We start from the raw sequence: 57,671 nt of genomic DNA, 5'->3' as shown, positions 1-57,671 counted from the left end.
TACAAAATGTGATAATTTTTCGTTCCACAAAGACTATAAACCCGAGGACATTTTTAGATTATTTAAGAATCCAAACTTAGATTTTCCTTCAGGTACCCAAATGCAAGTCAGTGCCACAAATTATTACTTATTGGGTCTTCTTATTGAAACAATAAGTGGCATGAGCTATGAGAACTATGTAACAAAAAATCAAATTAATCGAGTGGGTTTAAAACGAACTTTTTTTGTCAAAAATAAATCGTCGATTGATAATGAATTGCACAAAGACACCCTACCCTTTAAACACAGCGATTTTTTGCATAATCCCAGCTATATAGACCCCATAGAAGTGGCTCAAGGTTATAATGCCGAGCATGAAGCAGTCCCGGACATCTCTTGGACAACTACTTTTTCACACAGCGGTGTTATTGCCTCTGCGGAGGATATTAGCCTATGGGATATCGGCCTGGCGGGTACTATTTTAGTCAAAGAAAAGGAGAACAGAGATTTTCTTTATCAATGCATTACCTTGGATAATAAAACAATCATTCCTGGGAATGCGGGATGGCTATTCCCTGGACATCCGGGATTAATGGAAATCAAAGGAAATATTCCAGGATTTTCAGCATTCTTAAGTCGTTTTACCGCAGCAAACGAACTCTTATGTGTCACTCTGTTGGCCAACAAAGAAAATTTGACTGATTTAGATATACTCGCCCGCAAAATCGCTGCAGCATTTGACATGAAGCTAGGCGCTCCTGAGGGCTCAGGATCACAAACACTACAAAGCCCTTATCCTGTCTCAAAAACCATAGAACGTATAGTTAATATAATTACTCAACAAGGTGGAAAAATATTTGCTCATATTGATCACAGTAGTGAAGCGCAAAAGGTGAATCAAAAACTACTTCCAACTGAGGTTCTTATCATCGGCAATCCTGCTAAAGGAACTCCATTAATGCAAGAAAATGCAGCAGTCGCACTTGATTTACCATTGCGAATAATGGCCACAGAAGACAACAGTGGCCAGGTATGGTTAAGTTTCACCGATCCGATTCAATTGGGTAAGGAATATCATTTACACAATAAAGAATTAAAACAAATCGCAACCGCTTTGCGCATGCTTTGTGAGAAAGCGGTATCGGCACAAAGTATCATTTAAGATTAGTACATGATTCGATTTAGCCTGGGTGAAGCGAAGCATACCCAGGTTTATTTCTACGGCACTCTTTTACGAAACCCCTGCTGCCGGGAAAAATTTTATCTCGCAGCCGAGATCCATAGCGATTCAGGCTAAAGAACAAAATTAAATACAATCAAAAGAAGCAACAAATTAAAAGAATGAATTAATCTTTACTTAGCCTAGGCACGACCTTGCTTTTCCAGACTCGTTCACAGGCAAACATCCCTTCTCGTAAATGAGTGTCAATGCCCAGGCTACACAGTACCAACTTCAAGCTGGACTAAACTTTTTCTTCGATTTGATAATCCTGAATTAATGCAGGATTTTCTGGTGATAAAGTAAAACTCACTTTAAGATTTGCTTTTTCACCTTTAAGAATAAAATATCCTCGTAATTGATTTTCTGGAATTACCCTACCAACCTTTAGAATTTTTCCTGCCTTCTTAAAAAGTTCTTGGGTTTTATTCTGCAACGAGGCAATGGATGAATCCAAAAAGAAATTCGCTGCAAATACGCCACTGGCTTTTGCATCCTTCCACGTAGGCAGTAATTTCACCAATGCTTTTTGTCGCTCATTCAATATTCGTGAGGGCGGTAACTCTCTTGGTTTAAGATGCGCCTCATTAATAAGCTTATTAACGACTTGAACATTAATGGTCTCTGCAGAAGCGTAGGTCACGTTGGTTAATAAAACCACGCCCATACCATATTCGGGCAATAGGAGCCAATTACTTCCAAAACCTGGTAATCCACCGCTATGTCCCACTGCTACCTTAGCATTACAGTCCCTTGACCATCTTAATCCATAGCCATAAGCACTTATTGTTGGGCATGCTCTGCCATATACTTCATCTTTTGAATCTACTGCATAAAATCGCCAAGGTTGATGCATTTCACGTATAGAACTTCGTTTTATTGGTCCTGTTTCTGCATCGTCTCGCGCAGGCCAGGCGGCCTGATGCAGCGTAACGTAATGGCTAAACGATTCGATGGAAGCAATCATCCCCCCCATGGAAGCATAACTACCATCATGTAAGACGGGCTCTTCCTGCCAATATCCATTCATCCACTGATAACCATGTGCTAATTGATTGGGTGGAACCTGAGCAAATTCCCAAGCCACCTGTTTCATATTCAGAGGCTGCCAAATATTTGCCGCAATATATTCTTGATAAGGAACTCCTGATGCCTTTTTAACAATCAACCCTAGGAGGGCAAATCCCAAATTACTGTATTCAAATGATGTCCCAGGGACATTGGATAGTGAAATTCCTTGCTTCACCAAAGCGATGAGTTCTTCATCAGTATTATTCAGATGTCTATCCCCCCAGGGATTATCTTCCGGGAATCCTGCAGAATGAGTTAATAAATCACGAATTGTAATCTCTGGTGCGTCTTGAGTTAATTTTTGATCCTTTAATTCAGGAATATAAAGAGATGCAGGATCATCTAACTTTAATTTACCCTCATCACGAAGTTTTAAAATTGCCATGGCGGTGAAACTTTTAGTCATCGATGCAATACGAAACATCGATTGAGGGGTAGCAGGAATTTGTTTTGCAATATTCGTGTAACCACCACTTCCTGTATGGACCAAACGACCGTCTAAAATAATCCCGTAAGCATAACCAGGGACATGATTTTCTTCTGCATACTTCTGATACATCTTATCAATGACTGGGAATGTTGCCTGAATTGCTGCTAGTCGATTATTCTGAGTAAAAACGGGTGGAAGATAGGAGTTGTTTTCACTGTGTGCAACGAGGGGGAATAGCGTAGCGAGAACAAAAATTTTTCTTGCGATAAAATGATGCATCATGGAACCTAATTAATCCGTTAAGAAAAGCGAAGTGTATATAATATTTGTTGACTGAAATAGACTTAAAATGAAAAATAAGATCTGCAAATAGCGACCATGCTACTGGGATAATCGAATGAAATTCTCAACATTATTAAGAATGATGCGCTTTTGGCCACCTTTTTGGGGCGCTGGGATCAGTGTAAAAAACTTTCATCCTGATGGTACTCATATTGTTGTTCAGTTAAAAATGCGCTTTTGGAATAAAAATTATGTAGGTACGCATTATGGTGGTTCTATCTACTCCATGACCGATCCATTTTATATGTTGATGCTCATGCATTTATTAGGAAAAGGATACATTGTTTGGGATAAATCAGCCTCTATACGCTATAAAATACCTGCTAAGGGAACTATTTATGCACGATTTGAATTATCCCGAGAACAGGTCGAAAAAATTCGACTTGAAGTGAACGAAAGGAAAAAAATTGAGTCAGAATTTATTGTTCCTATAACCGACAAAGAAGGAAAAGTCGTTGCTGAAGTAAAAAAGATTCTCTCGATTATCAAAAAATAAATAGTTATTTTATGAAATAGTCATTGTTTAAAAGGAAATAACATGCCAATTGATTCTTTTTCAGAAGAAGAACAGACCCCCCTCTTAAAAATCTATAACGAGACCCAAACGGAGAAAAATAAAATTCCTGGGTTATTACGCAATTACCACTCTGGCTGGCCCCTTTTGCAAGTAAGCCTCTTAAGTATCACTAAAGATACGACCGACCCTATAAATTATATCCCTGTATTAGGAGGGGGAAATTGTCATTTTTTTTATATTGGTGCATTTAATTTTGCAAGCCTTTTAACAAAAATCCCGGGAAGAATAGAAATAAGTATCCCTTTTCCCCCAAACCCCAAAAGAGAATTCGTTAAAGCGGATAATATCCATTCATTTTTAAGATCCTACAGCATTTACCACAAAAAATGGGGAATTAAAATTTCCAGTAATTCAGGGTTTTACGGTAAAAATTTAAATGTTGTGCTTCCGGAGGGAAATGCAAACCAATTTCGCGATGCATTGACTCATAGCTTTTCATTCGCATTAAAAAAAGGGGCTTCGCTCAAAGCGATTGACGGATGGACTGATTCCGAATATACACAAAAAGAAATTGAAGAAGCAATTAACCCTGGGGTTGCTGTTTTTCACAATGGTCAAATTTTTATTGATTTAGGAATGTTATTAGAACAAAAAGTAAAAGATGCAGAAGTAATCGCATTATTTAAAAATCTATTCAAAATTGAACCTTTTTTGGAGCTCCGACATCAATACCCGGAATTCAAACCTAATACGCTCAAAGCGGTAGAAGTAATTCAGGAGGCCCCTGCAAAAACACCTGAACTCAGCAAGTTCAAAACAACCTCCTTCTTCCAGGAAGAAAAAAAAGAACCCTCCCTGATTGATGGCCAAGCCTTTCGTGTGTCTTGTCAGAGATAAAAACGAAGGTGTTCATAGAAAACTCATGGGGTGGAAATCAAACATCAACTTCCAAAGGTAAAAGTGTATACTTTGAGGCCAGGCTCATTCGCAATAATCTGTAGATATCCGCTGGTGAATTTCTTTTGGGAGACTAGCTCATATAGGGCGTATTTATCGATTATAATACTTTTTTCTTGAAGTTTTTTACCGGACTGTCCATCAGTCAAAATGACTCTAACCTTAATAGGTTTTGCAGAACTATTTCCCATAACGGCATAGACTTTGCGTGCATTAAATTGTATTTTAATCGCTGAATTGACGTCTTCTGCGAGAAGATACTCTGCATTGACTTGCCATAATCCCTCTAAGCCCCATGCATTAGTCGATAATTTATCAGCAAAATGATATTGAGCCGTCTTATCGTTAATAAGTTCTGGACTGTAATTAGAGTCAGCCTTCGCATATCCTAAATAGGTTTCTGGTGTTTGGGTGAGAGTGAAAGAGGCGTTTTGCAAAGATTTTAAGGTGCTTAAGTCCTTAATCCCCAATAAAAAGCGAATATTGTTCTCCATAACATCGTAATCACCTTCACCGAAACGTCTGTAAACCACTTCGCCTTTTTTATTAATTAAATAATGTGCAGGCCAATAATGATTCTGATAGTTGCGCCAGGTAACGAACTGACTATCAAGTGCTACAGGATATAAAATCCCATATCGACTCACTGCCGCTTTGACGTTATCCAGATTTTTTTCGAAATCAAATTCTGGGGTGTGAATTCCAATAATAACTAATCCTTTATCATGATAGCGAGTATACCAGTCTTTAATATAGGGTAACGTGCGCAAACAGTTAATACACGAATAAGTCCAGAAATCGATTAAAACGACTTTTCCATGCAAATCGACTAAACGTAATGGAGGTGAATTAATCCAAGCATCAATACCTTGTATCGGTGGTGCCGGATAAGGAAACCATAAACCATTAATGAGTGAGTTCGATGTTTTAATTCCTGTTTGAGGCGTAACGGAAGTAGAAACAACCTCTCCTTCAAAGTAGATCATATAAACAACACTGGCAATAATCACCCCACCTAAAAATTTACGGAAAAAGGTGGCGCGTTTTTTCAAAAAGTCGAACGTATTTATTAATTTTTTCCCATATAGGGAAATAATAAACATAGGAATAGCAGCTCCTAGGGCAAAAGCCATTAAAGTAAAGAAACTGAAAAGGGTTGTTTTTTGTAATGCGGTTTGTACGATAATTGCAGCCAAAATCGGTCCTGCGCAAGGAGTCCAAATAATAGCAATAATTCCCCCCAATAAAAGGCCATTCCAAAAACCTCCTTCCGATTTATTGGCTGCTGAAAAAAAATTGCCTATGCGGGTAAACCCTTGAGTTAGTTTGCCAAATTGCTCGGTTAAATAATTGGAGATCATAGTGACCCCTAAAAGAAGCAAAATGGCATAACCGATATGACGCACTAAATTAAAATCAATATCTAAGTAATGGACCAATTGATGTGAAAAAAATACAAAGAAAGAAAAAAACAAAGTAAAACCAACAATGATTCCAATAGGTCTTTTTTTGGATCCACTAAGTGAGCTGGCTAAAAAAATAGGTAAAATGGGTAGAATACAAGGAGAAATAATAAGGCCAAATCCTTCGATAAATCCCAAAATAATATTAAGAAAATTTGCTTCCATTTTTATTTCCAGACATCAATACTCTCTGTCATTAATTTAGAAATTTTCTCTTCTCCCTCCTCATCCTGAGCATTAGTGAGGGATCTCCCATCATAATACTGTAGCTAGAATGCGGAGATCCCTCGCTAGTGCTCGGGATGGTGGAGCTGGAACAAGGTTAGAGTGAGGGGAAAATTTATCGCATGTCTTCCTGATGAACTATGTACTTATAAACGTACATGTGCCCCACTTTCTTGTAACCGTTTTGCAACAACTAATTGAATATTGTCTCTGGCTCGCGCAGGAAAGTATTGATAAACGGCTAAAAAATCTCGAGCGTTAATCGTAAGAAATTGACAAGCAGTTATTGTACTAATGCGCGCTGTTCTGCGAATATTGCGTAAAATAGCAATTTCCCCGAACACATCGCCTGGACCTAAAGTATTAATACGCTTCCAACCCATAGATTGTGTTTTTATGGAAACTTGCACGCTGCCTCGAATAATAATATAAAGCATATCACCTATTTCACCCTGCTCTATAACGATTTCTTCAGGCCTATAGTTTGCAATAACACATTTGTCAGCTAGCATTTTTTGTTCAATAAGACCAATACCCGTAAAAATAGTCGCGCGAGAAAGTATGGGAATTATATCTGCTTGAGGTAGATTATGACCCAGTTCCATAGTACTTTCTCCTTTGTATGTTCTATAAGACTCTAATTAGAGTATAGATTGATTTGTCTAAAATTATTAAACTTTAAAAGAATTAGGTAAGTTAGACTCAATTAATTGATGGCGCGGGTAATAATTTCTAAGCGGTTGGCAAAATAATTGACCAAGAAACAATAAAAGACCAATCAAATCGGCTACCCCACCTGGACTAATCCCAGACTCGGAAAAAAGTCGATGGATTTCCAAAGCCTTCTGTCTTTGTGCTGGCAAACTATCTTTAACTGATAGCTCTCTGATTTTGGATTTTGCATAATCTAAGCCAGGTTTTCCTTTTTTATAAAGAATATTTGTATCATCCATATTCTGTAAAAGTGCCACATAAGCAAATAAGCAAGCGGTATCCAGGGATTGAGTATCTATAAAAAGTGCAATGAAATCGGGAAGTAAATGAAAAATTAAATCATAACCACGTATTGCCATTTGCCTGGCATCAATTACTTTGTATTGTCGACGTACAATGGCCCCATGACTTTCTGGATTTCCTTCATGATGTTGTAAATGCTTTGGCCAATCATTCAGTAACTGTAGATGCACATCAGCTGGTGTAAAACATTTCTTTTCTTGAGCTAAACGAATCACTGAGACACAGGCAATACCCAAAGCAAAAATAGCACCACGATGTGTATTTACTCCCCAAGTTTTTTTTAGCATGCGCTCTTCCGCCTCAATCGCAATGTGTTTTAATTCTTCAAAAGAACGGGTGACTAATCCCTTTTTTGTGATGTGATAAAAATAATGACGCAAGGTAAAAAGACTGCGATAAAACGTATCGCCGTTCATATCGTGATGGGCACCGGCATCCACAAAACTGACTAATCCTGGTTTTGGGTATGCTTTCACTTCAAAATAAAGTGCTCTAACCGCCATTTTGGCGAGTGCTCTTTCACAGCATGGTGTAGTATTCATAAAGTTCAGTTCTTGATAATAACGCAACTTGGTCTTTACTCTTACACAACAGTTTTTTTGCCGATAAATCGAGTAATTCTTTAATTGGAATATCACCAAAATGAGGAAAACGTACCTCTCCATCTATCGTTCGATTAAATTTTTTGGTTAATGCCTGAATTGTTTCATGTAAATCACTCCAAGAATATCCTTGATAATAGATAAGTAAATCAAGATCTGAAGTGTGGTTAACAAAAGAGTATCCAGATAAATAATGAAATAAAAATGAGCCATAAACAGCGATATCTGAAACGGGATATAAATTAGTAATACGCTGTAAATCGGTAATCTGATAATACCGTGAGAAAAATTCATGCATCTCAATAAGTTGAGGAAGCGGCTTTTGTGTTTGCACAAAGGATGGAGCGACTTGCAAACCAATCCGATGCTTTTGATTATCATGCAACAGAGTTAAGCCTAAATTAATTGTTTCTTGACCGGCAAATTGTTTGGCATAAATACAAGGCAGTCCTTGTGCAAGCCAAAGAGCAGTCTTTTCGGCAATCATTTTCTGATCCTCATGACATGACCTAATCACAAAATCAGCATGGGGATTAAGATAAATTAAATGATGCCGTTGTGCATTCATAAGTGATTGGCTACCTTATTGATAATCGAGAAAGCAAGCTTTCTGCCCCCTCGCTCACTACCCAAGAGTGCCCGCTCGTCCTTTGTATTATTTTTTTGGATCGCTAAATTAATTTTTTCAGCCAATTCAGATGGATTTACTATCTCATGTATCCCACCCAATTCATAAAAATTTTGCACTCCTGGGGCGAAAACTGGGAATGTTTTACTAAGTTCCTTGAGAGTATCTAATTCTATTTTGGTTACTTTTGCAATGCCTTCCAACCACATCACCGCTAAGGCTGCATCCGGCAAGGCTAAAATGGTATCTGCAGTCAAACCATAAGCAATAAAAGCTCCTCCTAATGCTTGGTTATAAACCAGAGATATCAACGCATTCCCTTGTTGGCGTAGACACTCCAAACATTCAAGTAAATGACCAAAATATTGTTGCATCCCCAGCCATTCATCGCGCATGGTTAACTGCTGTCCAGCAACATCAACTAAAAGCAAAACAGGATCTTTTGATTGACGCTCAAGAATATCAATGACATGCTGAGCCATAATCAAGGCTTGCTCTGCACCCAAAAATGTTGATTCCTTGACTCCAAGAATGTGAAGCGGCTGATTCTTCAACGTCGCATGCCCATAAATAACGGATTGGTTTTCTGTCAACTTAATATCCTGAGAAAATATCTGTTTGAGAAGGCCCTTTAATGCGATCATTTCTTATTCCTTGTGTATTATCGCCAACTTAATACCCTTGTCGCTAATCGGGGCTACCAAACACCCGGGCGACAAGTCATCCGACTACGATTTTATATCTCTTGCTGCCTGTAAAAAGGTTTGCTCGTCCATATCAAAAAGCGTTGCAGCATACTTTGGCGCAACGTGGCTGAGATAAGCCCCCTCCTCTTGATATCCTTGCGTTTCTAGAAAGCGTTTTTTTAACAAAGCCTGTTTTTGTTTCACAGAGTTAAGATCCAGCGGCACATTCTTCTCAAGAGCAGCAAGCAATTGAGCACGTACCGCTGCAACATTTGAACCTACATAGCTTTGAGCAATATCCTGTAAATAGCGGGTTTTTCCGCCATATACACGCCAAACCAAAGCTCTATCCTGTGAATTAAAAGCATTGGCACCTGCTACCGCTTGAATCACCTCGGGGCCAGATACGCCAATACGCCCGATTTCATTAATGATGAGATAATCCAGACAAGCAGAAATAATTCCCATGCCGCCAAAAGCACCGTTTCTACCACAAATAACCCCTATAGTGGTTATTCCATGAAGTCTTGCCTCAAAAATAGAGCGAATTGTTTCCGAAATTGCAATTTCGCCAGCATTGGCTTCGTGCAAACGTACACCACCACTATCAATAAGAAGGATCACCGCCTTAGTCTGAGTTGCAATGGCAGCCTTGAATAAACCAGTAAGCTTCGCCCCATGAATTTCGCCCACGGCACCGCCCATAAAATCTTTTTGTTGCGCAGCAACAAGCACTTTATTTTTTTGTAGCAGAGCAGAACCTATGACAAGGCCATCGTCTGATTCACCCGGTAAATTTAAAGCCGCCAAGTAGGGACTGTATAGCTTTTCATCGGCAAGCCACTCCGTGAACGAGTCTTCATCAAATAGAACCTGGATTCGTTCTCGAGCATCAAGCTCTTCATAATTTGTTCCTATTTTGTAATTGCCTTGAAACTCTTCCAACGCTTGCCCTAAACGTAATAAAACAACGGCTGGAGTTGCTCCATTATCATTGATGGTAAATTGCAAACCAACAGGCTGGTGTTGATTCACAAAATCCCCAATAACCATTTTCCAAACGGGTTTATAATGTTCAATTGCCGTCTGGATAGTAAAAATTGTTTCTGGAGTCGTATTGGTTTCAATAATAACTTCTAGATTACCGGAGCCAACCACGCCACAAACTGTTTTTTTACCTTGAAGACGTGCACCAGAAAGTGTAAAACGAAATTCCATCTGTTCCATATTTTTGCCCTACCAATTTCTAAATTTTACAGGCGGTTCATATAAACCCTTAGAGCACACAACCAGATCACGAATTGATTTGGCCGCCAATAAATCTCGAGTTGCATCGGAAACTTTAATTCCCAAATCTTCCGGGCGTATTATTACTCCTCGATGTCGTAACTCTTCAACCTTCATCCGATCGCGCATTACTCCCACTTCAGTATATCCGGCAATACCGCGAATGGCTTGTTCGCGCTCCTCAAGAGTTTGGCACATCAGGAGATTAGCAATTCCCTCTTCAGTCACTACATGACTTACATCGTCTCCATAAATCATTACTGCAGGCAAATCAGCATTCATCGATTTTTGTAAAGCCCAAGCATCCAATTTTTCCACAAAGGTGGGTTGTGTTGCACTCTGAAACGTTTCTACCATTTGAATCACCAATTTTCTTCCTCGAGGCATTTTAGTTCCCAGTGCTTGGCTGCGTTCTTGCCCTGCCTTCAACCAAGCATAAGAAGAATGGCGTCGACCAGGAGCATCACAACCCATATTAGGGGCGCCACCAAAACCTGCTATACGTCCCTCAACTGCTGTAGAACTATTTCCCTCAAGATCCATCTGCAAGGTTGCACCGATAAAAACATCACACGCATAATGCCCAGCTAACTGGCCTAACATGCGATTCGAACGGAGTTCTCCTTCTTTACCGGTGAAAAAAATATCGGGACGAGCCGCAGCATAGCGGTTCATGCCCACTTCTCCTCCAAACGGATATATTGTTTTCACAAATCCCGCTTCTATGGCAGGGATCAAAGTAGGTAAAGGATTAACCACCCAGTGCTGGCATATTTTTCCCTTTAAGCCCAATGATTCACCATAGGTGGGTAAAAGCAACTCAATAGCACAGGTATTAAATCCTACGCCATGATTTAAGATATTCACTTGATAAGGTGCATATATCCCTTTGATGACCATCATCGCCATTAATATTTTGACTTCATCAATTTGCGCAGGATCACGGGTAAACAGTGGTTCGATATAAGCTATTTGCGGACCTTGAACAATCACATCAACCCAATCTCCAGGGATATCAACCCGGGGTAGGTGCTCAACAACTTCATTGACTTGCACCACAACCACACCGTTTTTAAAATTAGTCGCCTCTATAAGCGCTGGTGTTTCCTCTGTATTCGCTCCTGTAAATAAATTCCCCTGTCTGTCTGCCTTATCAGCCATTAATAAACACACATTAGGTGTCAAATCTGCAACTAATCGCCCAAAGAGTTCATTGTAGGTATGAATATTACCTATCTCAATTTTTTTATCGTACACCATTTTAGCAAGTCGCACGGATTGCGGACCAGAATAAGAAAAATCAATTCGATTGGCGATTCCTTTTTCAAAGACATCAAGGTGTTCTGGCAGGGCAATTGCTGATTGGATCATATGCAAGTGATTGACTTCTGCAGGATTTAGCTGAGCCATTGCCGTAGCCAAAAAACTCGCTTGTTTTTGGTTATCGCCTTCAATGCATACTCGGTCTCCTGAGCGTATGAGCAAAGAAAGCACGGAGACTAAATCGTGCGCCTCAACAAATTTGTTGTCTTTAAGATAAGATTTAATCTTGGACAGACGCTTTAAATATTCTTTTTTATTCTGGTCCCACATTGTTGCTTCCTGCGTTATTATTTTTTGAATTGATGCCTTAGGAACTTCTAAAGGTTGGGTTTTAGAAGTTCCTCGGGTCTCATTAGTGCAACTTGAGTCGCGGCTTCACTCTGCGACTTAAAATATTGGACAAGGTCAGCAAGAAAACTCGCCACCCACCATATAATGCCATTTGATGTTGCTTATATAAAGATAAATAAAATAAACGGGCTAACTTGCCTTCTATCATGAATCGATTGGTAATTTTACCCATTAAATTACCAATGACATGATGACTTAAAGTCACTAAAGAACCATGATCACGATAATGATAAACAGGTAAAGGCTTCCCTTCTAAATATTTATCCAAATTTTTATATAAAAACAATGCTTGTTGATGGGCTGCTTGCGCACGAGGAGGAACCGTTTTATCTAAATGGGTTTGTGGGCAGCTCGCACAATCACCCAGAACAAAAATAGAATCATCAAGGGTTGTTTGTAAGGTTTGCTTCACTACAAGCTGACTCATATGATTCACCTCCAAGCCATCCATGTGCTGCAAAAAATCTGGGGCTTTAATACCAGCAGTCCAAACCACCAGATCGGCCGGAATAAATTGGGTTGACTTAGTATGCAAACCACGTTCGGTCACTTTATCAACTTGCTCGTTGACACAAATTTTTACTCCCATGCGCGTTAATTCCGCAGATACTTTTTCTGAGAGTTCTTCTGGAAGTGCGGTCAATAATCTGCTTGCCGCTTCAATCAGGGTAAACGAAACAACGTCAGGCTGAATACCGATGCCATAATTTATAATTTCATGGATTGTGTTATTTAATTCTGCGATGAGTTCAATTCCAGTAGCACCACCTCCCACCACCACGAGATGAAATGGACCTTGCTGTGGCTGCTGGGAAAGACGCATGAAACGGTTTAATAATTCGCGATGAAAATAGGCTGCCTGGTCTATGTTATCTAAAAACAAACAATGCTCGCGAACCCCAGGAATATTGAAATCATTCGCGACACTTCCCACCGCAATAAATAAAATATCGTATGAAACGGCTCGTTTAGGCAAAACTTCTTGCTCGTGACTGAAAAAAGGGGACAAATAAATCTCTTTTTTGCTTCGATTTAGACCTTCAAGAGCTCCTAAAACAAAATGAAAATGATGAGTCGCTGCATAAGCAAGATAATCAATTTCGTTTTCATTGGTAAACAAGCTACCTGCGGCAACTTCATGCAATAACGGTTTCCAAATATGAGTGGGTGAGCAATCTACTAAAGTAATGGACGCTTTACCTGCTTTTCCGAATTTATTCCCCAATAAAGCAGCTAATTCCATACCTCCTGCACCACCACCTACAATAACAATGTTTGGTACTTTATTTGCCATAAGAATTCTTCCATGAAATAAATTATTATTATAGTAAGCTTTAAATAACTCCTCTTTCAATTTCCGTAAACGTATGTGTTCATTGAGAAAGCTGTTGCCAACCTACGTCAATCACTTGTAGCGCCGAGAATGACCATTTTTCCTGTTTACTCACTGTGAAACTGACACTCATGCAAAGGGATGATTTTTGTTTTTTTCATCCACTTATGGCCTAACCAGATCATAAGAAAAAGGGGTACTCCGATGTACGAAATCAACAAGCCATACCAATCAATGGGGGTCGCCATCAAGGCAGTATAATTCTGCCCGCCAATCACGATGAGGCATACGCCAAAAGCAAACAAGGGTCCAAAAGGATACCCCTTGGCCAAATAAGGCAGCTTGGCGAGATCTTTTCCTTGATGCAAATAGGCTTTGCGAAAGCGATAATGACTTAGTGCTATTCCCATCCAGGCAATAAAACCGGAAAGGCTTGTTGCATTGAGTAACCAAAAATAAACCGTCCCGTTGCCAAATATAGAGGATAAAAAAGCCAACATGGCAACCGCACTGGTTAAGGCTAAAGCATAAACCGGTATCCCTCTTTGGTTGACCACAGAAAAAATTCGGGGAACATGTCCCTCCTTAGCTAAATACCAAAGCATTCGACTACCGACATACATACTTGAATTAGCGGTCGATATAATGGCAATAAGAATCACTGCATTCATAATCATTGCTGCAAACGCTTTATTGTATTGTTGGAACACTAGGGTAAAAGGGCTCATTACCACATCAGAACTGCTCAACTGTGATGAGGTGTAGGGAATTAAAAGACTAATAACAAAAAGTGATAAAACAAAGAAAATTAATATCCGCCAAAAGACCATTTTTATAGCTTTGGGAATCGTTTTATCAGGATGTACACTCTCCCCTGCAGCTACCCCGATAAGTTCCGTTCCTTGAAAAGAAAAGCCCGCTGCGACAAAAGCACCAAGAATACCAATCCATCCGCTATGAAATGGGGCATCACCAATGCGCCAATTTTGGAAACCACCTGCTTGATACTCTGTAAAACCAAAAACCAAGAAAAATCCAGTTATAATGAACAAAATAACCACAGAAATTTTAATCAATGAAAGCCAATACTCCATCTCGCCGAATGCTTTAGTTGAGATTGCATTAAATCCCATAATCAATAAGAGAAAAATAGAACACCAAAGCAAAGATGAACTCTCAGGAAACCAAAAATGCATGATTAATGCAGAGGCAGAAATTTCTGATGCAATGTAAATAGCGCAGCTATACCAATAATTCCATCCCAGTGCATACCCTAAAGAAGGATCAAAAAAACGGGCTGCATACACATAAAATGCCCCACTAGTAGGTATAAATGCTGCCATTTCACCAAGGCTGGTCATCAAAAAATAGACCATAACACCCATAATCAAATAGGCAAGCAAGGTACCACCAGGCCCAGCCAAGGATAAAGCATTGCCACTCGCTAAGAAAATACCCGTTCCAATAGAACCACCCAAGGTGATCATTCCCAATACACGCGCATTGAGCTTTCGCTGGAGCGACGGTTCGGAGGTTAAATCATGCATCATTCAATCCTTGAATCTAGAAAAAGAGAAGGTTCTCAAGCTAGCATTAATTCGCTTTACGTCCTGCGAAACATTTACTCTTAATGATTTTATTGATTAATCATTAAGAAACTCACAAAGCAAACGTTGAAAATGGTGGGTTCCTTGTTCTTTTGTGGGTGAAAATCGACCGGACTCGTAAAAACGCGAACGGATTCCCCGTTGCACCGACTCGACGACTGCTTCATCTTCACGTTCCACTTTATCCAAATCACCCCCAGCTCCTTTACCTAACTTGGACTCATCAAGAACGTAGGTTAAGAATGACACTTTAGTTAATTCAGGTCCTAAGGGCTTTACTACATTTACAGAGCATCCCCATGGATAGAAGTTAAGCATTGTATTTGGGAAAATCCAATAATAATAAGCCGCTACTTGTTTCCCGTAATCAGGGGAATCTTTAGGCAAATCAAAACGTTCTTCACCGTGACTGGCTAGGGCCAATTGCAAATTGCAATAACGATAAAGCTCTGTGGTATAAGTAGTACAATCAATCACTTTTCTTAATGAATGATGGACAAAGGGGATATGTAAAGCTTCAAGATAATTTTCGCAATACAATGCCCAATGCGCTTTAACTAAATAATCACGGGAACGATTGCTATCAAGACGCATTTTTTCCATGGGTAACCAAAAAAGACGTTCTTTAATCTCTGCAAAAACCTCCCTAAACGACATTTGCGGCGCCAACGAAGCAAAGAGAAAGGGCTCAAGACAATCCAATGGGATTTGCGGCAAGTTGTCCTTTTGAGTTGGAAAGTTGCAGGTTTTCTCAAACTCAGGCATATGCAAAAGGTCTCCACTAAGGTTAAACCTGCGGCCATGATAGGAGCATTTAATTTTCTCGGCAGAACAAGGCGCCTCAATCAAGATATTACCTCTATGGGTACATACATTACTCAGACAACGGAACCGGTCTTGTTCATCATGTACCAATAACAAAGGCTCATCCAACAATCCAGGCAATAAGGTAAAAGGTACCAGCTGTCCCTCTAAGCGCAAACTTTCAGTGCTGCAACAAAACTGCCAAGTCCTGGAAAATATTTTTTCTTTTGCTTGTTCGAAACATTCTAGCGACGTATAAAAGTGCGCAGGTAAGGTAGAGGCTTGTGCAATATCAGGATCTACGTAAAACTTATTCATGATCAAACTTCCTTATAAATATTCCTATCTTTATACTTATTATTGAAAAATTGTTTGGGCCGATACGATAAGTACAAGCAGCCTCTTTGTCATTCCCACAAAGATTCGAGATAACCTCTGATTTTTCAATAAAGCCTTACTGATTGGGCAAAGCACTTTGGCGATATTAAAACACCAATCACTTTGGTTATCCATATCTTGCATTATCGTAACCAATCACTGCTGACAAAAACTGTCAGCACTATCTTTTAAACTCATATCTCCGTTAAATCACAAGGAGTTTATTATGCATCTTGATCCCAATTTAGTAATTTTTTACGTCGATAATCCTTTAGTCAGTGCACCTTTTTATGAGAGGATACTTAAGAGTCAACCGATTCAATCATCCCCTACTTTTGTCATGTTTGTATTGAAAGCAGGCATGCGTCTTGGCTTATGGTCGAAACACGCGGTTGAACCCCATGCCACTCTTTTTGGAGGTGGAAATGAGCTTTCACTGCAAGTGCACGATGATTGTGCAATTGATGAGCTTTATTCTCTCTGGAAAACACAAGGAATCCAGATTGCCCAAATGCCAACAATGATGGATTTTGGTTATACTTTCGTGGCACTTGATCCAGATAATCATAGGATTCGCATTGTCTCTTTGAATCCTCAGCTCAAAGCTGCTTAATTACTCAAATCACCTCTCCCACAAATGGGAGAGGTAGGGGTGGGGTACAAACCGGGTAGACTGGTAACACTTTAAACCGGGATGATAGGTAACACTATTCTAGGAGAAAAAGGTGTTACCAATGAATTGGCTGAATACAAAGGCTGAAATAGAGAAATTAAAATTTATTGGAGATTGGTTAAAAGGAGAATTTAGTTTTAGCGAGTTGTGTAAGCGTTATGGAGTGAGTCGAAAAACAGGCTATAAACTAATAAATCGCTATAAAGCAGAGGGAGAGGCTGCGTTGAAACCAAAATCCCATGCAAGGCATCACCATCCAAATGGAACACCTTATGAGAAGCAACGACGATTAATTGAGTTGAAATATCGTTATCCTAAATGGGGCCCGGACAAATTAAGAGATTGGTTATTAATTAATGAGTCCGAAGAAGTGTGGCCGGCAGTAAGTACTATAGGAGATATTTTAAAGAAGCATGGTTTAGTTAAGCCGAGGAAATACAGGAGGCGCGTATCAGCGTGTACAGAACCATTTAGGGAATGCAACGATTCAAATCATACCTGGAGTGCTGACTTTAAAGGACAATTTAAGGTAGGTGGCACCTATTGTTATCCACTGACGATAACGGACAATCACAGTCGTTTCTTATTGTTATGCAAAGGATTAGTTGGTCCTCGACAAAAAGAAACAAAAGAAGGATTTAGGCAGGCATTTATTGAGTATGGTCTTCCCGATGTAATTAGAACCGATAATGGACAACCTTTCGCTGGAATGGGGATTGGTGCCTTAACAACACTTTCAATCTGGTGGTTAAAACTCGGGATAATGCCTGAGCGCATTGAACCAGGTCATCCAGAACAAAACGGAAGACACGAAAGAATGCATAGAACTTTAAAAGAAGCGGTGGCTTCACCTCCAAAATTAAATTTTGAGGAACAACAACACTGTTTTGATGCATTTAGAAATGAATATAATCAAGAACGACCTCACCAAGCACTTGATGGAAAAAGACCTGCAGATATCTATCGCGCTTCATCAAGAAGTTTACCCAATAAACTCCCAGAAGTCAGTTACCCTTGTAATTATGAAGTGCGGAAAGTGAGAACCAACGGTGAGATAAAATGGTTTGGTAAAAAATATTATGTTTCTGAATTACTAAGAGGAGAACTTGTCGGCTTGCAAATCATTGATGATGGAAGAGCCTCTTTATTCTTCTCGAAACTAAAACTAGGGATGATTGATGTGAGACAGAATAAAATTTCTAGGCCCTAAAATTTTAATCTGTTACCTATCATCCCGGTTTAAAGTGTTACCCATCATTCCGGTTGCACATGGGGTGAGGGCATCGCTCATCCGCCCTAGGGCACTTCTACCCCATGGGCAGAAGGGAAATTTTCTTACCCGTCCAATCATGCTCCAGCTGCAATAAAACCTCAAATAAATTATGATTAGCTCATTGAATAAATGATTAAGGGGCTACAATGAATGTATTGGTTACTGGTGCATCAGGTTTTATTGCCTCTCACATTGTAACGGATCTGATTGCGTCTGGGCATGCGGTCACTTGTTGTGTACGCGATGTGGCGTTCACCCAAAAATTGTTTCCCACGGCACGGGTTATAGCTTGTGATTTTATCCATGATCAATCCATCAGTCTCTGGGTCGAACGTTTGCAGCAAATTGATCTCGTGATTAATTGTGTAGGAATTCTCTACCATCCTAATAACAAAATAATATGGTCAATTCATTATGAGACACCGAAAATCTTATTTGATGCATGCGTCCAGGTCGGGGTCAAAAAGATTATTCAAATCTCAGCTCTTGGCATTGAGACATCTGATGTCGCCTATGCTCAAAGTAAAAAAGCAGCTGATGACTATTTACTTTCCCTTCCTATTCCATCAATTATTCTACGCCCATCCCTAGTGTATGGACGTGGTTCTTATGGCGGTTCCTCTTTATTTCGTGGTCTTTGCGGATTACCTTGGATTACCCCTGTACCCGGGCAAGGAAGGCAGGAGTTTCAACCCATTCATGTTGAAGACTTATCTAAAGCCACCATCAAACTCGTAGAACTCCCTGCAGGTCCAAATTTGCTATTACACGCGGTAAGCGCCAAACGGATTAGCTTAAGTAATATCCTGTATCACCTGCGTGCATGGCTAGGTTTTGCAACATCAAAATTGCTTTTTGTCCCTGAAAAACTTATCCAGCTTGCATCGTTTATTGGCGATTTAATCCCCTATTCCATTTTAAATACTAACTCTTATAAGCTACTTGTGCAAAACAGCATCACAAGCCCTGAAGAGGCCCAAACATTTCAAGATAAAATTGGTTTTACTCCTCAAGAATTCCCTGAGGGAATGTATCGTCATCCTAGTTCTATTCAAGATCGTTGGCATGCACGACTTTATTTTCTTAAACCATTATTAAGGTTGAGTATTGCGTTTATTTGGTTATTTACTGCAATTAGTTGCCTTTTTTTCTACCCCAAAGCGGCTTCCTATGGACTTTTGGCCCAAATTGGAGTGAACCCGTTCTGGCAACCTATTTTATTTTATGGGGCCTGCATCCTGGATGCAGTTATCGGCCTAGCTGTATTGAGTAGCAATCGCTTAAAAAAAATCACTCTGGTACAAATGGTAATTATTTTAGGTTATAGTGCTTTATTAACCTGGAAACTTCCTAATCTATGGTTTGAACCGTTTGCGCCTTTAGCGAAAAATATTCCACTTTTGGCTGCGATCTTAGTTTATTTAGCCCTGGAGTCCGATCGATAATGCTCTATTTTTGGCTCAAATTTATTCATGTTATCAGCTCGACTATTCTCTTTGGAACGGGTATAGGAACTGCCTGTACTATGTTGTATGGACATCAAACAGGAAAAACCGAAGTGATTGCTGCTACAACACGCTATGTCGTGCTTGCTGATTGGATTTTTACTGGAACCTCTGGTTTTATTCAACCGCTTACCGGGTTTTGGATGGTCTATTTAGCAGGTTATGCATGGACCTCATTATGGGTGATGGGATCAATTATTGGTTATTTAATTGCTGCTTTTTGTTGGTTTCCTGTAGTATATCTTCAGATTAAGATGCGCGATTTTGCTGTGGAGGCGGCACAAAATAATATGCCTTTACCTCCGATCTATTTTCGTTATTTTAAATATTGGTTTTGCTTAGGTTGGCCAGCCTTTATTAGTTTGATTATTGTTTTTTACCTAATGACCAACAAACCTGCCAGTTTTTAATATGTATTCTAGCGTCACCCCGAGTGCAACCAGAATCTCCCTAGTTCCACCGTGCCACAAGCATGGAGGTCCCTCATGTAGCTCGGAATGACGGTAAATTACGCCTGATTACTCCTCTACAGTAATATCAATTTTTTTCTCAACCGCCATTTCCTTTTTAGGAATTGAAATTTCCAAAACGCCTTGTTTGTATTTAGCGCTTATTTTTGCGTCATCAGCAGTTTGCGGTAAGCTAAAGCGACGGTAAAAATGACCTTGAGAACGCTCCATACGTGTATAGTCATCTTTGTTTTCTGTTTTCTCAAAGTAACGCTCTCCACGAAGGGTTAAGATATTATGCTCTAAAGATATTTGTATGTCCTCTTTATTCACTCCAGGAATGTCTGCAAGTACTAAGAAGCGATCTTTTTCTTCTTTAATATCTACAGGAGGCGCCCATGTACTGGTATCAACAATTGAAGAGTCTGATTGGTGCCCTCTGAAAAAATTGTCTAATAAGGATCCAATTTCATTGTATACAGGAAAATAATCACGTCTTACGATACTCATCACTTTCTCCTAATTGTTATTTGACATATCCAAAAAATAGAGGCGTTTTATTAAATTTCAAGGGGTATTGAATAGTTATTTTTACAAACACGTGTACTCGATGCGCGATTAAGTTTATTATCCATAAAAGGACGGTTTCTAATTAAAAATGGAGAATGACGATGCAGTATCTGATACGAATTTTAATATTGGGTTTTATTTGTGTTTCAACAAGCTTTGCCAATTCATCAGAAACGCCTATTTTAGGTAAAACAATATCTCAAGAAAAACAACAACAGATGACACCGAAACAAGCCCTGCAACGCTTGAAAGAGGGAAACCAACGCTTTTTAACCAACACCCAAGTAACCAGAGATTATTTAAAGCAAGCACATCAATCCTCCTATGGTCAATACCCATTTGCAGTAGTGCTCAATTGCATGGATTCACGCAGTGTTCCTGAATTATTTTTTGATCAAGGATTGGCTGATTTATTTACTTTACGCGTTGCTGGAAACGTACTCAATGACGATATTCTTGGCAGTATGGAGTTTGCAACTAAAGTAACGGGTTCTCGCCTCATTGTAGTCTTGGCGCACACTTCATGTGGCGCGGTGGCTGGCGCATGTAGTGGAGTACAACTAGGACATCTCACTGATGTTTTAGACAAAATTAAGCCCGTTGTGAACGAAAGTATGGAAGAACAAAAAACAAAAAATTGTGCTGATCCCAAATTAATCGATGCAATCGCTAAAGCCAATGCGTTAAGAATCGTTAGGGAAATACAAAATAGAAGTCCAATAATTAACGATTTAATTAGTAAAAAACAAATTGGAATTGTAGCTGGATTACATGATATCAAGACAGGTAAAGTAGAGTTTTTTGAAGAAGAACGTTCTGTTCCTCATTAAGAAATGTTTTGTAACCAGGGTAAAGCGTAGCAAGCCCTGGATTCCGAGGTCACGAGAGATCTCCTCTCGTGACTCTGTGTCAGGGCATGGAGATCCTTGCTATGCCCTGAATGACGGAGTTACCCTGCGACACCACATTAGGACATTTTCTTCTTTAATGTCTCCATTAAAATATCTTCAAAGTGTTCTTTATTGATTGAAGTACAGACTCGCACCGTATTACCCTTTTTATCCACTACTGTAGTCCCCGAGCGCTCCTCTGGATTTAATACCACCCGCAATTTTTTATAATGGGATTTAACAATTGAATTATCATAGGCTACTACTGCAGAAAGTACATCCCAAAAATACCACTTATGCTCAAAGATTTCCGCCTCATTACGATGAAAAAGTTCATAGAAAAAATGATTGGCCAGATTCGTTTGGTTTTGTTTCAATTTTTCATAAAAAGCCGTTGTTACCGGAACCTGATTCGTCACATCCAGGCCAACCAGGGTAATAGGGATGCCTGACCGAAATACTTTATCTGCAGCATAAGGATCAATATAAATATTCCATTCTGCAGTGGTATTTTTAATTGAGTGATCCACTTCCACCAAATTCCCTGGGCTATCCACTGCTCCCCCCATAATATAAATCATTTTAATTTTATTTTTTATTTCTGGGATTTTGGCCACAAGCTCACCCAGATTGGTTAACGGACCAATTGCTAAAATCTCAACAGGCTCTTTTGCGTTTTTTAAAGTAGATTCCAACAATTGTATTGCATTCTGGGTTGGCACCACCTTAACTTTCGGCAGTAACTCTGCAGCACCTACTAAATTATCAGCAAGTTTCCGTAACCAATCAGGAAATTGATGCGTTCCAGTCATTGGGTTATTACGCCCACAGGCTAGTGGAATTTTTTCATGATGCATTAAGGCCAGCAATCCAGCGACATTGCTTAATCCTGAAGCACAATGAGACTCGCCAGTACCCACTATGGTTATCGCCTTAATATCGATGTCTTTTTGTGCTAACAAATAAAGGATTGCCAATTCATCATCCACCCCCACATCCGTATCAATAATAAAAGGCCTCATTGCATTTGCTAAAGACAACAAACAAAATAAACTGAAAAAAAGAAAAGCTTTTACTGCCAAATTCACAATGATACCTCCGTTTCTGCATCAAGTTTTTTAATAGTTAGTAGGGCGATACAACACAGAATTGCACTCACCATTAGATAAAAGCTGGGGGCAAGATTCGTGTTCAATTTTTCGATTAAATAAGTAGCAATAAAAGGGGTTAAACCTCCGAAAAAAGCAAATGCAAGATTATAAGAAATAGCAATCCCGGTATATCGAATAGAGACCGGGAATAATTCAACCAGCAAGCTGGGATAAACCATAATAAACTACTCAAAATAGCAAAAATGGCTAAAGCAATAGACAGTGATACTGTAGTTTGCCTGGCTAAAATAATAAATAAGAGATGACTTAATAAAATAAAACCAATCGCACCAACTAAAAGAACTAACTTACGCCCCACTCGAGCACTATACCAGCAAAAAAATACCAGTAATAAAGAAAAGAAACCCAGATTAATCGTATTGAATAAGGTCGCTTGCTGTTTCTGATAAGCAAGGATCGTTGAAAGATATGTGGGCATATATAAGAACAATAAATTAATCATCACGGAACCCAAGCAGGTTAAACCGATACCTTGTAAAATCTTTCGCCAGTATAAGGTAATTGCTTCAATAAAAGGAATTCGCCTATTCTCGGTTGAATTCTTAAATGCGAGGAATAAGGGACTTTCGGCCAACCGTTTACGAATGTAGAAACTGAATAGGCCAAGCAGTCCACCCAATATAAAGGGGATGCGCCAACCGAAGTTTAGCAATTGAGCATTTGAAAGTTGATTCGTGAGGATTAAACTAATCAAAGCCCCTAGAAAAATACCTAAATTAAGAAAAGAAAAAATCACACCGCAAGCCAGTGCTCGAGAACGAGGATTCACATGTTCACAAGCAAAAGTTAATGCCCCAGGAATTTCACCTCCAATTGATAATCCTTGCAATAAACGCAAAAAAATCAAAAGAATACTCGAAAGTATTCCTATGTGCTGATATGTGGGTAAAAAGCCAATAAGGACCGTTGGAACAGCCATCAGGATAACTGAGAAAATAAAAGTTTTCTTACGGCCGTATTTGTCTCCAAAATGGCTAAAGGCAATTCCGCCTAGGGGACGGATTAAATAACCAATTGCAAAAACGGCATACACACTCATCAGAGAAGCCAATGGGTCCGTTTCTGGGAAAAAAACTTGGCTGATTATCGGTGCAAAAATAACGTAAATGACAAAATCATAAAATTCCAAAGCACCACCCAAAGAAGCAAGGAAAATAATTTTTCGCTCACTAGAACTTAATCTCAACTCATGCACTTACAAATCCTTTTTTTAGCAAAGCTGTAAAATATCACAACTTTGCATTACGCTCATGAATTATTTAAATTAAGTATTTGTCTTCATTTTATTTTTTGCAGCTTTGTTGAAAGAAACCTGTCTAGGTTAGGAAGTTTGCCCCCTCACCAGTAAACTCATCAAGAAATAGTTCTTTTTCTTAAAGTTTAGTATTATCAATGGAAGTAGCACATTTTTTCTGATTACCCATGAAAAATCATTCCATTTCTCAACAAATTATCCAGCGTGTTGAGGCGGCTATTACTCAGGATCAGATTGATGCTTATAAAAAGGACGGGGCCGTTTGTATTCGCCAAATTTTAAGTGCTGAAGAAATAGAATTACTTCGCGAAGGCATTGAACTCAACCTAAAATCACCTAGTCCTAGGGTTAAAATTGCAAGTAACAGTGATGATCCAGGACTATTTATTGAGGATTTTTGCACCTGGCAAACCAATCCTCATTACCAACAATTTATTTTTGCATCACCGATTAGTCTTATTGCGAAGAAACTCATGGGGAGTAAAAAAACTCGACTTTATCATGACCATCTTTTAGTCAAAGAACCAGGTACTCGACAAAGAACTCCCTGGCACCAAGATCAGCCTTATTACAACATTGAAGGAAGACAAAATTGCAGTTTATGGATACCTGTTGATCCCGTGCCACGGAATTCCACTTTAGAGTTCGTTGCGGGTTCTCATGTAGGACCTTGGCTTATGCCTCGTTCTTTTATGGATAATCAAGCAAAATGGTTTCCTGAGGGAAGCCTCGCTGAGCTGCCTGATATTGATGCAAAACCTGAAGATTATCCTATTATCGGTTGGACAATAAGCCCTGGTGATGTGGTTTGCTTTCATATGCTGACGCTTCATTCTGCAAACGGAGTGAATTATAATCAACGAAGAAGAGTGTTTTCGGTTCGTTTTCTTGGTGATGATATAACTCATGCCCCTAGAAAATGGGTTACCTCGCCTGATTTCCCAGGTTTGGTCGAACAACTTCCAGCAGGTGCCCCCATGGATCACCCTTTATTTCCCATAATTTGGGAATAGAGATCAGCAATTATGGAAACAGATCCTAATCGTTCAACAAAAAAAAATTCTGTTTTTTTTCTTAAAAATAAGCAATACTTCTTTCTGAATAAATCGTGGTAAAACCTATGGTGAAAATAAGACCTTTTCTTAAATGGGCAGGTAGTAAATACAACTGCCTGGAAAAGATTATTCCCTTTCTTCCTCAGGGTAAACGTTTAATTGAGCCCTTTGCTGGTTCAGGCGTTGTTTTTATGAATGCGAATTATTCGTCCTATCTGTTGGCAGAAAGTAATCCTGATTTAATTCATCTTTATACCACCTTGCAACAACAAGGAGATGCTTTTATTCAGTTCTGCGAAAGCTATTTCAGACCTGAATTCAATCAGAAAGAAAAATATTATCAAATCAGAGCTGATTTTAATGACTCAGCTCATTCACCAAAAAAATCCGCACTTTTTCTTTACCTAAACCGGCATGGTTATAATGGATTATGTCGATATAATTCCAAAGGGTTTTATAATGTACCATTTGGGCTGTACAGTAAACCTTATTTCCCGCACAAGGAAATGCAGCTTTTTCACCATAAAAGCCAACACGCCGAATTCATCCATAATGACTTTAGAAAAACATTTGAATATGCAGAGCGAGGTGATGTCATTTATTGCGATCCGCCTTACGTACTACTCTCAGAGAAATCACACCATTTACCCTACACTAAAAAACTCTTTACCACAGAAGATCAAATAGAACTAACTGAGTTGGCTAAGGAAACAGCAGCAAAAGGTATACCAGTTATTTTGTCCAATCACGACACCGAATTTACTCGATACCACTATAGGAAAGCAGAAATCAAGAGTTTTCCCGTAGCACGTTTTATTAATTGCCAGGGCTCATTACGCCGACCGGTAAAAGAATTAATCGCTATATTTAATTGATATGTAGCCGAGAAATGCAACTCTGAACCTATTATCGTCATCCCGAGTGCAACTAGGGATGACGGAGATACAAAGGTACAATTTATTGAATTGGATGATCTTTATGATCTTTGATAAAGAAAGCAAGAATAGTAACGAGCAATAATGAAAGAGGCAATATAGATAAAGCAACCTGATAATCAACTACCGTATAAATATGTTCTCCTTCCACAATGCCACTGTCACCAAAAGTATCCAGTAATTTACCAACCAAGGGTTGGAAAATTACCCCACCAAGCGTTACTATCATATTTGTTGCGGCAAATACCGTGCCGGATAATAAAGCACCACTGCATTCTTTAGCCATGATAAATACAATAATTTCTGTGGCACTAAATACGCCATACAAAAACAATAAAACATTCAAACTGACATAGGATAGACCCGGCCAGTACAATACAATGCTAATACAAATCAAGGCTAAAATTGCACCTAAAACCAAAGGCAACAAACGTCTGCCTGAACGATCAGAGAGATAGCCTGCTATAGGAGCACCAACTGCCCAACCTAAAAAAACTGCGGAGACAGTTTTCGCGGCCTCAACTTTCGTCAAACCATGTGCTTGTTCTAAATAAGTTTTCCCCCACAGCTCCCCGAATACAGACAAAGAAGTATACAAACAGGCGCCGACAAAACCGATGACCCAAACCTCAGGAGCCATTAAGACTTTCAGCACATTTTGAAAAAACTCTGGCAAAGGATGCTTATTAGGATGATGTCCTTCAGGTCCATCACGCACTACAATGAATATGAATACACTCAATCCGGCACCTACAATTGCGATCAGTAATAATACCTGTTCCCAACCCATGCTTTGAGACCATTCGGTAATCTTCACTTCACCATAAACAAGACCTAACATGCCTAAAGTAGTCATCAGTCCGGCAACTAAAGAAAAATAACGTCTGGGCAACCAATGTAGGGCAAGAGACAATACTCCCACAAACGCAAAAGACGAACCAAAGCCCACTAAGAAACGCCCTGCCCCTACCAAAAACATGGACGAAGTCAGGGAAAACATCCAGGAACCCACAGTACAACAGATGCAGGCAAAAGTGAGAAGTCGTCTAGGACCAAATCGGTCCATAAGCATGCCTACAGGCATTTGCATTGGAGAGTATGCAAAATAATATAAGGCAGATATCTGACCAAAAGTAGTCGCAGAAATATGCCCGAAAGCGATGCTTAACTCAGTCTGTAAAACACCAGGAATAATGCGTAAGATAAACTCATAGCAATAAAAAACAGCTCCAACAAAGCAGATAAACATGCCATAAAGCAATTGTTTTCTTGAAACGATATTATTTAGGTGCATGAGCGTGAGTTTCCCTTAAAAAGAAGGTTAATAAAGCGGCAATTAACATACTGATCGGTATAAAAGCAAGTGCTATGCGGTAATCAGTCATGTTGTATAACCGATTAACATTTTCAACAACCAAAGCTGAAGAGATTGACGCGCCACCTCGTAAGGAATAGCTGAAATCCAATAAATGTCCTACTAAAGGCTGCAATAACATACCACCGAGCATGACAATCATATTCGTAAACGCCATCGCTGTACCCGCTGCTTCCCCAGGGCTCAACTCTCTGCCGACGGCAAATACGATTGCTTGTGCACTATAAAATAGACCCAGGAAAAACATAAGTATTTGGACATTCGTTTCGGTCAAACCAGGGAAATATAAGATAACCACCATGAGCACCGTAGCAACACTAGCACCTAAAAACATAGGTAATTTTCTGCGTGCAATTCGGTCAGAAAAATAACCCATTAGGGGAGCACCTACAGTAAAACCTAAGAAGAGCAATGAGTTCGCTAAACCAGCACCGTGCGCAGATAACCCATGAGCATTCCTTAAATAAGGAATACCCCATAATTCAGCAAACACTGTTGTAGGGAGATACACCATACAACCATATAATCCATTAATCCATATCTGCTTGTTACTGATTATTATATTTAAATCAACTAAACCTGTTTTCAAATCAGAAACAGTACCACTTTGTCTGTATCGACCTTTTTTATCGTGAATTCCTAACCATAAAACAAAGGTTAAGACAATCCCGAAGAATGCGGTCATATTTAAGGTTTTAATCCATCCTAATTGATTTACAAATAATTCTAAAAAATTATCGCCCAGCATGGCTCCTACTGTTCCTAACGCCGAAGTGAGACCCGAAACCATAGCGAGTTTATTTTCAGGCAACCAGATTGTTGCCAACTTCAATACCCCTACGAATGCAAACGCAGAACCTAAACCAACTAAAAAACGTCCAGAGGCGGCAACCCAAAAAGAAGTGGTCCCGGTGAATAAAAAAGTTCCAATGACACAGATCAAACAAGCAAAGGTTAATAATCTTCGCGGGCCATATCGGTCCATCATAATCCCTACGGGTAACTGCATAGGGACATAGGCATAATAATATATCGATGAAATGTGTCCAAACCCAGTGGCTGACAAATTAAAATGTTCACGCAGCGCGTTTTCCATCGCACTAGGTGCTATGCGAAGCAAATATTCATAACTGTAAAACAAGGCTCCAAGACCACAAATAAGCCATCCAATTAATGCGTAATTTCTACGGTTTTCAGAAATCAAGGCAATCTCCTTAATATTTGTAAAGCAAGAGCATTCACTGTTTTCAATTCAACAGTTAAAACTCTTATCTTTATAATTCACCTATTGTTATCCTCAATGTTATCAGGCATAGCTCATCCGGCATATGGTTACACCTTGAGATACCTTATTACACACAGGACCACTTTTATTCTAAATTACAACTCATTTGATTTGCGCCACTTGCTATTGCAGCCTGTGCTACAGCAGCGGGAACTCGTTCTCTTAAACGAGGATCTATGGGCTTGGGAATAATATAGTTAGGACCAAACTCCCAATGCGTAACACCTGGGTAATTGTCCTTTACTACCTGGGGAACGGGCTCATGCACCAGTTGACGAATAGCCTCAACTGCCGCAATTTGCATTGATTGGTTAATACACTTAGCGCGTACATCCAACGCACCACGAAAAATATAAGGAAAACACAACACATTATTAACCTGATTAGGATAATCACTACGCCCAGTCGCAATGACTAAATCATCACGTACCTGAAAGGCTAATTCAGGTCTAATTTCTGGATCAGGGTTAGACAATGCAAAAATAACAGGATTAGGTGCCATTAATTTCAATAAATCCGCATCTAATAAATCAGGCTTAGCAACACCAATAAATACATCGGCATCAACCAATGCATCAGCCAAAGTTCGACATTCAGTTGTACGTGCAAAAGCGAATTTATAAGCATTTAGATCAGCACGACCTGAATGGATCACGCCTTTGGTATCTAAAAGCAGCATGTTTTCTTTATTAGCACCTAAGGCAACAAGTAATCGCATAGAAGCAATTCCTGCCGCACCTGCGCCAATACACACAATTTTTGCATCAGCTAATTTTTTTTGTTGTAACTCAAGAGCATTAAGCAATGCCGCCGCAACAACAATGGCTGTACCATGCTGATCATCATGAAACACTGGAATATTCAATTGCTCAATTAAAGCCTGCTCAATTTCAAAACATTCAGGGGCTTTAAGATCTTCCAGATTAATCCCCCCAAAAGTGGGAGCAATACGTTTTGCCGTAGCAATAAAAGCTTGCGAATCATGGGCATCAATTTCTATATCATATACATCAATGCCAGCAAAACGCTTGAATAATACTGCTTTACCTTCCATAACTGGCTTGCTGGCGAGAGGCCCAAGATCTCCCAAACCCAACACCGCAGTGCCATTGGTCATTACCGCGACTAAATTTCCTTTATTCGTGTAACGATAAGCATCTTCGGGATTTTCTGCTATTGCAATCACTGGAGCTGCAACACCAGGCGTATAAGCCAGAGACAAATCACTCTGAGAGTCAGTTGATTTGGTAATATGAACACCAAGTTTTCCAGGGGTTGGAAACTCGTGATAATCTAATGCGCACTGCTTTAAAACTTCATTATCCAAAATACTCACTCTCTTACATATAAAACAAAACTTAGTAAGGTCTAAAAATCCTACCAAACCCTTAATCAATTCGTTACAACCGAAGTGTCATAGACACACACAAACATCTGACTATGAAACTCTTAAGGAATCAAGAGAAACAGCCATAAGATGATGAGGATTGAAACAAGAATTGAACGACAAGAACCTACAACCAACGAAAATTAGCATTGCAGGAACAATCTGTCAATAAGCTATACTTCGAGTGAAGTATACATAAATAAGGCGCAAAATCACGCGCCTTATTTCTTTTCGTCTTTCGCTTGCGTAGAACGCTGGCTGTAACGATCGCGGAACTTCTGCACACGTCCTCCAGTATCTACCAGTTTTTGCTTACCAGTATAAAAAGGGTGACATTGTGAACATACTTCAATATTCAAATCTTTACATAAAGTTGAACGAGTTTCAAATTGCTCGCCACAACTGCATGTAACCTTAACAGTTTTATATTCAGGATGAATTGATGCCTTCATAATACTACTCTCTATAATAATGAGTATCGCCACCTGAACCCAAGGCCAAGCACCATACTCGACAAATGACGCAAAACAATAGCAGAAAAATATGCGTAAAGCAATTTTTTATATCAAACAGCGCGGATACTATCTCTCACCTGACTTGCAACAAAAAAAGCAAAAAATGCAAATATAAACCAATAATCAATAACCGTAGGATATGATCAAGCTTATAATCCTTACCAAGATTATTATATTCCAATTCTTAGGTTAATTGCACTTTTTTAGTAATATTTTTCACCAATCTGCGGTACAAATTAGCAATGATGGTCTACTCTTATAAAAACGAATTAATTTAATGGGAGTTAAAATGAAAAAATTGGAATTATATAAGCTTGAAACACCAAATGACCTCGATATCAGAGATCGTCGTAGAATTGCTGAAGCTGTTAATCCACTCCTAGCCGACACATTTGCTTTATTCGTTAAAACAAAAAATTTCCATTGGCATATGACGGGTCCCCACTATCGTGATTATCATCTTTTATTGGATGAGCAAAGCGAACAAATTTTCGCAATGGTAGACGTTTTAGCAGAGCGCGTACGCAAATTAGGAGAAAGAACCATCCATTCTATTGGACAGATCAAACAATTACAGACACTTAAAGATGCTAATGAGACCTTGTCTGCAGAGGATATGCTGCAAAACTTATTAGAAGATAATAAGAGTTTTTTAAAAAACATGAGAAAGGTTCATGAAGTGTGCAGCAAAAAAAATGATTTTGCCACCACAAGCATTTTGGAAGTTTATATTGATGAAACAGAACGGCGAATTTGGTTTTTATTTGAAACGTTGCAAAATAAATGATAAGTGTGTAGATACTGTCTTTAAAAGCAAGTTAAATGTTCATTAAAAGCTTGCTTATTTTTTAAGACACCGAAAATAATGTGAGCTAACTTGCGCATCACAGCACAAATGATTGTTTTCGGTGTTTTGCCTTTCGCTTGAAGTTTATTAGCAAAAGGAAGCAGCGATTTATTGTAACGTTTGGCAACTAAAGCAGCCATGTAAAGAGCCTTTCTTAATCGGCTGTCACCGAGTCTCGAAATCGTAGTTTTGCCGATAAAAGAACCTGATTGATGTTGTTTGGGAGTAATCCCCATATAGGCAGCGAATTGTTTTGCTGTTTGGAAGCATTGTACTTCAGGCATACGTGCCAATATCTGATAGGCAGTAAGTTTTCCAATACCCTTAATAGACAGTAATAATTCAAATTGCTCTCTAAGCTGCTTATTATTATCAATGCGTTCATCAATTTGTTGTTGAATGGCTTTAATTTCTTGTTCCAGCTTCTCAATCATTTTCTTGACGCTTTTCTGTGCTGCATGTCCCTTAAGGCTATGTAGTTGATTCGTTAATTGAATGACCTGGGCTTTTAGCATATCCAATACTTTAGTTAACTCTCTTATTTCTTTTTGCTCTATAGAGCTTGGCTGATAAAGGCGGGGTTCCATACGTTGACCAAATTGGGCAATGATTTTTGCATCAATCGTATCATTTTTATTGCGTGCTAGGGAGGCTTTGGCAAAGCTCTTAATTTGAAAGGGATTAATGACACTCACTCGAATTCCTTTTTCCGTTAAGAAGTCAGCAAGCCCCTCGCTGTAATGACCAGTTGCTTCCATACAGACCCAAGGAGATATTGTGTGTTGCTCAAGCCATTTATGAAATGCTTGATATCCTTGTTTGTTATTAGGAAAAACAGCATGTTTGTAACGGTTATTGATTGCTAGAGCACTATCAAACTTATCCTTAGCGATATCAACACCTATAAAATCATATGCACTCATGCTAATCTCCAATGGCTGTAAAAAATACTTGAGGTTATTTATCATTGACCAAGCTTGCGAATACAGGCTTACTTTGACGAGAGCGGCCTAAGATACTGTTCGGTCGATTGATAAGTGGGGAGAAGGTCCTAATCTACACATCAGGCTTTTATGCCTTGCCCGGTTACAAGATCACTTCTCCCATCTCAAGTGCCCTTGAGATTAAGCTTTTTTGCTTACAGATTAAAGATACAAGCCGGTATGGAATTGGCAACACCATGAAGTGAATCATCTTTCCCTTCTCCCTACAAGGGAGAAGGTGCCCTTTAGGGCAGATGAGGGATTGACTGCCATCAATTAACCCTCACCCTTGTCTAACCCACATTCAAATCCAACTCAACCCAAACGGGCGCATGATCAGATGGTCTTTCTACTTTGCGCGGTTCTTTATCAATAACTGATTGCCTGCATAGTGCATTCAGCGGTTTACTCAGCAAAATATGATCAATCCGTAAACCCCGATTACGTCTAAAAGAAGCCGCACGATAATCCCACCAGCTGTATGATTGCTCCTCCTGAATAAAATTTCTAAAACTGTCATGAAACCCAAGTTGCAATAATTGCGTAAAAGCTTCTCGTTCAGCAGGACTTACCAACACAGAACCTATCCACTCAACAGGGTCATGAACATCGCGATCCTCAGGAGCAATATTAAAATCACCAACTACAGCTATATTCGTAAAGACATTCATTTGCTGTTGAATAAATGCAATAATTTTTTGCAACCAATCCAGCTTATATTGATATTTATCCGAAGTTAATTCCGAACCATTAGGAACGTATAAATTAATTAGACGAACACCCGCAACAGTAACAGCTATGATGCGACGTTGAGGATCCACAAAATCAGGAATATCGGTAAGAACATCCGATAAAGGATATCGACTGATGACAGCAACACCGTTGTATGTTTTCTGCCCTGAAAACACTACGTGATAGCCTTTCTCAGTAAACGCTGTAACAGGAAATTTTTCATCAAGCAACTTCGTTTCCTGTATGGCAAGAACATCCACGCCACTAGACTCCAGCCACTGTAATACTTGCTCCAGTCTTATCTTCAATGAATTTACATTCCAACTTGCTAATTTAAGCACACCAATCTCCTTTATATTCAATGAGCAAAGGAGCGTGGTCAGAAAAACGGGCTTCCCGAAAAATACAACTGTCAACCACATCCGCGATAAGGCCAGGAGTAATTACTTGATAATCAATCCTCCACCCCACATTTTTTTCCCATGCACGCCCGCGAAAAGACCACCAGGTATATTGCTCTTCTTCCTGATTGTGTACACGAAACGCATCAACAAACCCCATAGTCCCAAACAATTCATCCATCCAGGCGCGTTCCTCAGGCAAAAATCCAGAGTTTTTTTGATTCCCCCGCCAATTTTTCAAATCGATTTTTTTATGAGCAATATTATAATCACCACATAAAATCAGCTCGCGTCCTTCATTTTTTAGTTTTATTAAATGTTCGGCAAATTGTTTGAGAAAATCATATTTAACCGCCTGACGTTCATCACCACTAGTACCTGAGGGTAAATAAAGTGAGATAATACTGAATTTGGGATAATCAAATTGAATGTATCGTCCCTCATTATCACAATAGTCAAAGCCCATGCCTTTCACAACACGATTAGGTTTGTGACGGGCATAAATCGCCACCCCGCTGTACCCTTTCTTCTGCGCCGAATAATAGTCACAAAAATAATCGCGTGGATAATATAACTCTTCTGGAATTAATTGCTCCGGTTGAGCTTTCGTTTCTTGAATACAAACAAAATCAGCGTCTTGAACTGCAAGCCACTCATTAAATCCATTACGTACCGCTGAACGGATTCCATTGGCATTAAAACTAATTACTTTCATTTTTTTCACTTAATATTTATTGCATCCTAATGATACACAATGAAACCCAGGATATCATGGTCAAATAATTCTGAGCTACATCACATAATTTAGCGCATTTCATCATTTAATTTAAGGGCCGCCCGAGCCAAACGCTCGCCTAGATGTTTTGCTAAATTAATTTCATCCTGGCTCAGAGGTCGATCATTTGCCACTCCAGAAACATGGGTCACCCCATAGGGAGTTCCTCCGGTAACTGTATCATTTAAAGACGGTTGAGAATAAGGAACGCCTAATAAGACCATGCCATGATGCAACAAAGGCAGCATCATGCTTAACAAAGTAGTTTCCTGACCACCATGCATGCTGGCAGAAGAAGAAAAAACACAAGCAGGCTTATCCACTAAATCACCGGCCAACCATAAAGATGATGTACTATCCAGAAAATATTTCATAGGAGAAGCCATATTTCCAAAACGAGTGGGGCTTCCTAATGCAAGTCCATGGCAATTACGGAGATCATCTAAAGTAACGTAGGGTGCACCACTATCTGGAATCGCTTTATCTACCGCCTCACACGTAGTAGATACAGGCGGTACCGTTCGTAATCGTGCTTCAATACCCACAACACGCTCTACACCACGCCCTATGTATTGGGCTAACTGGGCTACAGAACCAGTACGCGAATAATATAAAACCAAAATATAGGGATCAGACATCAAAACAGCTCCATTACCTTAAAATTAGAAAAAACAGTTGTTGTTCAAGACAATACCATGAGTTTACTCACTATCAACTCAACTGTTTCTCCAATGTGTGAATTTAAAATCATACTTTAGTTGTTCTTCTAATTTCATTTCAATAAATTTGATTCGATAATACAAAGATCCTCCCTTTTCAGGTTTTAATATTTTCAAGTCAGAGACAATTTCATCAGCAGACTCATAATAATCCTTAACTGATATATTCGCGATAATTTTACTTACTGCTTCAACATGATGTCTATTCCAATGGCCAAAAATAATACGCCCAATAAAAGAACCAAAGAAGCAACTTTCTTTGGTGTAGTCTATAAGCAACGCTTTAATTCTTCGGTAATTAGAATCTCCACCTATTTTATTCCAAATCTTGGTATAAGAATCAGGAAAAACTAAAGTTACTTTTGATCGATTAAAAAAAGGATGTGCTCTTAGCCCAACACACGAAAAAAAAGAATGAGGTTTAGAAGGTAACAAAGACGCATCAGAACCTTTTTCTGTAAAATCAGAATCATCACTTATTATTGTAGCAATAGAACGCGAATCATAGGACATTTTTTTCTCCTCCGTGAGAACAGCTGTTTTTAATCACTTCTCAAAATTCCAGATGAATCTTGTTTCTGCTGACCATGCTATTATCCTGGCCGTAAATGACATGCTCTAATGCGTTCGATACTCACCTACTTCCTGTATTGGCGTTTCGGTATCTAAAATCACGTCGTTTTGGTTCAGCCTAGCGAATTGTCAACGGCTCCTGGTCCTTTAAAAATTAAATAAGCAAAGGCGAATCATCTGTCCAATTTCCTTAATTTTTGACAATTTTTAGTAGAAAAAGCAAATAAAGGCATAACTTAATTTTAGAATGGGGGTAGCAAGTTGAATTATTGACTTATTTTTAATGAGATGGAATCGTGGGGTCAGCAGTTTTTTTAGACTTGGGACAGCACAGCGTAACCCGAGATCTTCAACCACAAATTTCTCGGGTTACGGCTTACCCCTTAATATCAAAGAATATAACGAGCCAAATCCTCATCCGCTACAATCTGTCCGAGATTTTTTTCCACATAGGCTTTGTCAACATGAACTGATTCACCTGATTTATCAGTCGCTTCAAACGAAACAACCTCCAATAATCGCTCCATCACGGTATAAAGTCTACGCGCACCAATATTTTCTGTACGCTCATTGACTTGCCATGCCACTTCAGCAATACGTCTAATTCCTGTTTCATCAAAAGTCAACGTTAGTCCTTCAGTCGCCATCAAAGCGCTGTATTGCAATGTCAATGAAGCTGTAGGCTCAGTAAGAATTCGTACAAAATCATCCACAGAAAGAGCGGATAACTCAACACGTATAGGTAATCGACCTTGCAATTCAGCAATCAAATCAGAGGGCTTGGCTACATGGAATGCCCCAGATGCGATAAATAAAATATGATCGGAACGAATCATACCGTATTTAGTCGTCACTGTTGTTCCCTCAACCAGAGGTAATAAATCGCGTTGCACCCCTTCACGCGACACATCCCCGCCGCCTCCATTTTCAGCACGTCGTGCAACCTTGTCCAACTCATCAATAAAGACGATACCATTTTGTTCTACATTTTCGATAGCACGAATCTTAATGTCATCTTCATTAATTAATTTAGCAGCTTCCTCTTCACGTAAAATTTGCATTGCCTTAGCAATAGTCATTTTACGTGTTTTTGTTCTATGAGTACCTACTTGTTGGAACATCGATTGCAATTGGCTTGTCATTTCTTCCATACCAGGAGGAGCCATAATTTCGATGCCTATAGGTGTTGCTGAAATTTCTATTTCAATTTCATTTTCGTCAAGAATTCCCTCACGCAATTGTTTACGGAAAACTTGTCTGGCCGTGCTATCCTTTTCACTTGGAGTTAAACTGCCACGTGCTGGTGGAAGTAATACATCGAGAACTCGCTCTTCTGCGGCATCTTCGGCCAAATGTTCCACCTTCTTCATGGCAAATTCACGTTCTTGTTTTACCGCAATATCAGCTAAATCACGAAGGATAGTATCTACGTCACGCCCTACATAGCCCACTTCGGTAAATTTTGTTGCTTCTACTTTGATAAAAGGTGCACGAGCTAACTTAGCCAAACGTCGAGCAATTTCAGTTTTACCCACACCAGTTGGTCCAATCATGAGTATATTTTTTGGCATAATTTCATTGCGCAAAGCAGAATCTTTAATGTTCATGCGTCGCCAACGATTACGTAATGCAATTGCTACAGCTCTTTTTGCATCATCCTGGCCAATAATGTATTTATCTAATTCCTGGACAATTTCACGAGGAGTCATTACCTCTCGGATACTCTCAAGAGTCATCACTTTACTATTTTTCGTTGCCATTATTTAATTCTTCTATAGTTAAATTGTTATTGGTATAAATACAGATATCCCCAGCAATAGTTAACGCTTTACGCACTATTTCCACAGCGGATAGTTTTGTATTTTCCATCAATGCTCGTGCAGCTGCTTGCGCAAAAGGTCCGCCTGAACCAATAGCGATTAAGCTATGCTCAGGTTCAATCACATCACCATTACCTGTAATAATTAAGGAGGATTTTTTATCTGCTACGGCAAGAACCGCTTCGAGGCGGCGCAGCATTCTGTCCGTTCTCCAATCTTTCGCAAGCTCGACTGCAGCACGAACTAAATGACCTTGATGCATTTCCAGCTTACTCTCAAAACGTTCAAAAAGAGTAAACGCATCCGCAGTACCGCCAGCAAAACCCGCAATAATTTGATCTTTGTAGAGGCGCCGCACCTTACGTGCATTACCTTTCATCACGGTATTACCTAAAGTTACCTGACCATCTCCGCCGATAACTACCTGATTTCCGCGTCGTACTGAAAGTATGGTTGTCCCACGAAATTGTTCCAAAATTAAATCCTCAAATCAAACCGGAATAGCATACATGGGGATGATAAACAAAAAAACAAGGGTCTCAAAATGATAAATTCTAACTAGTCCTATTACTACATCACAGCTGTAGCGGAGCAAGCAGCCCTATCTTATGCATCATTCGTTATTGGAATTATCCTAAATACCCCGATAATTTGATATTTTTTCATTGATAAGATTTGCTGAATTGTAGGTTGAGCCTTGGCCCAACCTACAGCTTATATGGATTCCTGGTCTCAATCAATTTTGAGAATGCTGAAAATTAGATTAAAAAAGATACGCCATTAGGTAAATTTTCTAATCCAAGATGTTGTGCAATACTTTGCCCTACATCTGCAAAGGTATCTCGACGTCCAATGAAACGGCTCTTAAGGCTTGGTCCATAGACTAAAACTGGAATATGCTCCCTGGTATGATCTGAACCAGGAAAAGTAGGATCGCACCCATGATCTGCCGCAATAACAATAAGATCATCAGGCCTTAATAAAGCATCAAGCTCTGGAAGACGCGCATCAAACTCCTCAAGGGCATGCGCATAACCTATTACATCACGTCGATGCCCAAATGAAGAGTCAAAATCTACAAAATTAGTAAAAACCAAACTTCCTTCGGGAGCAGTGCTCATCGCAGTCAAGGTGGCGTCAAATAAGGCCATATTACCATCAGCCTTTATGGTTTGTGTGATCCCCTGATGCGCATAAATATCAGCAATTTTTCCTAGAGCGATTACTTCACGGCCTGCTTCCTTTAAATAATCAAGTAATGTTTTAGCAGGAGGCAAAGTAGCATAATCCTTGCGATTCGCAGTTCGTTTGAATGCTCCTGGTTGTCCTTTAAATGGGCGCGCAATCACGCGTCCAATCTGATATTCATCGACTAAAGTGCGGGCAATTTCACAGATATCATACAAGCGCTGCAAACCAAAACTTTCTTCATGAGCTGCAATTTGAAAAACACTGTCAGCAGAAGTATAAACTATGGGTTTACCACTTCGCATATGCTCCTCACCTAATTCTTCAAGAATTGTAGTTCCAGAGGCATGCTTCTCACCAAGTACTCCTGGTAAACCAGCTCGTTCAATAAAGGTATCAATTAATTCTTTGGGAAAACAAAAAGGTTGTTCGGGAAAATAACCCCATTCAAACGTCACTGGAACTCCAGCTAACTCCCAATGTCCACTCGGAGTATCTTTACCCAAACTCTGCTCTACTGCATAGCCATAATATCCTACAGGTTCCGGAAAAGCAGATAATTCAACAAAGCGCAATCCACTACTGGCTAAGGCAGCATGATACAGCCCTAATTTGGCCAGATTAGGCAAAGTCAATGGTCCTTGACGCACCCCTGCTTTGTCGCCCTCACCGCGCTCACACACTTGATGGATATGAACAAAAGTATTAGCACCTGCATCACCATAGCGAGACGCATCCAAACTGGCGCCTATCCCAAAAGAATCCATGAGTAATATACAAACTCGCCCTGTCATCTTAGTCCTTAATATGTTGGCAGTGTGTTTCTTTTAAACCAAAAAGCATGAAAAAGGCAACTAATAAACCCACTGGTAAAATAATTGCTGCATATTGATAGGCACTCAGTAGATAAACAGGTGTTCCATTAACCAATTGCATTCCGCTATGATTCGTCAATAAATAACTAAATAGATTTTGATACACAATGTAACCACCCTGAGTCAAAATCGAAATCACACTGACTGCTGTTGCGGTCATTGCAGGTGGGCTACTCTCAGCGACCAACGCATAACTAATCACTTGTGCTGAGGTAAAAAACCCAAGCAAGAAAAATAAAATTGCCATGACGTTATAAGAAACGGGAAGATAAAGCACCGCCAGCAAAGTCAATAAGGAAGCAAGCACCCCTATTTTCATCGGCATAATACGTAAACCCATCTTATCAGATATCCAACCAACCAGCGGCGAACCAACGATCGCTCCTAAAAATAACATGCCGTTCACCATTGATGCTTGGGCAGAGCTAATATCCAATCGTTGTACCAAATATAAAGTACCCATCATCGCGCCAAATACAGCAATGGCCATATTCATTAAACTGGCATAAAACGCTGCCCGTATATATTGAGTATTTAAATAGGCCTTTTTGGCAGCTGAGAGGACGTTAATTGGTTGAGCGACTTGTTTTACAATGTATTGGGGTCTTTCCTTTATCCAAAAAAACATTAAGACCAACATGGCAAAACCAAGAATTCCCACATTTTGTACTGCTTGGCGCCATCCAACCAGAATAACTAATTTGGTCAAAGGATATTGAGCCAACATACCACCGGCCATTGCCATAGTGACTATGGCTCCAGTGACTAAAGCCATCCGCTTTGGAGGAAACCAATGAGATGCCAAACGTACAGGGCCTAGGAAACAGAATGCACTTCCAATGCCGGTGATGAATCGACAAAACAAAGCTAAATAAAAGGAATGGGAGTAAGCCAAAAGAAAAGTACTGGCTACACACAAAAACATCGCGACTAATAAGGTATTTTTAATCGAAAAACGGTCAAGAACCATTCCAGCAACAAAAAGAAACAATACATTAGAAAGATAATAGATGCTTGATAACCAAGCCATTTTATCCGCTTGGATCTTAAAATCCTGCATGATGTTTGCAGCGATGGACGCAAACATATTCCCTTGTATAAATTCATAAAAAAAGAATAAGGTTGCAGCAAAACAGACCATCCAGGGCAGTAATGACGACTTTAGATCACTATATCCTTGAAACTCATCCACCACTTGCATTTTTACTCCTCACTTATCGCTTGCAATATGTTTCGCGGGTCAATAACACAGCAATTAAAGCCGCAATCGTAGTTATTGGGAATATCCACATAGCATATTGAAAATCAGCCACAGAATACGTTGTCACTGCCGCACCAGCATGATGCGCAATTAACCAACCAAAAAGCACTTGTCCTACGCCCCCGCCGCCCATGATAATCACTGAGGCGATGCCTGTCGCAGCGCCCGTATTTTCAGTGGAATTACTTTCAGCCACCAAAGGATAGGAAATTACTTGTGTGCTTGTAAAAAAACCTAAAGCAAAAAAGATAATACTCAGAGTTGATTGTGATAAAGCAATGTCCAAGAACAAAGGAATAACCGTGATAAGCGTAGCAATAGCTCCCACGATCATTAGAGGTTTACGACTTCCTTGGGAATCAGACAACCATCCCGCCAATGGACAGCCAATGACACTCCCCATAAAAATCAGACTAATCACATTACTGGCGGCCATTTCAGGTAGTTGATGCACCACTTGCAAATAGCTAGCACCCCATAAAGCACATAAAACCATAATAGGCAGATTAAGAAAAGAAGTATAAAATCCCGCTAGCCAGTTTTGAGAGTTAGAAAATGCTTGAATAAATCCAGCAAGTACTTGTCCTTGATTGGTATTAATCTTCATTGGTGAGTCTTTAGGTTTATCACTGACGATCCAATAAATCCAAAGAAGCAAAACAGCGCCAACTGCACCATCAATTAATAAAGCCTTACGCCATCCAAATAATTCATAGAGATAAGCAAAAGGTGTATGAGCCATCATCCCACCAACAAAAGCCATCGTAACCAAAGAGCCTATGACAAGCGCCTGCCTTCTTGGTGGAAACCAATGCGATACCAATACCACACAGGATAAAAAACAAAACGCATTGCCTATTCCAGAAAGAAAATGACAAAAAGAGGCCAAAATAAATGAGTGAGTTAGTGCGAATCCGACAGTACCCAGAACACAAATAAACATGGCACTTAGAATAACGGTTCGCGTAGAAAAACGATCCAGGATAACTCCTGCTGGGAGAAGAAATAGGATATCTGCCCACAGATAAGCGCTGGACATCCAGCTTAATTGAGTTGCATCAATACCAAAATCATCCCGTAAAGGCTGATTGATTACATCGAAAATATTGAGCTGAAAGAATTCATATAAAAAAAATAAGCCCGCTGACAGGCACACAGCCCAGGCCATTAAGTCACCACGAGGCACAAAAGTGCTTGAATTCACTGTAATAGATTGCGACACAGTTACTCCTTATGGCTTAAAAATTGCGCCCGATTATATCAAAACTCTAAATGAATTGGTATCTTTATTGAACAAACTTAGCCTTAACCTAAGCGCAATAAGGCCAAACGCTTGGCTCACGGTCATGAATTTTAGAGAAAATATCCTTTATCCCCTACTCTTGAGTGCAACGAAGAGTCTCCTATCGTAGCAGTATGCATAGCATGGAGATCCCTGGCTAAGCTCGTGAATGACGGGAGTAGGAGAACGTGGCCGTTGGGACGAATAAGGGATTTAATTGTGACAAATAAACCATCCCCTCTATCCCCTTTCCAGGAGCGGGAGAGGGGATTTCTTTTTAACATATGGCAGTACCCTCTTTAGGTAATCTACTGTTTATCAATGTTCTGCTTTCTCTGCACAAGATTCTTTTGCTGAAGCCGGAATACGCATCAAAAACAAAGGTTTATTTCCTGCATAAACACGTTGCACTAGAACCATCTTTGAAAATAAGTCAGGGGAAATTCTGTGGGTCTCGAGGGGCTCTACTGCCAGGTAATTTTCTTGACCATTGCTCAATAAGTTGCAAAGTCTTTTATCACTCAAAGCAAATTTTGCTCTGCCTCCTGAGTAAAATTGTGCTGAGAAATCTGCTTTGTAATCCCAATATATGAGATAGCTGCCAGCAACTGGATTTTGTTTTAACCAGGCAGCAACGACAAATTTTTGTGTTTTGGAAACGGCTTGTGGCATTGCATTAAATGCAAGAGTTGCCACCAAAAAAATTACCCCGATCACGACAGAAAGTCTAATAATAAGCTGCTGAGCTTTTACTACAACACCAACTCGATTCCAATATTCTACAAAGAACAATGAAAAAGCAGGAATGCTAGGAAAAACATAGGTGTAAATGATATTACTGGAAAATGTAAAAAAGAATAAAGGGACTACAGTGCAAAGAAAAAAATAACTCAACCATCCATCTTTATCTATGAATACTTTACGTAGGTTATGTCGGTATTTAACAAACCAAGCAGCACCTAAAAGACACCAGGGAAAAATACCACTTGCTGCATAAATCCAAATCATACCCCAAGGTTGCTTATGTGCATAACCATATTTATCGCCACTCCATCCCGGTTTTAAAAATCGGTTGAAATTCTCACCCACAATAAAATAATTTAAAAACCCAGGTGTACGTATCTCCGCCCAAATGTACCAGGGAAGTGCAATAACAAACATCAATAAGATACCTTTTATCCAAGGTAGTCTTTGCCACAAATTACGCCATTCATTTCTTAATAAAACCCAAAAAAAGATAGGCAATCCTGATAAAACCACAGCAACTGGACCTTTTGCCAGCAATCCCAGCCCAAGGCCTATAAAAAAAACATAAGACCAAGATGTACTGCTATCAACTAACGCACGCCAAAATGCAACTAAGACAAGAGTAATGCAAAAGAGCAAAGACGGATCAGTCATCACCGTTCCGGCATCAAGGAAAAAATCTAAGGTTCCAGCTAGAACTAAAGTGGTGATCATTGCAATAAAAGGCCCACTATGTCTTTTTGCCAAGTCCCACACAAGCCATAAGGTGGCCAAAGATAAGAGTAATCCAGGTAAACGAACAGCAAACTCATTAATTCCAAAAAGCTTCATTGAAAAAGCAGAAAGCCAGGTCGACAAGGGTGGTTTTGCCCAAAAGGGTACTCCATAATCATGTAATGGAGTGACCCAATTCCCCGTTTCCAACATCTTACGGGCAATCTCTGCATAACGCGATTCAGAAACATCATTCAAAGGAATAAAGCACATCGAAATGATTCGACAGACAAGCAGAAAGATTAATGCAAATACTGCATTATTATAAAATTGTTGTTGCAACTGTTTATCGTGTTCGATATTCAAAACGGACCTCATTAAAAAAGCTTCCTGTCACCGGCAAGCAATGTGTATTAAATAGATACAAACTCTGGTTCGATGTCTTTCATCAAGATGGCATTAATAAATGCCTTTAATAAAAATGACAGAAATATTACTCATTATTTAAATTAATACAAATTTTTTATATTTTACGATGATAAATAGTTCAACTTTTGGGTCAAATATAGGGGTTAACGTACTGAATTTTAAAATATTTTCATATAAAGGATAAATTGTATAATGAAAATACATGACGAGCGGATTAGTTTAGTTTACACTGAGACCTTGTAAGAAGATCTTACATTATTTATCCATTGGACATTTGGAGACTAACATGACGTTTGTACTAAAGGAACTAAGTGAATTAAGAAAACATTTTGATGATACCGTAGATATCATATTAAAACGCGAAAGTAAGGGAAAAATTGAAGATCTTACTAACCCCAACAGAAAATATGAACTTCAATTTCTCACCTCAATACTTCTTAAGCTCGAAGAGCAAGCAAAAGAAAAATCTCCTAATTTAGTATATCTCTCAACCGTTTTTTATGGGGCAATGCTGACGGTAATGCAAGATATCGAAAATAATCGGGGAGTAATGGAGTCATCTGGCTTACTCAATGATCGCTTAAAGGATGCTATAGGGATTGGTGATGAAGTCAAAGCAGAAGACAGACCTGACTTATATCAAAATGCTAAATTCCATACTGCATTAAATTCATTTCTAAATCAGATTTTTATAGAACATGATTCTCGTAAAGGCTTTGCAAAAGATCACATGTTGACTGCAGTTCCAACAGATAATTTAAGCAAACTGATTCAAACCTCATATAAGCTGGAAAAAGATGCTCAACGTGCAATTGTTGCCTCTTTTACTACCGATGGACAAACCATTTCTGAGCTCGTTAAATTCAAAGCAGCTAAAAAATCACCAATCTCTGCAACCAATCGATTTGGCGGCTGGGAAAAACTCAATGCGGATCTTGATGAATTAATCAAAGAAGAACTTGCTGATAAAAATGTTGCGAAGATTGAAAAGTTAAAGTCAAAAGAGCGTATCTGCCAACTTCATTTTCTAAATGCAATTAGAGAATCATTAAAAACTGCGCCAATCGATGAAGCTGAAAAAACTGCTATTCTGGCTGGTTCCATGCATCTGGTGCGTCAACAAATCAAGAATGAATATGCCTCCTCATACGTATCACATGAAGAGAACTCGGTGATTTTGACAGGCAAGAAGAAAAAGAAAGGATTAAATCAAATTCTTGCTGTTGATGAGGTTAACCCACAGGATGTTGAAGCACTGGTTACATCGGCAACTCAATACATTCAATTTATGGCAGTAGCACCGAAAACTAATGGTAAAAAAGCGATTCGTGCTGCCCATATTTTTTCAGCAATCACTGAATTCAATCCTGAGTTCAATTTACAATCTATTTTTAATTTACTGATAGACATGATCCATACTTGTCGTACGGATGCATTAAAAGTGGTCGTTGAAGAATTTAAAAAGGAAACTAAAGGACCTGAAAAACCTGCCAAAGGATATTTAGGCGGTCTCTCTTCCGCTTTAGGCTCTTTAAGCTTCTATAATAGAAGTAAGAAAGAAGATGATGAAGAAGAAGAGGATGAACTGGAACATAAGAGTAACATGACTAACGGCTAACTCGCTGTACCCTTAGAGCCTTTTTTATTTTAATCATCACAATAAGGTGACTGAATTATTCTTATTGAGTCGCCTTATTTTAAATATTTTAATCGCTGCCTCACTTCAGATAAGCCATTTAGGTTAATTTTTTGTTACAATGCCATTTTTCTCGAATTTGTTTGTGCCGTACGCCAATGAAAATTAAATTTATTATTAAAGAACTATTATTCTCCCTAATGTTTTTAGTGGTGAGTCAAAATATCAGTTTTGCATTGAAAAATCGTTTTTCCGAGGATGCTGATAATCAAAATAATTACCTCACTCATTCAGTAAAGCAATCTCAGGAAGACCGCGAGCAAAAAAAAGAGCTTTCGAAAAAATTACCTGCCGTATCCAAAAAAACAGTATCCATCACAATTGATGATCTCCCTTTTGTTGGTGAATATCGAAATTTTCATTTGAACATGATGATCGAGACCATGGCCAAGGAACAAGTTCCTGCTACCGGATTTATTATAGCGAGAGAAGTGCGCAAAGACAGCTGGGAAATACTCCGTAAATTTCGCGATGCTGGCTTTGGATTAGGCAACCACACTTTCTCGCATGCGAATCTAAACAAGATGAGCACTCAAGAGTATATTCAAGAAATTAAAGGGGCAGACCATATTTTGCATCCTGTTTTGACCGAACCTAAATATTTTCGTTACCCCTATTTAGCTATGAGCTCTGGACAAAAAAAGGAAGACATCCTGTGTTATCTTGCCAAAAAAAATTACCATGTTGCTCCCATTACCATAGATTCTAAAGATTTCGTCTTTAATCAACGTTTGTTATCTGTACCTGAGCTTAATAGACGGGCATATCTCGAAGAATTGAAACCCTTTTATATTGATTTTATTTGGCAACAAACGCTCCGTGCCGAAGAGCACAGCCAATTTCATCGCGATAATGAGCGATCACAAATTTTACTGATTCATGCGAATTTACTTAATGCCTATGTTTTGCCTGATATTATCAATTTGTATAAACAAAAGGGCTATGAGTTTGTCACCTTAGAAGATGCATTAAAAACCTTTAAAAAACCAATCCAATGCAGTCAACAGCCTATTTTTGCTCAAAACAAAAAAAAACCTCTACCACAAAAGACTGAACATGATATTGGGACATTTGTTGAATGGAATTAGGAATAAAGCATATTTGAACCGAACAAATTACGTTTCTGGTTATTAGAGTTTGCTTATAATTCGCTCGCTTGAGCACAAAGGCTGCGAATTAGATTTCGCTACAATTCACGTCACCCGAGCATTGGCGAAGGCTTTCCTGTTCTAATACTGTGCTACAGCGATGGGGATCCCTCTCTATACTCAGGATAACATGAGCTCTAAGTTAGGAAGTATTGTGGTGACTACCCCACACAATTGCACCTTTTATTCATTTTAAACGTGCTTATTCTTGGTAAAAAATTTAGCTTTCACCTAAACTAATAGATAGTGGACATGCTTTAGTTACAAGGGACTGATACCCATGTTAGTTAAAAAGGCAGCTTTTACCTTAATTGAGCTTTTGGTAACCTTATTGGTACTCTGCGTTGCGTTAGTTATCGCACTTCCTGCCTTAAGCAACATGCTCATGAACAATCGTTTAACCGCTTACACCGATATGTTTGTGAATGCATTGAATTATGCGCGCAACAATGCCCTTAATGAATCAATGAATGTGATCGTTTGCCCGTTCGGAGCAGCGCAATCTACTACGTGTGGCGGAAATTGGGGAGCTGGATGGATAGTAGTAACCCAGCCTACAGCAGGTGCAGGTATCTTATTGCAAAGCCAACAATTTTTTCCCTCAGATCCCACACTTTCAGGTACTGTGGCGAGGGTAACTTTTGATCCTCATGGATTAACCTCCACACCGAGTAATTTCAAATTTTGTGACAGTCGAGGTGGAACATTTGCACGCTCCATTGAGGTGTTGGCAACTGGATTTGTCCAATCTGGTTCAACACCCGGACAAGCTGTCTGGGACAACAGCGCACTTGCATGCCCTTAATGGAGACTGTTTATGAATTATTCAGGAAGAGACAACACCCAACAAAGAGGAATGTCCTTAATTGAAGTCCTTATTGCTTTTGTCATCTTGGCGGTGGGCATGTTAGGGATAGCAGGCATGTTAATCCTTTCGAGCAAAGCCAATAATTCGAGTTACGCCAAACAACAGGCAGTACAATGTATTTATGACATATTTGATAAAATTCGCGCAAATACTCAGGCAGCAATTAATGGTAATTACAATATCAGTAATATCAACAGCAGTGGTTCACCTACTCTTCCAGCAGCTCCTGGGGTGATGTGCAATCAATCGCCTTGTTCGAATGCTCAATTAGCTTCATATGATACCTGGTATTGGTTAAGCTTTGATGTGAGCAGGCTGCCTAATGGCAGTGGTTCGATTACTTCAGCTCCTGCACCAGGGACGGGAGGAAATACAATCATTACGGTAACTGTGCAATGGGACGATAGCCTGGCACAAAATCAAGTTGGCGCAAGTAGTACTCCTTCGCCAACTAACCCTAACTATGTTCAACTAAGCGTACAAAGTCAATTATGAATACTTATACTAAATATCAACAAGGTTTTTCGTTAGTCGAGTTAATGATTGCCACTGCTATAGGCCTCCTACTCAGTTATGCAGTGATGCAAGTCTATGTCACTCAAACTCAAGTCTATAGAACTACAAATTCACAAGCGCTTATTCAAAGTACAGAAAATGCGATTGCTAACTTAGTCATACCGATTATTCGCTCAACTGGATTTGTAGGATGTGGTTCAGACAGTACGGCAATGTCTAATTTAAATGGCGGCGGTTCTAGTCCCATTGGAACACTGAATGCGAACCCAACACTAATCGCGGGGTATAATCGGAATGGCGCAACCATTTCAATTACTCAAGATAATCCTAGCAACGACGGTAATGCAGGTGATTGGACACCTTCTCTGGATCCCTCTTTGGCAGGGAGCATAGAAAATACCAGTGATGTTTTGGTTGTCCTGGGCGCAGCTCCCGGGAGTTTTCCTGTTTCAGTAACGGCTATTGACTCAAGCAGTAGTTCCTTTACAGTACAAACTACAACAGGACTTAATCTCGCTGCAGGTCAATTTGCTGCAGTCTCTGATTGTGTTAAATCCTCTGTATTTGTCATTACTGGAGTAGCAGGAACATCGATTTCCCATGCGGCAGGCTCAGGACCCTATGACAATTCTACGTCTACGTTTATTGTTAATTATCAGGTTGGATCTCAGTTCATTCCCTTACAACAAACTGCATTTTTTGTAGGACAAGGACAAGGCGGGCAAAGCTCGTTAATGCGGGGAACCCTGACTGAGACAGGCTGGACTATTCAAGCGCTGGTTCCTGGTGTTGACGTCATGAAAGTCCAGTATGGCATAGGTGGCAATGGGACAATATCTCAATATGTTACTGCTGACGCAGTTCCAAACTGGGCTCAAGTTTATGCAATTCGGCTAGGTTTTTTAATTGAAGGGCAGGCTGCTTCAGGTAACCAAAATACCACTCAATATCAGGTGTTAGATACTGTAGTTACAGTGCCAAACGATAATCGTCTTCGTCATGTATATGAAGTCAATATTGCGTTAAGGAATGCGGGATCATGAAGCTTATTTCGCCAAATAAAAAATCAAGTGACAGATACGGTGATCTGAAAGGTCCGATGGATAAACATGCATCAATAAACGAACTGCCTTGGAAGAATGCGGCAAATGAAAAAGGATATATCCTTCTGATCACTATGATCTTGCTTATTATGCTTACTGTTTTGGCAGTTACAGATGTGTCACTCAATACCACACAGACACGAATTGCAGCGAATGCTACCGATAGCGAAATCTGTTTGGAAAAAACTGAAGGCGCATTAAATCAGGCAATTAATAATTTACTGAATGGAACTTACAATGCAAACAATTTTTTAAATAACAACAGCGGACTGTACCTATTAAATCCGAATAATCCACCATTATGGACAACAGTTAATTGGTCCAGTTCTACATCAGTAATTCCCAGTTTTCAAGGATACTCCAATTCCCAAGCAAGCTATATTATAGAACAACTGCCCTCGGTTATTCAGCCGGGGCAAAATATGAAAATGCCGACTTACATATATCGAATTACAGCACGCTCTTTAGGGGCTAATGGAAACACATCGGTAATGTTACAAACGACGGTACAAATTCAACCATAGGTAAGATTGATTATGAACGGTGCACGAAGCAAATATTTTGGTAAAGGACTCAAGATTTTCTTATTAATCTTACTGTCAACTTTTGCCATTGCAGCGAGCCAACCTACCTTGAATATCCCCCAAGTCCCACTGATCTTAGCCAGTCCGATTCATCCACAGATATTAATTGCCATTGGAAATTCCGAATCAATGGATGGGAACTTGGCCGGTGCCATCATGACGGGCTCCGGCTCTCTTACTGGAGGTTTAACTTCATTGAGCAATTCCAGCTCCCCTATCAATTATACCGTACCTACAGGATTTACCCCTCCAGTACAAGCAGCAAATAGTAGTGGGCAAGCGCCCTATACCGTCAGTCAAAGTGGTGTGCTGGTCGATAATAGCCCCAGCCGATTAAATGTGGCAAAAGCGGGCATTCAAGCCATTATCAACACCTACATGGAATCCACAGACTTTGCTTTGGAAACCTACAGTATCAGCGGTGTCGGAGTTTATAACACCTGGGTTTATTATATGTCTCCTCAAAGCAGTAATTTTTCATTCACCAGCACACAGGTTGCAGGTAATACTTACGTACAAAATCCCTGTTACAACTATTCTACTGCATCCTCAACCGTTCAAAGCAACTGCAGCTCAATCGCCAGCTTTTATGGTTCTTCAGTAGTATCTTCTAACTTATACATGCAAATTGGTTCATCAAGTGATTTCCCTTCCATTAATGACGTGCTTTATGCAAGCACTGGACTCCCAGGAGTATTTCTTACATACAGTGGGCCTTCACCTGCGACCCCTTATCCACCTAACTTTTCGATTAGCAATTACAATAGTGGCAATGTGCTAATTTCTTACTCCAAATCATTACCTAATATTGGTGGCTTTAGTACAAGCCCAACCAACGCGGGATTTGTGCCCTTTTCCCCACAGGTGCTTTATGTTCAACGAGGTTTTGGATATAACGGCAGCCAATCTGCTACAACAGGAAACGTTTTGGTTCCTATGACTAGTGCAGGAACAACGCCAACCCAGACGAGTATCAACAATGCCATTAGTGTATTTACGCCCTATTTACAACCTGAGACAAATTCCTCGTCAACCAAAGAGATTAAATCTGCAGCAGTGCAATCACCAATCGCAGGTCTGCTCACAAAAGCTAACTCATACCTCACCACATTAGGCACTACCAGTGGCAATGGTTGCCCACAGAAAAAATACGTTATTTTGATTTCTGATGGTCTTCCAACTCAAGATCTTAGTGGCAAACTATGGCCTCCCCTAGGCAGTGCCGCTGCGACAGGCTATGGTATTACTGCAACCTTTAATACTGATGGTTCGCTTAAAAGTACCAATTGCCAAGCCTTAACCGATGCAATAAGTACGATTACTACACTAAAACAAAATGGAATTCCAACCTATGTAATAGGTCTTGGCGCTGGAGTAAACCCCTCATTAAATCCCCAGGCAGCGTCTACACTGACGGCAATGGCTGTCGCTGGAGGCACCACCAACTATTACCCTGCTACCAGTTCAACCGATTTGGTTAATGACCTGAACTCCATTATGATTTCGATTCAAAATGGTTCCTATACAACCACTGCAGCATCAGTAAGTTCTACCCAACTGAGTAAAAACAGTGTGGAATATAAGGCCAGTTTTGTATCCAATGATAGCCCCTATCTCGACTGGACTGGAAGCTTAGTTGCCTTACCCCTTAATCCAGCAACAGGTATTCCGACAGGAGCAACCAACTGGAATGCCCAACCTCTACTCGATACTCTAGTCACTGGTTCAGGATGGTCATCCAACCGATTTATTGCAACCTGGAACCCTACAACCAATACCGGTGTTCCTTTTGAATGGGCTAATATAAGCACCAGCCAACAAACCGCGCTTCAACCTTCAGATTCATTAGGCCAGCAAAGGTTGCAGTATTTACGTGGCAATACAGCCCTGGAGCTCCATAATGGTGGAAGCTTTAGAAATCGCTCCCATATTCTTGGTGATATCATAGACAGCCAAGTCTTATATGTAGGCCCCCCATCAGCACCTTATACCAGTTCAAGCTATCTTTCCTTTGCCCAAGCACAAGCGAATCGTACGCCAATGGTGTATGTTGGGGCAAACGATGGGATGTTACATGCATTTAATGCCGTGAATGGTCAGGAGGTATTTGCTTTTATTCCTAATGGAGTATTTAATAATCTTGTTTATCTTACTAGTCCTCTTTACAACTTAAGTCATCGTTTTTATGTGGATGGCTCACCTCAATCAGCAGATGTGCAATTTTCCGATAGCAGCTGGCATACTGTGCTGGTTAGCAGTGAAAATGGAGGCGGCAACAGTATTTTTGGATTGGATATTACCAATCCTATCAATTTTGTGAGTGAAAGCAATTTGGCACAAAAGGTACTTTGGGAATTCACTGACACGGATATGGGTTTAGGCTATAGCCAACCTCAAATCGCTCAAATTGGTTCGAGCAGTGCAAACCCTGCTACTTTTGCGGTCTTTTTTGGCAATGGTTACAACAATCCAAATAATACGGCAATACTGTATGCGATCAATCCACAAACAGGCGCACTGATTAGAAAGATCAATCTTTGTAATGCGGTGCCGGGTTCATGCAGCACTTCAACGCCGCAAGGGTTATCCTCAGTCGCAGTGGCCAACCTGAATGGCTTTCAAGGAGTGCCCATTACTAATGTTTATGCAGGAGATTTACAAGGGAACATGTGGTCTGTCAATGTAAGCGATCCTAATCCTGCCAATTGGACTGTGCGCTTGTTGTTTCAAGCAAAAAACTCTTCCGGTACAGCCCAATCCATTACCACGGCACCGGTAGTAACCCTTAATCCCAATTACCCACGCATCCCCGGGTTGTTCGTTATGTTTGGTACTGGACAACTACTCCAGACCGCTGACCTGCTCAATACCCAAACACAAACAATTTATGGTGTCTTGGATAAACCGCAATCAAGTGTTACTTATACACGGACTAATCTTCAACAACAAACCCTGAATTTAGTTTCAACGTCAACTTCGGGTTTATCCGTCCCTGTTGTTACAGCATCATCCACTCCAGTGAACTGGAATAATCAATTTGGATGGTATACTGATATGATTACCTCAGGACAACGTATTGTTACCAATCCCACCATATTCAATGGAGCCTTTATCAGCACATTAAACACCCCACCACAATCGTGCGGTACCAGCTTTTCCTCCATGCTGCTTGAACTGAATTTCAAGACAGGTGGATCATTTCCTAATCCGCAAATTACCGGTGTTAGTGCCAGTGGCTCTCCCAATAATCAATATTTATACTCTGGGGTTGTAGGCATTCAATTATCCAATAACTTTGCAAATGCACCAACTGTTGTAGCGAATCAAAATAATTATGTCGTTCTGCTCATTACCCAAGCTAATGGCAGTCAATCGACTATATTGAACCCGAATACTTCTCAAAGAAAAACAGGGTGGTGGCAACTGCAATAAGGATACAAAAATGAATCAAACACGAAGACAAGGCTTCACCTTAATCGAATTAATGATGGCGATCCTTATTATGGCCATACTGGCTACAATCGCTTATCCTTATTACGTAAGTTTCTTGCTGAAATCACGTCGTTCTGATGCGATAGCTACCCTAGCCCAAGATCAGATCACGCTTGAACGCTGTTATTCTCAAAATTTTTCCTATAATGCGGCTTGCGGTTCATTACCCGCCTTTCCACAAAGATCCGCACAAGGCTTTTACAGCATCACCCTAACCAATTTAGGTCCAACATCCTACACGCTGAAAGCAACCCCCATAGGCAGCCAAACTGAAGATACGACCTGTGCCAGTATGACTGTAGATCAGGCCAACACAAAAACTGCTGTAGATTCATCAGGAACGGCGCAAACCATTTGTTGGAATCCGACTTAAATTCTTAGGATAGGTATTGAGGTGGTTATCCTAATAAAAAGTAACAGCTACATTATGCCAGCGGAAAAAAAGTTCAAAAAAATTTACTTTACAAATAAAAACCAATTCTCTACTATCCATCTCAACGGAAAGTCCAACGTAAAATGAAATGGAAATTTTTTGCTTTTTTCTAGGCATTCTTTATCTATACACCTCAAATTACTTCTTACCCCTAATCAACTTACTGATTTTTTACCTCAGTCCCAAATATTCAATAATTGGTTTTTTTATTTTAGGGATCGTGTTCGCTTGGCTGCACCAATCTTTGGCTTTACCCAAAGGAATAGCAACTATTAATCCTCTTTCGAAGCACGGGACCGGAGTGCACGCATCAGTACATGAAGATTTGAGCATCCTGCCAATGACGCAGTGGTTCTCTGCAGTAGCCTTTCAAAAGAGATCTATTGAAGTAATACCCAAGGTCACAATAGAAGGGACCATTGCATCTATTCCTACCCAAGATTTTACCAAAACCCAATTTTTATTAGCTCTTGAACAATACGATCATCTTCCTGCACAAGGTTTAATTCAATTATCCTGGTATAAAAATGCCCCCAAGTTACATTCAGGACAACGATGGCGATTCACAGTCAAATTGAAAAGGCCACGCAATTATCTTAATCCTGGAAGCATGGATTACGTGAGCTCACTTGCAGCACGGCATATCTTTTGGACCGGTTATATTCTTCCCCAAGAAAATAAACTGCTTACTGAATCACCTTCTAATTTTAGTTGGCTTCGATTACGTGAATATTTAAGCACTCAACTCACCCAATTAGCCCCAGATCAATCCACAGCAGGTGTTGTTGAAGCCTTAACTTTAAATTTAACAAGCCATATTAGCCAAGAAAATTGGGATTTATTTAGGCGCACAGGCACAACTCATCTTTTTGGAATCTCTGGAGAGCATATTGCATTGATATCGGGGATGATTTATTGGCTGGTTCGCTGGTTATGGCGTAAAAGTGCGCGATGCTGCTTATTGATTCCTGCCCCCTACGTAGCCTGCATTATGGGTCTCTTAGCTGCTGTATGTTATGCGTTTTTAGCGGGATTTGCCCCACCGGTACAAAGGGCATTAATCGGTTGTTTCTTTTATACGCTCTATCGCTTAGGAAAATTGCGCTTTTCTACCTGGCAAGTCTGGCGTTATGCTTTGTTTGGGGTTTTATGTATTGAGCCTCATGCAGTATTCATGCAAGGATTTTATTTTTCCTTCATCGCAGTTGCTTGTTTGCTTTTAACTCAACAACGCTGGCAATTAAAAGGTTATAAAGGAAATTTAGCCATACAATTAAGTTGTTTGATTGGCCTCATGCCTTTAACCCTATACTGGTATGCTTATGGCTCCATAAATGGATTTATTGCGAACTTATTTGCTATTCCTTTAGTTGGTCTACTGATTGTCCCCTTAGCATTAATCACCATGACATTCTGTTCCTGGAGTTTTGCTGGTTTATTGATGAAACTTTTGGCCTTACTGATTGCCTTATTATTTAAAGGATTAAATTTAATTGAGCATTTAGCAAGCATTAATATCAATGGATCCATTCAAGGTATGGAATGGGTTATTATTCTGATGGGAGTACTGTTGATGTGGGTTTTATTACCAATTAAGCCCTTTCAATGGATTGCACCACTGTGGGTTCTACTCGCCGTTTTTCCACATCAAACGCTACGATCCCCAGGAGAAGCAGTGATTGATGTTTTAGATGTTGGCCAAGGACTGGCAGTCGTCGTAAGGACTCAAAATCATGTTCTGATCTATGATACCGGAGATCGATTTTTCCAAGGAAATGATTTAGGAAAAATGGTGATCTTACCTTATCTTAAAACTTTAAGAGTCAATAAAATTGATGCTGTAGTTATTAGCCATCCAGATAAAGATCACCGGGGCGGCCTTAACTCACTGGAGAAAGGGGTACTCGTAGCACAACGATTAGTAAATGAGCCTTTTTATTATAATAATCATGGGGTGCGATGTCATGATTACCCGCCATGGAGATGGGATAACATATATTTTCGTTTTTTGCCCATCACCACTCATTTTAAAAATAAAAATAACAATTCTTGTATTTTACAAATAAGTACATCGGCTGGAAAAGTACTCTTAACCGGAGACATCGAAAAGATAGCCGAAGATTATTTAATAAGAACTTATGGAGGCGAACTCGCATCTGATGTTTTAATTGTTCCACATCATGGCAGTAAAACCTCCTCTTCTTATCGATTTTTACTCGAGGTTGCTCCCCGTTATGCAATAGCTTCTTTAGGTTTTGACAATCGCTTTCATTTTCCACATGCTAAAACATTAGCACGGATGAAATCCTTGAATATTCCCTTTTATAGAACGGACCATTGTGGCATGACACAAATCACCTTGCCTGTTCAAGGAGAAATTAAAAGCCCGATTTGTTTTAGTGGTCTTAAAAAGGTGTAGCAACCCGCTAAGTTAGGCTTTTGTTGCGCCAAGGCCCAACCTACAGTGAATTTGAGCCAAACACCTCCATGACAGAAAACCCTGAACTTGCGAATAATCAGTCAATATCATATCGTGGTATCATGTCATTTCCATCTAATTCAATGCCTGAATTTCGGCCGCACTTTTTTTTAAAAAAGCTATAGTAAGAAATGAAACAACTGATTTGAGCGATCCATGTTATCTAATTCGGTAAAGAATGAATATTACCAAGCATTACTTGCTAAAAATTCTAAATATGAAGGCATATTTTTTGTAGGAGTTAAATCGACTGGCATATTTTGTCGACCAACTTGTCCCGCAAAAAAACCTAAATTTGAAAATTGTGAATTTTTTCATACGGTGCAAGAGGCACTTCTTGCTTCATATAGACCCTGTGCGCGCTGCCAACCGTTGTCCTATCCTAATCAGGCTTCGCATTTAATTCAAAAGTTAGTTGCGGCGGTAGAGGCCAATCCTGAAAAGAGATGGAAAGACAAAGACTTTGTAGCGTTAGGAGTTGATACATCAACTGTACGTAGACAATTTAAAAAACGCTTTGGAATAACCTTTGTTGCTTATGCACGTGCAAGAAGAATGGGTATTGCCATGAAACAAATTCGAGAGGGTAAAATAGTGATTGAAGCGCAAGTTAATATGGGATATGAATCCAGTAGTGGTTTTCGTGATGCCTTTTCTAAAATTATGGGTGCAGCCCCTTCACAATTAGACAAGCATCATATTGTTTTAAAAGCTTCTTGGTTTGACTCACCTTTAGGACCAATGCTTGCAGTAGCGGATGAAGAGGCTTTATATCTTTTGGAATTCGTCGATAGAAGAGGACTAGAACGAGAAGTGGAACGTCTGAGAAAAAAAATGAACGCCGCTATTATCCCCGGAGAGGCGTCCCCACTGCATTCTATTGAAGAAGAGCTCAAAGCTTATTTTTCAGGAAATTTAAAAGTATTCAATACCCCAACCCATCTGCTAGGTAGTCCTTTTCAAAAAATGGCGTGGCATGCTTTGACGCTTATTCCCTATGGAGAAACGAGAAGTTATGCGGAACAAGCACAAGCATTAGATAAACCTACTGCATACAGGGCTGTTGCCAATGCAAATGGTGCAAACTCACTTGCAATTATTGTTCCTTGCCATCGAATCATTAATTCCAGCGGTGATCTAGGAGGCTATGGTGGTGGGATCGCACGTAAAAAATGGTTACTTGAGCATGAAAAGAGAAATAAATAATTCAATCACAGAGAAGTTCTCTGCATCGAAGTAGACTATCCCCATTATTTCCCTTCTCCCCAGGGAGAAGGTGTCCTTAAGGGCGGATGAGGGAACTACTTATCTACACTTAGACTAGGAATCCCAACCAAAAAATTTAGTCAACGAAAAAGGAGATGGATTAAATCGACTTACTTCGTCTGATACATATTCCACCCCAGTCTCTTCAACTTCTTTTCCTTCCTTATCTTTACGGACCGATG

Annotated in this window: 51 protein-coding genes (2 of these 51 cut by a window edge); 21 read left to right on the top strand and 30 right to left on the bottom strand. The window is 39.7% G+C overall.

What is annotated here, in order from left to right; all coding sequences use genetic code 11:
* A protein-coding gene (locus ACF8MK_RS09545; protein ID WP_392536450.1) for a serine hydrolase crosses the window boundary here: on the top strand, positions 1-1,141 show its 3' portion. 383 nt of this gene lie to the left of the window's left edge; 1,141 of the gene's 1,524 nt are visible here — the last part of the coding sequence; the start codon falls outside the window, past its left edge; the stop codon is at positions 1,139-1,141.
* Between the two features lie 301 nt (positions 1,142-1,442).
* Here ACF8MK_RS09545 and ACF8MK_RS09540 read toward each other — a convergent pair whose 3' ends face one another.
* On the bottom strand, positions 1,443-2,981 hold the full coding sequence (locus tag ACF8MK_RS09540) for a serine hydrolase domain-containing protein (RefSeq protein ID WP_392536449.1): 1,539 nt from the start codon (positions 2,979-2,981) through the stop codon (positions 1,443-1,445).
* A gap of 115 nt (positions 2,982-3,096) precedes the next feature.
* On the opposite strand from ACF8MK_RS09540, the gene ACF8MK_RS09535 reads away from it, so the two are divergent.
* Both ACF8MK_RS09535 and ACF8MK_RS09530 read left to right on the top strand, forming a co-directional pair.
* Positions 3,097-3,537: a DUF4442 domain-containing protein gene (locus tag ACF8MK_RS09535; RefSeq protein WP_392536448.1), complete on the top strand. Its 441-nt coding sequence runs from the start codon at positions 3,097-3,099 to the stop codon at positions 3,535-3,537.
* Positions 3,538-3,579: 42 nt separating this feature from the next.
* Positions 3,580-4,455, top strand: coding sequence for a hypothetical protein (locus ACF8MK_RS09530; RefSeq protein ID WP_392536447.1), 876 nt, complete (start codon positions 3,580-3,582; stop codon positions 4,453-4,455).
* A 44-nt stretch (positions 4,456-4,499) separates the two neighbouring features.
* Here the strand turns inward: ACF8MK_RS09530 and ACF8MK_RS09525 are convergent, their stop codons facing one another.
* The 10 genes from ACF8MK_RS09525 to ACF8MK_RS09480 all read right to left on the bottom strand — a co-directional run bounded on the left by ACF8MK_RS09525 (position 4,500) and on the right by ACF8MK_RS09480 (position 16,159).
* Positions 4,500-6,143, bottom strand: a complete 1,644-nt coding sequence (locus ACF8MK_RS09525) for a cytochrome c biogenesis protein DipZ (RefSeq protein WP_392536446.1) — start codon at positions 6,141-6,143, stop codon at positions 4,500-4,502.
* Between the two features lie 206 nt (positions 6,144-6,349).
* Positions 6,350-6,808: a cyclic nucleotide-binding domain-containing protein gene (locus ACF8MK_RS09520; protein WP_265704522.1), complete on the bottom strand. Its 459-nt coding sequence runs from the start codon at positions 6,806-6,808 to the stop codon at positions 6,350-6,352.
* 66 nt (positions 6,809-6,874) lie between these two features.
* Positions 6,875-7,762 (bottom strand): triphosphoribosyl-dephospho-CoA synthase, encoded by an 888-nt coding sequence (locus ACF8MK_RS09515; protein WP_392536445.1) that lies wholly within the window; start codon positions 7,760-7,762, stop codon positions 6,875-6,877.
* Positions 7,740-8,390 carry a phosphoribosyl-dephospho-CoA transferase MdcG domain-containing protein gene (locus ACF8MK_RS09510; RefSeq protein WP_392536444.1) on the bottom strand — a complete coding sequence of 217 codons (651 nt, stop codon included), beginning with the start codon at positions 8,388-8,390 and terminating at the stop codon, positions 7,740-7,742. The genes ACF8MK_RS09515 and ACF8MK_RS09510 overlap by 23 nt, the downstream gene beginning before the upstream one ends.
* Positions 8,387-9,094, bottom strand: a complete 708-nt coding sequence (locus tag ACF8MK_RS09505) for a biotin-independent malonate decarboxylase subunit gamma (protein ID WP_392536443.1) — start codon at positions 9,092-9,094, stop codon at positions 8,387-8,389. Before ACF8MK_RS09505 ends, ACF8MK_RS09510 begins: the two co-directional genes overlap by 4 nt.
* An 84-nt stretch (positions 9,095-9,178) precedes the next feature.
* A complete protein-coding gene (locus ACF8MK_RS09500) occupies positions 9,179-10,363 on the bottom strand; it encodes a biotin-independent malonate decarboxylase subunit beta (RefSeq protein WP_392536442.1) in 1,185 nt (394 codons plus the stop codon).
* 9 nt (positions 10,364-10,372) lie between these two features.
* Positions 10,373-12,016 (bottom strand): malonate decarboxylase subunit alpha, encoded by a 1,644-nt coding sequence (gene mdcA, locus ACF8MK_RS09495; protein ID WP_392536441.1) that lies wholly within the window; start codon positions 12,014-12,016, stop codon positions 10,373-10,375.
* Between the two features lie 82 nt (positions 12,017-12,098).
* Positions 12,099-13,391 carry an NAD(P)/FAD-dependent oxidoreductase gene (locus ACF8MK_RS09490; protein WP_392536440.1) on the bottom strand — a complete coding sequence of 431 codons (1,293 nt, stop codon included), beginning with the start codon at positions 13,389-13,391 and terminating at the stop codon, positions 12,099-12,101.
* Between the two features lie 146 nt (positions 13,392-13,537).
* A complete protein-coding gene (locus tag ACF8MK_RS09485; protein ID WP_392536439.1) occupies positions 13,538-14,977 on the bottom strand; it encodes an amino acid permease in 1,440 nt (479 codons plus the stop codon).
* A gap of 96 nt (positions 14,978-15,073) precedes the next feature.
* On the bottom strand, positions 15,074-16,159 hold the full coding sequence (locus ACF8MK_RS09480; RefSeq protein ID WP_392536438.1) for an SRPBCC family protein: 1,086 nt from the start codon (positions 16,157-16,159) through the stop codon (positions 15,074-15,076).
* A gap of 286 nt (positions 16,160-16,445) precedes the next feature.
* Between ACF8MK_RS09480 and ACF8MK_RS09475 the strand changes: the two genes are divergently transcribed.
* From ACF8MK_RS09475 to ACF8MK_RS09460, 4 genes are all read left to right on the top strand, one after another.
* Positions 16,446-16,832, top strand: a complete 387-nt coding sequence (locus ACF8MK_RS09475) for a VOC family protein (RefSeq protein WP_392536437.1) — start codon at positions 16,446-16,448, stop codon at positions 16,830-16,832.
* A gap of 121 nt (positions 16,833-16,953) precedes the next feature.
* The gene (locus ACF8MK_RS09470; protein ID WP_392536436.1) at positions 16,954-18,102 is read left to right on the top strand and encodes an integrase core domain-containing protein; all 1,149 of its coding nucleotides are present in this window, start codon (positions 16,954-16,956) and stop codon (positions 18,100-18,102) included.
* Positions 18,103-18,311: 209 nt separating this feature from the next.
* A complete protein-coding gene (locus ACF8MK_RS09465; protein ID WP_392536435.1) occupies positions 18,312-19,610 on the top strand; it encodes an NAD(P)H-binding protein in 1,299 nt (432 codons plus the stop codon).
* A complete protein-coding gene (locus ACF8MK_RS09460) occupies positions 19,610-20,080 on the top strand; it encodes a DUF2269 family protein (RefSeq protein WP_392536434.1) in 471 nt (156 codons plus the stop codon). The genes ACF8MK_RS09465 and ACF8MK_RS09460 overlap by 1 nt, the downstream gene beginning before the upstream one ends.
* Before the next feature lie 108 nt (positions 20,081-20,188).
* On the opposite strand, the gene ACF8MK_RS09455 is transcribed toward ACF8MK_RS09460, so the two are convergent.
* Positions 20,189-20,629, bottom strand: a complete 441-nt coding sequence (locus ACF8MK_RS09455; protein WP_028379819.1) for an Hsp20/alpha crystallin family protein — start codon at positions 20,627-20,629, stop codon at positions 20,189-20,191.
* Between the two features lie 161 nt (positions 20,630-20,790).
* On the opposite strand from ACF8MK_RS09455, the gene ACF8MK_RS09450 reads away from it, so the two are divergent.
* On the top strand, positions 20,791-21,519 hold the full coding sequence (locus tag ACF8MK_RS09450) for a carbonic anhydrase family protein (RefSeq protein WP_392536433.1): 729 nt from the start codon (positions 20,791-20,793) through the stop codon (positions 21,517-21,519).
* 137 nt (positions 21,520-21,656) lie between these two features.
* Here the strand turns inward: ACF8MK_RS09450 and ACF8MK_RS09445 are convergent, their stop codons facing one another.
* Both ACF8MK_RS09445 and ACF8MK_RS09440 read right to left on the bottom strand, forming a co-directional pair.
* A complete protein-coding gene (locus ACF8MK_RS09445; RefSeq protein WP_392536432.1) occupies positions 21,657-22,667 on the bottom strand; it encodes a nucleoside hydrolase in 1,011 nt (336 codons plus the stop codon).
* A 139-nt stretch (positions 22,668-22,806) separates the two neighbouring features.
* Positions 22,807-23,946, bottom strand: a complete 1,140-nt coding sequence (locus ACF8MK_RS09440) for an MFS transporter (RefSeq protein WP_392536431.1) — start codon at positions 23,944-23,946, stop codon at positions 22,807-22,809.
* A gap of 227 nt (positions 23,947-24,173) precedes the next feature.
* On the opposite strand from ACF8MK_RS09440, the gene ACF8MK_RS09435 reads away from it, so the two are divergent.
* Together ACF8MK_RS09435 and ACF8MK_RS09430 are read left to right on the top strand one after the other, a co-directional pair.
* Entirely contained in the window at positions 24,174-25,019 is an 846-nt protein-coding gene (locus ACF8MK_RS09435; RefSeq protein WP_392536430.1) for a phytanoyl-CoA dioxygenase family protein, read from the top strand.
* Positions 25,020-25,126: 107 nt separating this feature from the next.
* The gene (locus tag ACF8MK_RS09430) at positions 25,127-25,936 is read left to right on the top strand and encodes a DNA adenine methylase (protein WP_392536429.1); all 810 of its coding nucleotides are present in this window, start codon (positions 25,127-25,129) and stop codon (positions 25,934-25,936) included.
* Positions 25,937-26,018: 82 nt separating this feature from the next.
* On the opposite strand, the gene ACF8MK_RS09425 is transcribed toward ACF8MK_RS09430, so the two are convergent.
* The 4 genes from ACF8MK_RS09425 to rpmE form a co-directional block, all read right to left on the bottom strand.
* Positions 26,019-27,290: an MFS transporter gene (locus ACF8MK_RS09425; RefSeq protein WP_265704504.1), complete on the bottom strand. Its 1,272-nt coding sequence runs from the start codon at positions 27,288-27,290 to the stop codon at positions 26,019-26,021.
* Positions 27,277-28,575, bottom strand: a complete 1,299-nt coding sequence (locus ACF8MK_RS09420) for an MFS transporter (protein ID WP_265704503.1) — start codon at positions 28,573-28,575, stop codon at positions 27,277-27,279. The genes ACF8MK_RS09425 and ACF8MK_RS09420 overlap by 14 nt, the downstream gene beginning before the upstream one ends.
* Positions 28,576-28,741: 166 nt before the next feature.
* The gene (locus tag ACF8MK_RS09415) at positions 28,742-29,983 is read right to left on the bottom strand and encodes a malic enzyme-like NAD(P)-binding protein (protein ID WP_392536428.1); all 1,242 of its coding nucleotides are present in this window, start codon (positions 29,981-29,983) and stop codon (positions 28,742-28,744) included.
* Between the two features lie 281 nt (positions 29,984-30,264).
* Positions 30,265-30,495, bottom strand: coding sequence for a 50S ribosomal protein L31 (gene rpmE, locus ACF8MK_RS09410; RefSeq protein ID WP_265704501.1), 231 nt, complete (start codon positions 30,493-30,495; stop codon positions 30,265-30,267).
* 352 nt (positions 30,496-30,847) lie between these two features.
* On the opposite strand from rpmE, the gene ACF8MK_RS09405 reads away from it, so the two are divergent.
* Positions 30,848-31,345, top strand: a complete 498-nt coding sequence (locus ACF8MK_RS09405) for a Dps family protein (protein ID WP_028379809.1) — start codon at positions 30,848-30,850, stop codon at positions 31,343-31,345.
* Positions 31,346-31,365: 20 nt separating this feature from the next.
* Here the strand turns inward: ACF8MK_RS09405 and ACF8MK_RS09400 are convergent, their stop codons facing one another.
* The 11 genes from ACF8MK_RS09400 to ACF8MK_RS09350 all read right to left on the bottom strand — a co-directional run bounded on the left by ACF8MK_RS09400 (position 31,366) and on the right by ACF8MK_RS09350 (position 43,841).
* On the bottom strand, positions 31,366-32,328 hold the full coding sequence (locus ACF8MK_RS09400) for an IS110 family transposase (protein ID WP_392536427.1): 963 nt from the start codon (positions 32,326-32,328) through the stop codon (positions 31,366-31,368).
* Positions 32,329-32,681: 353 nt separating this feature from the next.
* Complete coding sequence (gene xth / locus ACF8MK_RS09395; protein WP_392536426.1) at positions 32,682-33,461, bottom strand: exodeoxyribonuclease III; 780 nt, start codon at positions 33,459-33,461, stop codon at positions 32,682-32,684.
* Positions 33,454-34,236: an exodeoxyribonuclease III gene (locus tag ACF8MK_RS09390; protein WP_392536425.1), complete on the bottom strand. Its 783-nt coding sequence runs from the start codon at positions 34,234-34,236 to the stop codon at positions 33,454-33,456. Before ACF8MK_RS09390 ends, xth begins: the two co-directional genes overlap by 8 nt.
* Before the next feature lie 89 nt (positions 34,237-34,325).
* Positions 34,326-34,934 carry an NAD(P)H:quinone oxidoreductase gene (gene wrbA, locus ACF8MK_RS09385; RefSeq protein ID WP_392536424.1) on the bottom strand — a complete coding sequence of 203 codons (609 nt, stop codon included), beginning with the start codon at positions 34,932-34,934 and terminating at the stop codon, positions 34,326-34,328.
* A gap of 78 nt (positions 34,935-35,012) precedes the next feature.
* Positions 35,013-35,528 (bottom strand): DUF5617 domain-containing protein, encoded by a 516-nt coding sequence (locus tag ACF8MK_RS09380; RefSeq protein ID WP_392536423.1) that lies wholly within the window; start codon positions 35,526-35,528, stop codon positions 35,013-35,015.
* A gap of 449 nt (positions 35,529-35,977) precedes the next feature.
* Positions 35,978-37,348, bottom strand: a complete 1,371-nt coding sequence (hslU, locus tag ACF8MK_RS09375; protein WP_392536422.1) for an ATP-dependent protease ATPase subunit HslU — start codon at positions 37,346-37,348, stop codon at positions 35,978-35,980.
* On the bottom strand, positions 37,332-37,883 hold the full coding sequence (gene hslV / locus ACF8MK_RS09370) for an ATP-dependent protease subunit HslV (RefSeq protein ID WP_392536421.1): 552 nt from the start codon (positions 37,881-37,883) through the stop codon (positions 37,332-37,334). The genes hslU and hslV overlap by 17 nt, the downstream gene beginning before the upstream one ends.
* A 283-nt stretch (positions 37,884-38,166) precedes the next feature.
* Positions 38,167-39,390 (bottom strand): phosphopentomutase, encoded by a 1,224-nt coding sequence (locus tag ACF8MK_RS09365; protein ID WP_392536420.1) that lies wholly within the window; start codon positions 39,388-39,390, stop codon positions 38,167-38,169.
* 1 nt (position 39,391) lies between these two features.
* Positions 39,392-40,672, bottom strand: coding sequence for an MFS transporter (locus ACF8MK_RS09360; RefSeq protein ID WP_265704487.1), 1,281 nt, complete (start codon positions 40,670-40,672; stop codon positions 39,392-39,394).
* 13 nt (positions 40,673-40,685) lie between these two features.
* A complete protein-coding gene (locus ACF8MK_RS09355; RefSeq protein WP_392536419.1) occupies positions 40,686-41,954 on the bottom strand; it encodes an MFS transporter in 1,269 nt (422 codons plus the stop codon).
* Between the two features lie 378 nt (positions 41,955-42,332).
* Positions 42,333-43,841, bottom strand: coding sequence for an ArnT family glycosyltransferase (locus ACF8MK_RS09350; RefSeq protein ID WP_392536418.1), 1,509 nt, complete (start codon positions 43,839-43,841; stop codon positions 42,333-42,335).
* Between the two features lie 349 nt (positions 43,842-44,190).
* Between ACF8MK_RS09350 and ACF8MK_RS09345 the strand changes: the two genes are divergently transcribed.
* The 10 genes from ACF8MK_RS09345 (at position 44,191) to ACF8MK_RS09300 (ending at position 57,429) form a co-directional block, all read left to right on the top strand.
* A complete protein-coding gene (locus ACF8MK_RS09345) occupies positions 44,191-45,522 on the top strand; it encodes a hypothetical protein (RefSeq protein ID WP_392536417.1) in 1,332 nt (443 codons plus the stop codon).
* A 176-nt stretch (positions 45,523-45,698) separates the two neighbouring features.
* Positions 45,699-46,688: a polysaccharide deacetylase family protein gene (locus tag ACF8MK_RS09340; RefSeq protein ID WP_392536416.1), complete on the top strand. Its 990-nt coding sequence runs from the start codon at positions 45,699-45,701 to the stop codon at positions 46,686-46,688.
* A 340-nt stretch (positions 46,689-47,028) separates the two neighbouring features.
* Positions 47,029-47,553, top strand: a complete 525-nt coding sequence (locus ACF8MK_RS09335) for a GspH/FimT family protein (protein ID WP_392536415.1) — start codon at positions 47,029-47,031, stop codon at positions 47,551-47,553.
* Positions 47,554-47,565: 12 nt separating this feature from the next.
* Entirely contained in the window at positions 47,566-48,111 is a 546-nt protein-coding gene (pilV, locus tag ACF8MK_RS09330; protein ID WP_392536414.1) for a type IV pilus modification protein PilV, read from the top strand.
* Positions 48,108-49,175 (top strand): PilW family protein, encoded by a 1,068-nt coding sequence (locus ACF8MK_RS09325; RefSeq protein WP_392536413.1) that lies wholly within the window; start codon positions 48,108-48,110, stop codon positions 49,173-49,175. Before pilV ends, ACF8MK_RS09325 begins: the two co-directional genes overlap by 4 nt.
* Before the next feature lie 56 nt (positions 49,176-49,231).
* The gene (locus tag ACF8MK_RS09320) at positions 49,232-49,759 is read left to right on the top strand and encodes a pilus assembly protein PilX (protein WP_392538946.1); all 528 of its coding nucleotides are present in this window, start codon (positions 49,232-49,234) and stop codon (positions 49,757-49,759) included.
* A 12-nt stretch (positions 49,760-49,771) separates the two neighbouring features.
* Positions 49,772-53,251, top strand: coding sequence for a pilus assembly protein (locus ACF8MK_RS09315; protein ID WP_392536412.1), 3,480 nt, complete (start codon positions 49,772-49,774; stop codon positions 53,249-53,251).
* Positions 53,252-53,261: 10 nt separating this feature from the next.
* The gene (locus ACF8MK_RS09310; protein ID WP_392536411.1) at positions 53,262-53,684 is read left to right on the top strand and encodes a type IV pilin protein; all 423 of its coding nucleotides are present in this window, start codon (positions 53,262-53,264) and stop codon (positions 53,682-53,684) included.
* Between the two features lie 148 nt (positions 53,685-53,832).
* Positions 53,833-56,163 (top strand): DNA internalization-related competence protein ComEC/Rec2, encoded by a 2,331-nt coding sequence (locus ACF8MK_RS09305; protein WP_392536410.1) that lies wholly within the window; start codon positions 53,833-53,835, stop codon positions 56,161-56,163.
* A 216-nt stretch (positions 56,164-56,379) separates the two neighbouring features.
* A complete protein-coding gene (locus ACF8MK_RS09300; protein WP_392536409.1) occupies positions 56,380-57,429 on the top strand; it encodes a bifunctional transcriptional activator/DNA repair enzyme AdaA in 1,050 nt (349 codons plus the stop codon).
* Between the two features lie 114 nt (positions 57,430-57,543).
* Here the strand turns inward: ACF8MK_RS09300 and ACF8MK_RS09295 are convergent, their stop codons facing one another.
* Positions 57,544-57,671, bottom strand: the end of a protein-coding gene (locus ACF8MK_RS09295; protein ID WP_392536408.1) for a hypothetical protein. 511 nt of this gene lie beyond the right edge of the window; the window shows 128 of its 639 coding nt (coding positions 512-639); its start codon lies off the right edge, out of view — the gene reads right to left on this strand; it ends in the stop codon at positions 57,544-57,546.

It is taken from the genome of Legionella sp. 227 (assembly GCF_043161935.1).
In the GTDB taxonomy this organism is placed as follows: Bacteria; Pseudomonadota; Gammaproteobacteria; order Legionellales; family Legionellaceae; genus Legionella; species Legionella sheltonii.
The sequence above is the reverse complement of the archived record's forward strand: the minus strand, read 5'-3'. Positions and strand labels throughout refer to the sequence as shown.

Excerpts from the sequence above, each read along its gene's own strand:
- ACF8MK_RS09540 (WP_392536449.1), bottom strand. The coding sequence starts at position 2,981 with ATGATGCATCATTTTATCGCAAGAAAAATTTTTGTTCTCGCTACGCTA.
- ACF8MK_RS09535 (WP_392536448.1), top strand. The coding sequence starts at position 3,097 with ATGAAATTCTCAACATTATTAAGAATGATGCGCTTTTGGCCACCTTTT.
- ACF8MK_RS09530 (WP_392536447.1), top strand. The coding sequence starts at position 3,580 with ATGCCAATTGATTCTTTTTCAGAAGAAGAACAGACCCCCCTCTTAAAA.
- ACF8MK_RS09525 (WP_392536446.1), bottom strand. The coding sequence starts at position 6,143 with ATGGAAGCAAATTTTCTTAATATTATTTTGGGATTTATCGAAGGATTT.
- ACF8MK_RS09520 (WP_265704522.1), bottom strand. The coding sequence starts at position 6,808 with ATGGAACTGGGTCATAATCTACCTCAAGCAGATATAATTCCCATACTT.
- ACF8MK_RS09515 (WP_392536445.1), bottom strand. The coding sequence starts at position 7,762 with ATGAATACTACACCATGCTGTGAAAGAGCACTCGCCAAAATGGCGGTT.
- ACF8MK_RS09510 (WP_392536444.1), bottom strand. The coding sequence starts at position 8,390 with ATGAATGCACAACGGCATCATTTAATTTATCTTAATCCCCATGCTGAT.
- ACF8MK_RS09505 (WP_392536443.1), bottom strand. The coding sequence starts at position 9,094 with ATGATCGCATTAAAGGGCCTTCTCAAACAGATATTTTCTCAGGATATT.
- ACF8MK_RS09500 (WP_392536442.1), bottom strand. The coding sequence starts at position 10,363 with ATGGAACAGATGGAATTTCGTTTTACACTTTCTGGTGCACGTCTTCAA.
- mdcA (WP_392536441.1), bottom strand. The coding sequence starts at position 12,016 with ATGTGGGACCAGAATAAAAAAGAATATTTAAAGCGTCTGTCCAAGATT.
- ACF8MK_RS09490 (WP_392536440.1), bottom strand. The coding sequence starts at position 13,391 with ATGGCAAATAAAGTACCAAACATTGTTATTGTAGGTGGTGGTGCAGGA.
- ACF8MK_RS09485 (WP_392536439.1), bottom strand. The coding sequence starts at position 14,977 with ATGCATGATTTAACCTCCGAACCGTCGCTCCAGCGAAAGCTCAATGCG.
- ACF8MK_RS09480 (WP_392536438.1), bottom strand. The coding sequence starts at position 16,159 with ATGAATAAGTTTTACGTAGATCCTGATATTGCACAAGCCTCTACCTTA.
- ACF8MK_RS09475 (WP_392536437.1), top strand. The coding sequence starts at position 16,446 with ATGCATCTTGATCCCAATTTAGTAATTTTTTACGTCGATAATCCTTTA.
- ACF8MK_RS09470 (WP_392536436.1), top strand. The coding sequence starts at position 16,954 with ATGAATTGGCTGAATACAAAGGCTGAAATAGAGAAATTAAAATTTATT.
- ACF8MK_RS09465 (WP_392536435.1), top strand. The coding sequence starts at position 18,312 with ATGAATGTATTGGTTACTGGTGCATCAGGTTTTATTGCCTCTCACATT.
- ACF8MK_RS09460 (WP_392536434.1), top strand. The coding sequence starts at position 19,610 with ATGCTCTATTTTTGGCTCAAATTTATTCATGTTATCAGCTCGACTATT.
- ACF8MK_RS09455 (WP_028379819.1), bottom strand. The coding sequence starts at position 20,629 with ATGAGTATCGTAAGACGTGATTATTTTCCTGTATACAATGAAATTGGA.
- ACF8MK_RS09450 (WP_392536433.1), top strand. The coding sequence starts at position 20,791 with ATGCAGTATCTGATACGAATTTTAATATTGGGTTTTATTTGTGTTTCA.
- ACF8MK_RS09435 (WP_392536430.1), top strand. The coding sequence starts at position 24,174 with ATGAAAAATCATTCCATTTCTCAACAAATTATCCAGCGTGTTGAGGCG.
- ACF8MK_RS09430 (WP_392536429.1), top strand. The coding sequence starts at position 25,127 with ATGGTGAAAATAAGACCTTTTCTTAAATGGGCAGGTAGTAAATACAAC.
- ACF8MK_RS09425 (WP_265704504.1), bottom strand. The coding sequence starts at position 27,290 with ATGCACCTAAATAATATCGTTTCAAGAAAACAATTGCTTTATGGCATG.
- rpmE (WP_265704501.1), bottom strand. The coding sequence starts at position 30,495 with ATGAAGGCATCAATTCATCCTGAATATAAAACTGTTAAGGTTACATGC.
- ACF8MK_RS09405 (WP_028379809.1), top strand. The coding sequence starts at position 30,848 with ATGAAAAAATTGGAATTATATAAGCTTGAAACACCAAATGACCTCGAT.
- ACF8MK_RS09400 (WP_392536427.1), bottom strand. The coding sequence starts at position 32,328 with ATGAGTGCATATGATTTTATAGGTGTTGATATCGCTAAGGATAAGTTT.
- ACF8MK_RS09390 (WP_392536425.1), bottom strand. The coding sequence starts at position 34,236 with ATGAAAGTAATTAGTTTTAATGCCAATGGAATCCGTTCAGCGGTACGT.
- wrbA (WP_392536424.1), bottom strand. The coding sequence starts at position 34,934 with ATGTCTGATCCCTATATTTTGGTTTTATATTATTCGCGTACTGGTTCT.
- ACF8MK_RS09380 (WP_392536423.1), bottom strand. The coding sequence starts at position 35,528 with ATGTCCTATGATTCGCGTTCTATTGCTACAATAATAAGTGATGATTCT.
- hslU (WP_392536422.1), bottom strand. The coding sequence starts at position 37,348 with ATGGCAACGAAAAATAGTAAAGTGATGACTCTTGAGAGTATCCGAGAG.
- ACF8MK_RS09365 (WP_392536420.1), bottom strand. The coding sequence starts at position 39,390 with ATGACAGGGCGAGTTTGTATATTACTCATGGATTCTTTTGGGATAGGC.
- ACF8MK_RS09360 (WP_265704487.1), bottom strand. The coding sequence starts at position 40,672 with ATGCAAGTGGTGGATGAGTTTCAAGGATATAGTGATCTAAAGTCGTCA.
- ACF8MK_RS09345 (WP_392536417.1), top strand. The coding sequence starts at position 44,191 with ATGACGTTTGTACTAAAGGAACTAAGTGAATTAAGAAAACATTTTGAT.
- ACF8MK_RS09340 (WP_392536416.1), top strand. The coding sequence starts at position 45,699 with ATGAAAATTAAATTTATTATTAAAGAACTATTATTCTCCCTAATGTTT.
- ACF8MK_RS09335 (WP_392536415.1), top strand. The coding sequence starts at position 47,029 with ATGTTAGTTAAAAAGGCAGCTTTTACCTTAATTGAGCTTTTGGTAACC.
- pilV (WP_392536414.1), top strand. The coding sequence starts at position 47,566 with ATGAATTATTCAGGAAGAGACAACACCCAACAAAGAGGAATGTCCTTA.
- ACF8MK_RS09325 (WP_392536413.1), top strand. The coding sequence starts at position 48,108 with ATGAATACTTATACTAAATATCAACAAGGTTTTTCGTTAGTCGAGTTA.
- ACF8MK_RS09320 (WP_392538946.1), top strand. The coding sequence starts at position 49,232 with ATGGATAAACATGCATCAATAAACGAACTGCCTTGGAAGAATGCGGCA.
- ACF8MK_RS09315 (WP_392536412.1), top strand. The coding sequence starts at position 49,772 with ATGAACGGTGCACGAAGCAAATATTTTGGTAAAGGACTCAAGATTTTC.
- ACF8MK_RS09310 (WP_392536411.1), top strand. The coding sequence starts at position 53,262 with ATGAATCAAACACGAAGACAAGGCTTCACCTTAATCGAATTAATGATG.
- ACF8MK_RS09305 (WP_392536410.1), top strand. The coding sequence starts at position 53,833 with ATGGAAATTTTTTGCTTTTTTCTAGGCATTCTTTATCTATACACCTCA.
- ACF8MK_RS09300 (WP_392536409.1), top strand. The coding sequence starts at position 56,380 with ATGTTATCTAATTCGGTAAAGAATGAATATTACCAAGCATTACTTGCT.